This is a genomic window from Blastococcus jejuensis (assembly GCF_039534705.1).
GTDB classification, from domain to species: domain Bacteria; phylum Actinomycetota; class Actinomycetes; order Mycobacteriales; family Geodermatophilaceae; genus Blastococcus_B; species Blastococcus_B jejuensis.
The window spans coordinates 337,510-389,353 of the sequence record NZ_BAAAVV010000004.1 but is presented as its reverse complement, the minus strand read 5'-3'; the positions used below and the strand labels follow the sequence as shown (position 1 = coordinate 389,353).

57 protein-coding genes (1 of these 57 cut by a window edge) are annotated in these 51,844 nt (G+C 73.1%); 22 read left to right on the top strand and 35 right to left on the bottom strand.

Going from position 1 to position 51,844, the window contains the following annotated elements; translation table 11 throughout:
- Positions 1-826: DUF222 domain-containing protein (locus tag ABD644_RS11475; protein ID WP_344689005.1), on the bottom strand; the 826-nt coding region annotated here is incomplete at its 3' end.
- A gap of 164 nt (positions 827-990) precedes the next feature.
- On the opposite strand from ABD644_RS11475, the gene ABD644_RS11470 reads away from it, so the two are divergent.
- Complete coding sequence (locus ABD644_RS11470; protein ID WP_344688998.1) at positions 991-3,018, top strand: S41 family peptidase; 2,028 nt, start codon at positions 991-993, stop codon at positions 3,016-3,018.
- Between the two features lie 4 nt (positions 3,019-3,022).
- Here ABD644_RS11470 and ABD644_RS11465 read toward each other — a convergent pair whose 3' ends face one another.
- Genes ABD644_RS11465 through ABD644_RS11420 form a run of 10 tightly spaced genes read right to left on the bottom strand, consistent with a single transcriptional unit; the run spans position 3,023 to position 13,296 of the window.
- Positions 3,023-4,051 (bottom strand): LacI family DNA-binding transcriptional regulator, encoded by a 1,029-nt coding sequence (locus ABD644_RS11465; protein WP_344688997.1) that lies wholly within the window; start codon positions 4,049-4,051, stop codon positions 3,023-3,025.
- Between the two features lie 57 nt (positions 4,052-4,108).
- Positions 4,109-5,248: a M24 family metallopeptidase gene (locus tag ABD644_RS11460; protein WP_344688996.1), complete on the bottom strand. Its 1,140-nt coding sequence runs from the start codon at positions 5,246-5,248 to the stop codon at positions 4,109-4,111.
- The gene (locus tag ABD644_RS11455) at positions 5,245-7,365 is read right to left on the bottom strand and encodes a xanthine dehydrogenase family protein molybdopterin-binding subunit (RefSeq protein WP_344688995.1); all 2,121 of its coding nucleotides are present in this window, start codon (positions 7,363-7,365) and stop codon (positions 5,245-5,247) included. Before ABD644_RS11455 ends, ABD644_RS11460 begins: the two co-directional genes overlap by 4 nt.
- Complete coding sequence (locus tag ABD644_RS11450) at positions 7,362-7,817, bottom strand: (2Fe-2S)-binding protein (RefSeq protein WP_344688994.1); 456 nt, start codon at positions 7,815-7,817, stop codon at positions 7,362-7,364. Before ABD644_RS11450 ends, ABD644_RS11455 begins: the two co-directional genes overlap by 4 nt.
- A 7-nt stretch (positions 7,818-7,824) precedes the next feature.
- Positions 7,825-8,832, bottom strand: coding sequence for an amidohydrolase family protein (locus ABD644_RS11445; protein WP_344688993.1), 1,008 nt, complete (start codon positions 8,830-8,832; stop codon positions 7,825-7,827).
- A complete protein-coding gene (locus tag ABD644_RS11440) occupies positions 8,829-10,010 on the bottom strand; it encodes an LVIVD repeat-containing protein (protein ID WP_344688992.1) in 1,182 nt (393 codons plus the stop codon). Before ABD644_RS11440 ends, ABD644_RS11445 begins: the two co-directional genes overlap by 4 nt.
- Entirely contained in the window at positions 10,003-11,070 is a 1,068-nt protein-coding gene (locus ABD644_RS11435; RefSeq protein WP_344688991.1) for an alpha/beta hydrolase family protein, read from the bottom strand. Before ABD644_RS11435 ends, ABD644_RS11440 begins: the two co-directional genes overlap by 8 nt.
- Positions 11,067-11,825 carry a sulfite exporter TauE/SafE family protein gene (locus ABD644_RS11430; RefSeq protein WP_344688990.1) on the bottom strand — a complete coding sequence of 253 codons (759 nt, stop codon included), beginning with the start codon at positions 11,823-11,825 and terminating at the stop codon, positions 11,067-11,069. The genes ABD644_RS11435 and ABD644_RS11430 overlap by 4 nt, the downstream gene beginning before the upstream one ends.
- Positions 11,826-11,854: 29 nt before the next feature.
- Positions 11,855-13,015: a UxaA family hydrolase gene (locus tag ABD644_RS11425; protein ID WP_344688989.1), complete on the bottom strand. Its 1,161-nt coding sequence runs from the start codon at positions 13,013-13,015 to the stop codon at positions 11,855-11,857.
- Positions 13,012-13,296 (bottom strand): UxaA family hydrolase, encoded by a 285-nt coding sequence (locus ABD644_RS11420; protein WP_344688988.1) that lies wholly within the window; start codon positions 13,294-13,296, stop codon positions 13,012-13,014. Before ABD644_RS11420 ends, ABD644_RS11425 begins: the two co-directional genes overlap by 4 nt.
- 174 nt (positions 13,297-13,470) lie before the next feature.
- Between ABD644_RS11420 and ABD644_RS11415 the strand changes: the two genes are divergently transcribed.
- The 4 genes from ABD644_RS11415 to ABD644_RS11400 all read left to right on the top strand — a co-directional run bounded on the left by ABD644_RS11415 (position 13,471) and on the right by ABD644_RS11400 (position 16,778).
- A complete protein-coding gene (locus ABD644_RS11415; protein ID WP_344688986.1) occupies positions 13,471-14,421 on the top strand; it encodes an NAD(P)-dependent oxidoreductase in 951 nt (316 codons plus the stop codon).
- A 14-nt stretch (positions 14,422-14,435) separates the two neighbouring features.
- Positions 14,436-15,209, top strand: coding sequence for a creatininase family protein (locus ABD644_RS11410; protein ID WP_344688985.1), 774 nt, complete (start codon positions 14,436-14,438; stop codon positions 15,207-15,209).
- Positions 15,210-15,216: 7 nt separating this feature from the next.
- Positions 15,217-16,278, top strand: a complete 1,062-nt coding sequence (locus ABD644_RS11405; protein ID WP_344688984.1) for a Gfo/Idh/MocA family protein — start codon at positions 15,217-15,219, stop codon at positions 16,276-16,278.
- A gap of 128 nt (positions 16,279-16,406) precedes the next feature.
- A complete protein-coding gene (locus ABD644_RS11400; protein WP_344688983.1) occupies positions 16,407-16,778 on the top strand; it encodes a cupin domain-containing protein in 372 nt (123 codons plus the stop codon).
- A 77-nt stretch (positions 16,779-16,855) separates the two neighbouring features.
- On the opposite strand, the gene ABD644_RS11395 is transcribed toward ABD644_RS11400, so the two are convergent.
- The 5 genes from ABD644_RS11395 to ABD644_RS11375 form a co-directional block, all read right to left on the bottom strand.
- A complete protein-coding gene (locus ABD644_RS11395) occupies positions 16,856-17,644 on the bottom strand; it encodes a fumarylacetoacetate hydrolase family protein (RefSeq protein ID WP_344688982.1) in 789 nt (262 codons plus the stop codon).
- A 113-nt stretch (positions 17,645-17,757) separates the two neighbouring features.
- Entirely contained in the window at positions 17,758-18,798 is a 1,041-nt protein-coding gene (locus ABD644_RS11390) for an ABC transporter substrate-binding protein (RefSeq protein WP_344688981.1), read from the bottom strand.
- An 85-nt stretch (positions 18,799-18,883) separates the two neighbouring features.
- A complete protein-coding gene (locus ABD644_RS11385; RefSeq protein WP_344688980.1) occupies positions 18,884-19,741 on the bottom strand; it encodes an ABC transporter permease in 858 nt (285 codons plus the stop codon).
- Positions 19,738-20,595 carry an ABC transporter permease gene (locus tag ABD644_RS11380; protein WP_344688979.1) on the bottom strand — a complete coding sequence of 286 codons (858 nt, stop codon included), beginning with the start codon at positions 20,593-20,595 and terminating at the stop codon, positions 19,738-19,740. The genes ABD644_RS11385 and ABD644_RS11380 overlap by 4 nt, the downstream gene beginning before the upstream one ends.
- Position 20,596: 1 nt before the next feature.
- Positions 20,597-21,472 (bottom strand): ABC transporter ATP-binding protein, encoded by an 876-nt coding sequence (locus ABD644_RS11375; RefSeq protein WP_344688978.1) that lies wholly within the window; start codon positions 21,470-21,472, stop codon positions 20,597-20,599.
- Positions 21,473-21,712: 240 nt separating this feature from the next.
- Here ABD644_RS11375 and ABD644_RS11370 point away from each other — a divergent pair, with 240 nt between their 5' ends.
- Together ABD644_RS11370 and ABD644_RS11365 are read left to right on the top strand one after the other, a co-directional pair.
- Complete coding sequence (locus tag ABD644_RS11370) at positions 21,713-22,729, top strand: LacI family DNA-binding transcriptional regulator (protein WP_344688977.1); 1,017 nt, start codon at positions 21,713-21,715, stop codon at positions 22,727-22,729.
- Positions 22,730-22,757: 28 nt separating this feature from the next.
- Positions 22,758-23,924, top strand: coding sequence for an MFS transporter (locus tag ABD644_RS11365; protein WP_344688976.1), 1,167 nt, complete (start codon positions 22,758-22,760; stop codon positions 23,922-23,924).
- Positions 23,925-23,939: 15 nt separating this feature from the next.
- On the opposite strand, the gene ABD644_RS11360 is transcribed toward ABD644_RS11365, so the two are convergent.
- The 3 genes from ABD644_RS11360 to ABD644_RS11350 are packed head-to-tail and all read right to left on the bottom strand — an operon-like array spanning position 23,940 to position 25,456.
- Positions 23,940-24,740, bottom strand: coding sequence for a class I SAM-dependent methyltransferase (locus ABD644_RS11360; protein ID WP_344688975.1), 801 nt, complete (start codon positions 24,738-24,740; stop codon positions 23,940-23,942).
- Positions 24,741-24,795: 55 nt separating this feature from the next.
- Entirely contained in the window at positions 24,796-24,960 is a 165-nt protein-coding gene (locus tag ABD644_RS11355) for a hypothetical protein (protein WP_344688974.1), read from the bottom strand.
- 16 nt (positions 24,961-24,976) lie between these two features.
- A complete protein-coding gene (locus ABD644_RS11350) occupies positions 24,977-25,456 on the bottom strand; it encodes a GNAT family N-acetyltransferase (RefSeq protein WP_344688973.1) in 480 nt (159 codons plus the stop codon).
- 82 nt (positions 25,457-25,538) lie between these two features.
- Here ABD644_RS11350 and ABD644_RS11345 point away from each other — a divergent pair, with 82 nt between their 5' ends.
- Positions 25,539-26,003, top strand: a complete 465-nt coding sequence (locus ABD644_RS11345; RefSeq protein WP_344688972.1) for a winged helix-turn-helix transcriptional regulator — start codon at positions 25,539-25,541, stop codon at positions 26,001-26,003.
- A 95-nt stretch (positions 26,004-26,098) separates the two neighbouring features.
- Positions 26,099-26,704, top strand: coding sequence for a class I SAM-dependent methyltransferase (locus ABD644_RS11340; RefSeq protein ID WP_344688971.1), 606 nt, complete (start codon positions 26,099-26,101; stop codon positions 26,702-26,704).
- Positions 26,705-26,707: 3 nt separating this feature from the next.
- Here the strand turns inward: ABD644_RS11340 and ABD644_RS11335 are convergent, their stop codons facing one another.
- Entirely contained in the window at positions 26,708-26,884 is a 177-nt protein-coding gene (locus ABD644_RS11335) for a hypothetical protein (protein ID WP_344688970.1), read from the bottom strand.
- Positions 26,885-26,949: 65 nt separating this feature from the next.
- On the bottom strand, positions 26,950-27,417 hold the full coding sequence (locus ABD644_RS11330) for a hypothetical protein (RefSeq protein ID WP_344688968.1): 468 nt from the start codon (positions 27,415-27,417) through the stop codon (positions 26,950-26,952).
- A 172-nt stretch (positions 27,418-27,589) separates the two neighbouring features.
- On the opposite strand from ABD644_RS11330, the gene ABD644_RS11325 reads away from it, so the two are divergent.
- From ABD644_RS11325 to ABD644_RS11305, 5 genes are all read left to right on the top strand, one after another.
- Complete coding sequence (locus tag ABD644_RS11325) at positions 27,590-28,099, top strand: hypothetical protein (RefSeq protein WP_344688967.1); 510 nt, start codon at positions 27,590-27,592, stop codon at positions 28,097-28,099.
- The gene (locus ABD644_RS11320) at positions 28,096-29,508 is read left to right on the top strand and encodes a ferredoxin reductase family protein (RefSeq protein WP_344688966.1); all 1,413 of its coding nucleotides are present in this window, start codon (positions 28,096-28,098) and stop codon (positions 29,506-29,508) included. Before ABD644_RS11325 ends, ABD644_RS11320 begins: the two co-directional genes overlap by 4 nt.
- 4 nt (positions 29,509-29,512) lie before the next feature.
- Entirely contained in the window at positions 29,513-29,959 is a 447-nt protein-coding gene (locus ABD644_RS11315; RefSeq protein ID WP_344688965.1) for an FMN-binding protein, read from the top strand.
- A complete protein-coding gene (locus ABD644_RS11310) occupies positions 29,956-30,738 on the top strand; it encodes an FAD:protein FMN transferase (RefSeq protein ID WP_344688964.1) in 783 nt (260 codons plus the stop codon). The genes ABD644_RS11315 and ABD644_RS11310 overlap by 4 nt, the downstream gene beginning before the upstream one ends.
- Positions 30,739-31,009: 271 nt before the next feature.
- Complete coding sequence (locus tag ABD644_RS11305) at positions 31,010-32,140, top strand: hypothetical protein (RefSeq protein ID WP_344688963.1); 1,131 nt, start codon at positions 31,010-31,012, stop codon at positions 32,138-32,140.
- Positions 32,141-32,254: 114 nt separating this feature from the next.
- On the opposite strand, the gene ABD644_RS11300 is transcribed toward ABD644_RS11305, so the two are convergent.
- Both ABD644_RS11300 and ABD644_RS11295 read right to left on the bottom strand, forming a co-directional pair.
- On the bottom strand, positions 32,255-32,467 hold the full coding sequence (locus ABD644_RS11300) for a hypothetical protein (RefSeq protein WP_344688962.1): 213 nt from the start codon (positions 32,465-32,467) through the stop codon (positions 32,255-32,257).
- Between the two features lie 231 nt (positions 32,468-32,698).
- A complete protein-coding gene (locus ABD644_RS11295) occupies positions 32,699-33,304 on the bottom strand; it encodes a dihydrofolate reductase family protein (protein ID WP_344688961.1) in 606 nt (201 codons plus the stop codon).
- Positions 33,305-33,752: 448 nt separating this feature from the next.
- On the opposite strand from ABD644_RS11295, the gene ABD644_RS11290 reads away from it, so the two are divergent.
- Positions 33,753-34,280 carry a hypothetical protein gene (locus tag ABD644_RS11290; protein WP_344688960.1) on the top strand — a complete coding sequence of 176 codons (528 nt, stop codon included), beginning with the start codon at positions 33,753-33,755 and terminating at the stop codon, positions 34,278-34,280.
- 88 nt (positions 34,281-34,368) lie between these two features.
- Here the strand turns inward: ABD644_RS11290 and ABD644_RS11285 are convergent, their stop codons facing one another.
- The 5 genes from ABD644_RS11285 to ABD644_RS11265 all read right to left on the bottom strand — a co-directional run bounded on the left by ABD644_RS11285 (position 34,369) and on the right by ABD644_RS11265 (position 39,278).
- Complete coding sequence (locus ABD644_RS11285; RefSeq protein WP_344688959.1) at positions 34,369-34,977, bottom strand: LutC/YkgG family protein; 609 nt, start codon at positions 34,975-34,977, stop codon at positions 34,369-34,371.
- Positions 34,974-36,434, bottom strand: a complete 1,461-nt coding sequence (locus ABD644_RS11280) for a LutB/LldF family L-lactate oxidation iron-sulfur protein (protein ID WP_344688958.1) — start codon at positions 36,432-36,434, stop codon at positions 34,974-34,976. Before ABD644_RS11280 ends, ABD644_RS11285 begins: the two co-directional genes overlap by 4 nt.
- Positions 36,431-37,228: a (Fe-S)-binding protein gene (locus ABD644_RS11275; RefSeq protein WP_344688957.1), complete on the bottom strand. Its 798-nt coding sequence runs from the start codon at positions 37,226-37,228 to the stop codon at positions 36,431-36,433. The genes ABD644_RS11280 and ABD644_RS11275 overlap by 4 nt, the downstream gene beginning before the upstream one ends.
- A gap of 83 nt (positions 37,229-37,311) precedes the next feature.
- Entirely contained in the window at positions 37,312-37,956 is a 645-nt protein-coding gene (locus ABD644_RS11270) for a nitroreductase family protein (RefSeq protein ID WP_344688955.1), read from the bottom strand.
- Positions 37,957-37,982: 26 nt separating this feature from the next.
- Entirely contained in the window at positions 37,983-39,278 is a 1,296-nt protein-coding gene (locus ABD644_RS11265) for a multidrug effflux MFS transporter (protein ID WP_344688954.1), read from the bottom strand.
- 232 nt (positions 39,279-39,510) lie between these two features.
- On the opposite strand from ABD644_RS11265, the gene ABD644_RS11260 reads away from it, so the two are divergent.
- The 3 genes from ABD644_RS11260 (at position 39,511) to ABD644_RS11250 (ending at position 42,566) form a co-directional block, all read left to right on the top strand.
- The gene (locus ABD644_RS11260; RefSeq protein ID WP_344688953.1) at positions 39,511-39,843 is read left to right on the top strand and encodes a spore germination protein GerW family protein; all 333 of its coding nucleotides are present in this window, start codon (positions 39,511-39,513) and stop codon (positions 39,841-39,843) included.
- 178 nt (positions 39,844-40,021) lie between these two features.
- Positions 40,022-41,410 carry a wax ester/triacylglycerol synthase domain-containing protein gene (locus ABD644_RS11255; RefSeq protein WP_344688952.1) on the top strand — a complete coding sequence of 463 codons (1,389 nt, stop codon included), beginning with the start codon at positions 40,022-40,024 and terminating at the stop codon, positions 41,408-41,410.
- 166 nt (positions 41,411-41,576) lie between these two features.
- Positions 41,577-42,566, top strand: coding sequence for a Gfo/Idh/MocA family protein (locus ABD644_RS11250; RefSeq protein WP_344688951.1), 990 nt, complete (start codon positions 41,577-41,579; stop codon positions 42,564-42,566).
- A 134-nt stretch (positions 42,567-42,700) separates the two neighbouring features.
- On the opposite strand, the gene ABD644_RS11245 is transcribed toward ABD644_RS11250, so the two are convergent.
- From ABD644_RS11245 to ABD644_RS11235, 3 genes are all read right to left on the bottom strand, one after another.
- Entirely contained in the window at positions 42,701-43,171 is a 471-nt protein-coding gene (locus ABD644_RS11245) for a heme-degrading domain-containing protein (protein WP_344688950.1), read from the bottom strand.
- 20 nt (positions 43,172-43,191) lie between these two features.
- A complete protein-coding gene (locus ABD644_RS11240; protein WP_344688949.1) occupies positions 43,192-44,280 on the bottom strand; it encodes a serine hydrolase domain-containing protein in 1,089 nt (362 codons plus the stop codon).
- Positions 44,281-44,346: 66 nt separating this feature from the next.
- Positions 44,347-44,862 carry an Lrp/AsnC family transcriptional regulator gene (locus tag ABD644_RS11235; protein ID WP_344688948.1) on the bottom strand — a complete coding sequence of 172 codons (516 nt, stop codon included), beginning with the start codon at positions 44,860-44,862 and terminating at the stop codon, positions 44,347-44,349.
- 148 nt (positions 44,863-45,010) lie between these two features.
- On the opposite strand from ABD644_RS11235, the gene hppD reads away from it, so the two are divergent.
- From hppD to ABD644_RS11215, 4 genes are all read left to right on the top strand, one after another.
- Complete coding sequence (gene hppD / locus ABD644_RS11230; protein ID WP_344688947.1) at positions 45,011-46,216, top strand: 4-hydroxyphenylpyruvate dioxygenase; 1,206 nt, start codon at positions 45,011-45,013, stop codon at positions 46,214-46,216.
- A 79-nt stretch (positions 46,217-46,295) separates the two neighbouring features.
- Positions 46,296-47,501 (top strand): homogentisate 1,2-dioxygenase, encoded by a 1,206-nt coding sequence (locus ABD644_RS11225; RefSeq protein ID WP_344688946.1) that lies wholly within the window; start codon positions 46,296-46,298, stop codon positions 47,499-47,501.
- The gene (fahA, locus tag ABD644_RS11220; protein ID WP_344688945.1) at positions 47,498-48,661 is read left to right on the top strand and encodes a fumarylacetoacetase; all 1,164 of its coding nucleotides are present in this window, start codon (positions 47,498-47,500) and stop codon (positions 48,659-48,661) included. The genes ABD644_RS11225 and fahA overlap by 4 nt, the downstream gene beginning before the upstream one ends.
- Positions 48,662-48,750: 89 nt before the next feature.
- Entirely contained in the window at positions 48,751-49,674 is a 924-nt protein-coding gene (locus tag ABD644_RS11215; RefSeq protein WP_344688944.1) for an NADP-dependent oxidoreductase, read from the top strand.
- A gap of 1 nt (position 49,675) precedes the next feature.
- Here the strand turns inward: ABD644_RS11215 and ABD644_RS11210 are convergent, their stop codons facing one another.
- The 4 genes in view from ABD644_RS11210 to paaC are tightly spaced (at most 8 nt apart) and all read right to left on the bottom strand, a layout consistent with a single transcriptional unit that may run on beyond the window.
- The gene (locus tag ABD644_RS11210; RefSeq protein ID WP_344688943.1) at positions 49,676-50,077 is read right to left on the bottom strand and encodes a thioesterase family protein; all 402 of its coding nucleotides are present in this window, start codon (positions 50,075-50,077) and stop codon (positions 49,676-49,678) included.
- A 4-nt stretch (positions 50,078-50,081) separates the two neighbouring features.
- Positions 50,082-51,173 carry a 1,2-phenylacetyl-CoA epoxidase subunit PaaE gene (gene paaE / locus ABD644_RS11205; RefSeq protein ID WP_344688942.1) on the bottom strand — a complete coding sequence of 364 codons (1,092 nt, stop codon included), beginning with the start codon at positions 51,171-51,173 and terminating at the stop codon, positions 50,082-50,084.
- Between the two features lie 4 nt (positions 51,174-51,177).
- Positions 51,178-51,675, bottom strand: a complete 498-nt coding sequence (paaD, locus tag ABD644_RS11200; protein ID WP_344688941.1) for a 1,2-phenylacetyl-CoA epoxidase subunit PaaD — start codon at positions 51,673-51,675, stop codon at positions 51,178-51,180.
- Positions 51,676-51,683: 8 nt separating this feature from the next.
- A protein-coding gene (gene paaC / locus ABD644_RS11195; protein ID WP_344688940.1) for a 1,2-phenylacetyl-CoA epoxidase subunit PaaC crosses the window boundary here: on the bottom strand, positions 51,684-51,844 show its final stretch. The gene runs 751 nt beyond the window's last position; 161 of the gene's 912 nt are visible here — the last part of the coding sequence; the start codon falls outside the window, past its right edge — the gene reads right to left on this strand; its stop codon occupies positions 51,684-51,686.

The window sequence follows — 51,844 nt, the reverse complement described above, 5'->3', positions numbered from 1 at the left end:
TCAGCTGCGCGGCCACGCCGGGCTGGCCGTGCCCGCCGGGGCGGCGCAGCAGCAGCGAGAACAGCTCGGTGCGGATCGCCGCGATCGGCCGCTCGTCGCCGTCGGCCTTCGCCAGCCGGGCGAGCTGGTCGATCAGCGCGTAGGCCTCCGCGGCCTCGTCGGCGGACAGTTCCGCGCCCAGGGTGGCCATGCCATCTTGACCGGGCTGCAGGAACACGTCGGCGCGGCGCTTGGCCTGCTCGCGGCGCTGGTCGGCGGCGGGGGCGTCCAGCTCGACCAGCAGCTCCAGGGCGCGGGCCCGCAGCCGGGCCACCGACAGGTCCACCGCCTCGGGCAGCAGCCGGGCCTCGACCGCCCGGGCCAGCTCGGGGCGGGTGGCGCCGAGCACGTCGGCCAGCGCGCCCGCCCGCGCCACGTCCAGGTCGCCGGCGGCCAGCGCCGCGTAGGTGGCGGGCAGGTTCTCCCGCCACGCCAGCGCCCGGTGGTGCAGATGCCGGGCGGTGCCCCGGCCTCGGTTGAGCACCAGCGCCAGCTCCCCGGCGAAGAACTCACTCACCCCCACCGGATCCTCCCCGGCCGACCAGCCCGGCGCGCGTGTTCCCGGGGCGCCGGGCTGCGGGTCGTCGCCGTCGGGGGTCAGCTCGGCCAGCCGCAGGATCAGCTCCGCCTCGTAGGCGGCGTCCATCGCCTGCCGGCGCTGCCGCCGGGCCAGCTCCGCGGCCGCCTGCCGCTTCGACAGCAACTCCACCGGCAGCTGCGGCGGATCGACCGGCTGGCCCAGCGACCAGTCGATCAGCACGCCCTCGAAGGTCGAGGAGCCGGACATCCGAGGCACACCGACACGCTATGGCGGGGGTACGACATTTCCGTCGCCGTCATCTGAGTGCGGTCTGCCCCCGAGCTCGGCATGGCCCGCGCGACACCCGCTCGCGCCGGGCCTGTGACGCTCCGGTGACGGCTCGGTGACGTGTCAGGCGCTAGGCCTCGACGATGACGACTCTGAGCAGCCATGTGGAGGTCCTGGCGCCGCGCCGGGCACCGGACGACGACCAGCCCGCCTACGCCGGCACCGACGACTCCCTGCCCGCCGATCTCACCGTGCAGGTCGGCTCGGGCGACGCGGCGGTCGAGAAGTCGGTGCCGCTGCGCGACTTCGTCGCCACCGCCGGAACGCTCACCCTGGCCGAACGGAGGGTGATCGTCGAGCAGGCCCTGGTGCTGCTGGAGGCCAACTACGTGCACCTGCCGCTGAAGTCGGCGATGCACGCGGTCAACCCGGTGCAGCGGCTGCGGCTGCTGCGTGCCCGCCTGGAGCGGCAGACCGACGCCACGATGGACCCCGAGCGGGCCTTCCACACCGAGATGTCGGGGATCTTCCACTCGGTCCGTGACCTGCACACCAACTACCTGCTGCCCGCCCCGTTCGCCGGGATGATCGCCTACCTCCCGTTCCAGATCGAGCGCTGCACCGAGGACGGCGAGACGCGCTACATCGTCAGCCGGATCGCCGCGGGGATCGCGGCGGGCACGCTCACGGTCGGGGTGCGGGTGACCCACTGGAACGGGATCCCGATCGACACGGCGGTGGCCGTCAACGCCGACCGGTTCGCCGGCAGCAACCGCTCCGCCCGCCTGGCCCGCGGCGTGGAGTCGCTCACGCTGCGCTCGCTGCGGCTGCACCTGCCCCCGGACGAGGAGTGGGTGACCGTCACCTATCTCGACTCCGCGGGCGTCCGGCGGGAACTGCGGGAGCCGTGGCTGGTCGCCGGCAACGCGCCCGCGATGGCCGACGCCGGCGCCGTCACCACCGCGGCGGCCTCGATGGGGCTGGACCTGGAGGCCGACGAGGTCGGCCGCGCCCGGGCGCTGCTGTTCGCCCGGCGGGCGGTGGAGCAGCAGTACGGCGCGAGCGAGCCGGAGCTGTCGACGACCCCGGCCGAGGCCGGGGCCGAGGTGACCTCGACGATGCCGATGGTGTTCCGGGCGCGCAGTGTCGTCACCGGTGCGGGCACCTTCGGCCACCTGCGCATCTTCACCTTCAGCGTCGAGGACCCCGCGGCCTTCGTCGCCGAGTTCGTGCGCCTGGTCGAGCTCCTCCCGCGGGAGGGCCTGATCCTCGACGTCCGGGGCAACGGCGGCGGGCACATCCACGCCGCCGAGTTCCTGCTGCAGACCCTGACGCCGCGGATGGTCAGCCCCGAGCCCGTGCAGTTCATCTGCACGCCGCTGAACCTGACGATCTGCCGGAGGCACGCGGCCAACCCGACCCAGCAGATCGACCTGGGCCCGTGGTTCCCGTCGATGGAGCAGGCCGTCGAGACCGGCTCGATCTTCTCCTCGGCCTTCCCGATCACGCCGGTCGAGGGTGCCAACGCCGTCGGCCAGCGGTATTTCGGCCCCGTCGTCCTGGTCACCGACGCCCGCTGCTACTCGGCGACCGACATCTTCTCCGCGGGCTTCCAAGACCACCGGATCGGCCCGGTGCTCGGCGTCGACGACAACACCGGTGCCGGCGGGGCCAACGTGTGGACCCACGGACTCCTGTCGGCGCTGATGCAGATCCCGCAGCCCGATCCCGAGACGCCCTACGCCCCGCTGCCCAAGCAGGCCGACATGCGCGTCTCCATCCGCCGGACGCTGCGGGTCGGCGCGCTCGCGGGCACGCCGGTGGAGGACCTCGGCGTCCCCCCGGACGTGCGGCACGAGCTGACCCGCCGGGACGTGCTCGACGGCAACCTCGATCTGCTGGAGGCCGCCGGTGCGCTGCTGGCCGGTCTGCCGCGGCGGCGGCTGGACGTGCAGTCGACCGCGGCCGCGGACGGCACGCTCACGCTGCAGGTCACGACGGCGGGCGTCGGACGCCTCGACGTCTACGTCGACGGCCGCCCCAAGGCCAGCGTCGACGTGGCCGACGGCGACGTCACCCTGAGCGTTCCCGGCGTGCCGGGCGCGACCCGTCTCCGGATCGAGGGGTACGCCGACGGCGAGCTCGTCGCAGCGCGGACCGAGCCCCTCTGAGCGACTAGGGGGTGTGGGCGCGGGGTGGGGCGGTCGACTGGCGCACCGCGATGGTGGGCGGCAGCAGCACCGACCGCGGGTGCCGGCCAGGGTTCTGCAGCATGTCCAGCAGGAGATGGGCGGCCTCGGCCCCCATCTCCTGGTGCGGCACGTGGATGCTGGTCAGCGGCGGGCGCAGCTTGTCGACGAACGGGACGTCGTTGAAGCCCACGACCGACAGGTCCTGCGGGCAGCTCAACCCGCGCTCCTCGAGCACGTCGTAGCAACCCAGCGCCAGCATGTCGTTGCCGCCGAGCACCGCGGTGAAGTCGGCTCCGGAGTCCAGCAGCTGCCGGAGGCCGACCGCCCCCTCCTGCTCGGTCCAGCTCGCGCACGTGGCGATCAGCGCGGGATCCTCCTCGATGCCGTGCGCGGCCAGCGCCTCCCGGTAGGCGCGCAGCCGCACCACCCCGGTCGACGTGTCCTGCGGGCCGGCCAGGTGGGCGATGCGGGTGTGCCCGAGCGACGTGAGGTGCGCGACGGCCATGGTCGCGCCGGCCGCGTCGTCGGGGGTCACGGACGGGACCCCGCCGTCGGCGAGCCGGCGGTTGACCAGCACCATCGGCACGCCCTCGGCGTGCAGCTGCTCCAGGAGCGGGTGGTGCAGCCGGGCGGTGGCGATGATGAACCCCTCCACCTGCCGGGAGCGCAGCGACATGACCTGCGACCGCTCGCGGTCGAGGTCGTTGTCGGTGTTGACGATCCACGCGCTGTACCCGACCGGGCTCAGCACCTGCTCGACGCCGCGGACGATCGGCGGGAACAGCGGGTTGGTCAGATCCGGCACGAGCAGCCCGATCGTGGCCGACCGGGCCGTCTTGAGGCTGCGGGCGATCGGGTTGGGGCGGTACCCCAGGGCCTTGGCGACCTTGATCACCCGGTTCGCGGTGTCCTCGTTGACCAGGCCGCGCGTCTCGGGGTTCAGGGCACGCGAGGCGGTCGCCGGGTGGACGCCCGCCTGCAGCGCGACATCGCGGAGCGTCGGCGGGCGCACCGGCTCAGGGTAGCGGCGGACCGCCGTCCTGCGGATTCCTCGGACGGGGGACCCGGTTCAGCGTGCTCCACCCCGCAGCAGGCCGCGGGGGAAGGAGTGCAGCGACCGCGCGCCGTCGGCGGTGATCTCGAACAGCTCGCCGGTCTGCACGCCGGCTCGCAGGTCGGTCGTGCACACGTTGGGCTGCACGACGACGGTCATCCGCTCCTGCAGCGGCTCGGCGTGGACGCCGGTCGCCGGACCGCGGTGGCTGAGCACGGGCGGGAGGTAGCCGCCGCCGAAGCCGTGCAGGAGGTCGTCGACGGTGGTCAGGCCGGCGTCGAGGACGAGGTCCGCCGCGGCCAGCAGCTCCGCGGGCAGGACGCCGGGACGCAGGAGGCCCGACATCGCGGCCAGCGCGGCGTCGGCGACGTCGTGCAGTTCGCGGTACAGCGGTGTCGGCTCGGCGTCGACGGTCAGCGTCCGCAGCAGCTGCCCGGGGTAGTCCGGGCCCCAGGTGGTGCTCAGCTCGAACACGACCACCGAGCCCGCCGCGAGCCGCCGGTCACTGGGCCACTGCGCGGGGGCGCACCGGTCGGGGTCGGCCATCGAGGTCGCCGCGACGTAGTGGATGTGGTTGAGCGCGCCGGTGCCGGCGTAGCTGGCCTCCACGGCCGCGACCAGGTCCAGCTCGGACGCGCCGGGGACGGCGGCGTCGAGCAGCGCCTGGGCCGAGGCGTCGGTCAGCGCGGCCGCGTGCCGGAGGACCGCGAGCTCCTCGTCGCTCTTGATGCTGCGCAGCCGCGTGTAGTCGGCGTCGAGCGCGACCACGGTGGCGGCGCCCTCCAGCGCGGCGCGCACGGGGGCCGAGACCGGTCCGATCGTGCCGACCCGGGACAGCCGTCCCCCTGCGCGCAGCGCGTCGAGCACCGTCTCGCCGGTCCGCTCGCCGCACCCGGCGACGTCGGCGTCCCGCGCGAGCCGGCGGGCGTTGGGCACGTGGTTGGGGAAGCCCACGAACAGGGCGGCACGGCGCCCGGGCCGCAGGACGACGGCCGCCTCGCGGGTCACCGGCCAGCCGGTCAGCCAGGGGACGACGCTGCCGAACCGGTTGGCCCCGTAGGCGACGACCGCATCGAGGTCGTGCCGCGCGATCAGGTCGTCGACCTGCTGCCGGCGGGCGGCGATCTCGGTATCGCTGAAGTCCGGCGGGGTCATGGCGAGTCTCCGCTCTGGATCGCCGAGACGACGCGCTCGGCGGTGATGGGCAGATCGCGCACCCGGATCCCGAGTGCCGCGGCGACGGCGTTGCCGAGGGCACCGGCGGTCGGCCCCTGCGCCGCCTCGCCGGCGCCGAGCGAGGGCTCCTCGGGCCGGTCGAGCAGGACGACGTCGACGCGGGGGGCCTGCCGGAACCGCAGGATCGGGTAGCTCTCCCAGTCGGTGCTGGTGATCCGCGTGTGGTCGAAGCGCACCCGCTCCGCCATGGTCCAGCTGGCCGACTGCACCGCCCCGCCCTCGATCTGGTTGCGCACGCCGTCGGGGCTGACCACCCGGCCGACGTCGACGGCGAGGGTGAGCCGTCGCACCCGCAGCTCGGTGCCCGTCTCCACCTCCGCCACGACGGCGCACCAGGCGCCCTTGTCCTTGTAGCGGGCGTACCCGAGGCCCCATCCGACGTCGCCATCCGACGCCCGCCCCGACCACCCGGCGCGCTCGGCCGCGGCGAGCAGCACCGCCCGGCCGCGCTCGTCGTCGAGGTGGGCCAGCCGGAACTCCAGCGGGTCGGCCCCGGCGGCCTGGGCGAGCTCGTCGACCATCGACTCGATCGCGAAGACGTTCGCGTGGGCGCCGAGGGTGCGCAGCGACGACGACCGCAGCGCCACCTCCCGCAGCCGGTGCCCGGTGATCCGCCGGGCGGCGATGGCGTACCCGGGGCGGGCGTTGCGGGTGCTGCCGGCACCCCGCTCCGGCGGCGGGTCGCCCGGCGCGGCCAGGGGGTGCGGCTCGGCGAGGTGCGCGGCGGCGAGGAGCGCGGGGGTGCCGCGGAACCCGGGCCGCGAGGTGTGCCCCTGGCTCCACACGTCGGCCTCCCACGACACGATCCGGCCGGCGGAGTCGAGGCCGGCGGTCACGTCGACGGCCTGGGCGGAGCCGAACGGGGCCCACGAGAGCTCGTCCTGCCGGCTCCACCGCACGTGCACGGGGCGGCCGGGCACCGAGCGGGCGAGCAGGACGGCGTCGAAGGCGGCGTCGTCGGCCGCGTTGTGCCCGTAGGAGCCGGCCCCTTCGACGTGCTCGACGACGACGCCGCCGGGCTCGAGGCCCAGGGCGAGGCAGATGCCGGTGCGCAACCCGAACACCGACTGGCTGGAGCTCCACACGTGCAGCCGGTCGCCGTCCCACCGGGCGGCCCCGCAGCTCGGCGACATCGACGCGTGCGCCAGGAAGGGGCGCGAGTAGGTCGCCGTCAGGCTGGTGACGACGCCGGAACCCGGTGTGCCGGCCTCGTCGACGGGCAGGTCGTCGTGCGGGCCCGCCCGCAGGTAGCCCGCCAGGTCGTCCTCGTCGGGCAGCGTCGCCTCCTCGCGCCACTCGGCCGCGGCGCGCAGCCCGGCGACGGCGAGGTCGGCGGCCCGCTCGGTCTCGGCGACCACGCCCAGGAACGAGCCGTCGCGGACCACCGCGACCACACCGGGGGCCTGCCCGGCGGCGGCATCGACCGCGACCAGCGCGGCCCCGGGTGACGGCGGACGCACCACCCGGCCCCAGAGCTGGCCGGGCAGCGCGAGGTCGGAGAGGAACCGGGGGACGCCGGTCACCTTGTCGGGCAGGTCGATCCGCGGCAGCGACGTCCCGGTCAGCCGGAGCTGGTCGTAGGGCTTGGTCTCCACCGGCGGCCCGGCGTCGCGGTCGAGGTCCACGGCCGCCGCGAGCTCGCCGTAGGTCAGGCTGCGGGCCCCGTCGACGGTGCTGATCCGGCCGTCGTCGACCCGCAGGTCGGCGGGGTCGACCTCCAGCGCGGCCGAGGCGGCGTCGAGGAACAGCCGGCGGACCTGGGCGCAGACCTGCCGGACGGCCGCCCCGGCGTCGGCGACGGACATGCTGCCGGCGGTGGGCCCCTCGTCGGGGCCGAGGCCGGTGTGCGCGGCCAGCATCGTGATCGCGGCGGGGTCGACGTCGAGCTCGTCGGCGGCGATCTGTACCAGGGCGGTGAGGATGCCCTGGCCGAGCTCCACCTTGCCGATCCGCAGCGCGACCGTGCCGTCGGCGCCGACCGACAGCCAGGCCGACAACCGCGGGTTGGCGAGGACGTCCTTGGGCAGGCCGGTCACCGGGACTCCCGGCCCGCGCGGACGACGGCGGCGATCATCCGGTGCTGGATGCCGCAGCGGCACAGATGCCGGTCGAGGGCCGCGGCGACGGTGGCCTCGTCGGGCTGGGGGTTCTCGGCCAGCAGCGCCGCCGCGCTGACCACGATCCCGGACACGCAGAAGCCGCACTGGGCGGCCTGCTCGTCGAGCACGGCCTGCTGGACCGGGTGCAGCCGGTCGCCGTCGGCGAGGCCCTCGACGGTGGTGACCGACCGGCCCTCGACCGACCACAGCGGGGTGTCGCAGGCGGGGACGGCCCGGCCGTCGACGAGGACGAAGCAGGCGCCGCACTGGCCCAGGCCGCAGCCGAACCGGCTGCCCGTCAACCCCAGGTCGCCGCGGAGCACGTCGAGCAGCGGGGTGTCGGGATGGGCGTCGACGTCCCGGCTCGTGCCGTTGACCGTCAGCTCCACGAGGGGATCACCTCCGCACACCCTCCAGGAGGGCCGCGGCGTTGCCCGCCAGGATGAGGTCGCGACTCGCCTGGTCGAGGCCGGCCACGGCCGCCACCGCCGCCACCGGTTCGGGCTCGCCCATCATGAACGGGTAGTCGCTGCCCAGGACGACGTGCTCGGCGCCGACCACGTCGATCAGGAAGCGCAGCGACGCGGGCGAGTGCAGCACGGTGTCGAAGTAGAGGTGGCGGAGCCACTCGCCGGGGGAGCGCGTCAGGTGCTCGGCCGCCCCGCGCGCACCGGTGGCGAACCCGCGGTCCCAGCGGCCGATCTGGTACGGCGCGAACCCGCCGCCGTGCACCAGCACCATCTTCAGGCCCGGGTGGCGCTCGAACACGCCGCCGAAGACCAGGTGCCCGAGGGCGAGGGTCGACTCGGCCGGGTTGCCGATCAGGTTGTTCAGCCCGTAGCGGGTGACGTTGCGGCCGGCCAGCGAGTCGAGCGGGTGCACCACGACCAGGCACTGCAGCTCCTCGGCCGCCGCCCAGAACGGGTCGAGACCCGGGTCGTCCAGTTCGAGGCCGTCGACGGTCGTCGCGATCTCCACGCCGACCGCCCCGAGTGCGGTGACCGCGTGCCGCAGCTCGGCGACCGCCCGGTCCGGGCTCTGCAGGGGCACCGTCGCGAGGGCGCGGAACCGGTCCGGCGCCTCGGCCACGGTCGCCGCGAGCGCCTCGTTGAACATGCGCGCGTACCGCGCCCCGGTCGCGCCGTCGAGGGAGTAGGCGGTCAGGTCGATCCAGCTCGAGAGCAGTTGCACGTCGACCCCCGACGCGTCCATGGCGGCCAGCCGCCGCGGCACGTCGAGGAGGGCGGGCATGAACGGCCGGGTCTTCCCGGCCCCGGAGATGAGGGCGGCGTACTTGCCGTCGGCCTCGGCGATCTCGATCCCATAGCGCCCGCTCTCGGCGCGCAGGGTGTCGATCACCCCCACCGGGATGCAGTGGGCGTGGACGTCGATCGGCCCGCTCACAGGGCACGCTCGCGCATCAGTGCCTGCAGGTCGTCGTCGGCCTCGAGGCGGTAGACCCCGCCGCTGACGCGGTCGGTCACCCAGATGTCGAGGTCGGCACCCACGAAGACGTCGTTGATCTGCGCGGCCGCCTGCCCGTCGGGGGTGTCGGGCAGCCAGTGCGCGACCTCGACCGGGTGTTCGGCGTCGCGCAGGTCGTACACCCGCAGGCCGGCGTTGAACCACGTGCAGAAGACCAGATCGGCGCTGCGGTAGGTGCCGGGCCGGTTCTCGTGCAGGTTGTGCGGGCCGAACCGCAGCCCCCGGTCGTAGAACTCGTCCGGGGGTGGCGGGCAGATGCCGACCACCCGCGGCGCCTCGGGGTCGGAGACGTTGACGATCCGCACGTGGTGCGGCTCGCCGGCGCGGCCCTCGGTGACGACCTCGTCGGTGACGACGAGCAGGTCGCGGCCCGGGAGCGGCAGGCAGGTGTGGGTGTCGCCGCCGGGCTCCCAGTTCAGGTGCCCTACCTGGGTGGGCTTCGACCGGTCGGAGATGTCGAGCACGACCAGGCCGGCGTCGCCGTAGCCGAGGTAGGCGGTGTCGCCGTCGACCAGCGCGTGGTGCGCGGCGTACCGCTTGCCGTCGGGGACCTCGAGCGTCTCGCCACCGCCGGTCCACTGGCCGGGCCACCACCAGCGGCCGGCCTCCACCGGCGTGCGGGGGTCGCTCATGTCGACGATCACCCAGATGCGGTCGTCGAAGCCCTCCGGGATGGCCGACACGTACGCGTACTGCCCGCCCTCCCAGACGATGCGGTGCACGCCCTTGCCGGTGGAGTCGAACCAGCCGATCTGCTGCGGGTCGAGCGGGTCGGCGAGGTCGTAGACGGCCATGCCGGCGCTGTAGGGCTCGCCGCCGCGGAACTGCTCGTGGTTGACCAGGAGCAGGCCGTCGGCGACCTGGACCTTGTGCGTGTGGCTGCCGTGCGGGGCCTCCCACTGCTTCACCAGCGTGAGCGACGTGGGATCCGACGCGTCCAGCACGCTGGTGCCCATCCCGCTCGGCCCGAAGTGCCCGACGTAGACCGCGTCGCCCTCGCGCATCACCTGCATGCCGTCGCCGAAGCCCCCGAGGTCGTCGTGGGCGACGGTGCGCAGCCCCTTGCTCGACCCGCTCCTGCCGGTCTGGTCAGTCATGTGTGCTCTCCAGTCGGTCGGTGACCCAGTCGGCGACGGCAGGTCGCACGACGGTGGCCAGGTTGTTGCACGAGTGGTTGCCGTCGGCCTCGAGCCGGACGGTGGCCCGGTCGCCCAGGGCGGCGGCGATGCGGTGGGCGTGCGCGACGTCGATGATCGTGTCCCGCTCGCCGTGGACGACGAGGACGGGCGCCGTCAGCCGGTCGAGGACGCCGTCGAGCGTCACATCGGCGAGGAGCCGGCGTGCCTCGTCCTGGTCGGCGGCGCCCACGAAGTCGCGGAAGCCCTCGCGGGTCACCTCCTGCAGGTCCCCGAACGCGCGCAGGTCGTAGGGGCCGGCGATGTCGACGACGCCCCGCAGGCCGGGGAAGGCGGCGGCGTGGGCCAGTGCGAGATGCCCACCGAAGCTGGTGCCCACGACGACGACGCGCTCGGCGTCGACTCCCTCGAGCGTGCCGATCGCCTGGGCGACGGCGGCCATCGCCTCGGCATAGCGGTCGGTGCGGAAGGGCGAGGAGAGCGCCCCCTCGCCCTGGCCGGGGCCTTCGACGGAGAGGGTCGCGACGCCGCGCCGCAGGAAGTAGGGCTCGTAGGTGCTGAACTGTTCCTTGGTGGACTCCAGGCCGGGGATGAGCACGGCGAGCCCGGGACTGTCGGCGTGCATCGGCCGGCGCACATAGCCCACGACGGTGCAGCCCTCGCCGTACGGGATGCTCACCGGCTGCGCCGGCGGGTCGAGCAGGGGCGCCGCCCGCGCGTACAGCGCCGACATGCGCGCCTGCAGGGCCGAGCGCCGCCGGGGGTCGTCGGTGAGCACGAACTGGGCGAACTGCAGGGTCAGCGCGGCCCGGCGCAGGTGCTCGCCGGCGGTGACGGGGTGCCCCTCGTCCAGCGCCGCCCGGCCGAGGGCCTCGTAGCGGTCCGCCGTCGCGGTCCAGGCGTCGGCCCAGTCGTCCCAGTCGGCGACCTGCTCGAGGGTGCGGGTCAGGTCGAACCAGTCGATGCCGTTGGCCAGGAACCGTGGGTACCAGTTGGCGACGACCGCCTGCAGCTTGCTCATGAGGGCGCTCCGGCGAAGGTGTCGTGGATCAGCGAGACGACCGAGGCGGCGAGCAGCACGAGGATCACCCGCTGGAAGGTCCGCGCCGACAGCTTCCTCGCGGCCCGGACGCCGAGGGGCAGGGCCAGCAGGATCGGCAGGAGGGCCAGCAGGCTCTCCAGCAGCCGGGTCGGGGTGTAGAGCCCCACCCCGGCCAGCGTGATCGCCTGGACGGTCGAGAAGACGAAGAACAGCGACGAGAGGGCGAAGACGTACGCCCGCGGCGGCATGCCGAAACCGTGCAGCCAGGTGGTCAGCAGCGGCCCGGAGATGCCGGTCGCCCCCTGCAGCCCGCCGGCCGCCAGGCCGACCGGGCCGGCGCCGATCCGCGTGACCCGCTCGGGCAGCGTGAAGCCCGGCTTGGCGACGGACAGCACGATGTAGGTGACGATCACCAGCGCCAGCACCCCCGACAGCACCCGGCCGTCGAGGGAGTGCAGCAGCATCGTGCCCGCCACCGAGCCGACGACGCCGGCGGCGAGCATCGCCGGCAGGTGCCGGGTCCGCGGTGCCTCCGCCCGGTGCGACCAGACCAGCAGCCCGTTGGCGACGACGCCGGGGATGGCCATGACCACCACGGCGTGCTCGACCCCGAGGAACACCGCCATCACCGGGATGGCCAGCTGGGGGAGACCGCCGCCGGTCGCGCCCTTGATGAACGCGCCGACGGCGATCGCCGCCACGATGACGACGAGGTCGAGGGCCTCGATCCCCATCGCTCACCGGGCCTTCGGGAGTCGGTGGCTCACGCAGTGCGGTGCAGGCGCGTGAGCACGAACTCCTTGTGACCCAGGATCTCCGCGGCGCACCAGCGGCCCGACGCCGTCGCCGCCACGATGTCCTCGGTCGCGTCGGCGGCCTGGTCGAGGGTCATGTCGGCGGTGATCAGCGGCGAGACGTCGAGGTCGATGTGCTCGCTCATCGTGGCGACCGTCTTCGGGTTCGCCGTCAGCTTCAGCACCGGCACGATCGGGTTGCCGATGATGTTGCCCTGGCCCGTGGTGAACAGGTGCAGGGCGGCGCCACCGGCGGCGAACAGGGTCACCGACTCGGCCGCGGCCGACGAGGTGTCCATGAAGTGCAGACCGCGCCGGGTGGGCGCCTCGGCCATCTCCAGGACGCCGTCGATCTTCGCCTGGCCGATCTTCTGGATGTTGCCGAGCGCCTTCTCCTCGATGGTCGTGAGGCCGCCGGCGATGTTGCCCTCGGTCGGCTGCGAGCCCAGCAGGTTCGCCTCCTGCTCGAGGATGATCCGCTGGTGCTCGTCGAAGAGCCGCTGGAACTTCTCCCGCTGGACCGGGTCGGTGATCCGGTCGGCGACGATGTGCTCGCCGCCGGTCAGCTCGGAGGTCTCCCCGAAGAAGAACGTGCCGCCGGCCGCGGTGAAGCGCTCGGCGAACCGGCCGATGGTCGGGTTGGACCCCAGGCCGGAGGTGGTGTCCGACTCGCCGCACTTGGTGCTGATGATCATGTCGGTGAGCGGGATCTCCTCGCGCAGGAGCGCGGTGGCGTCGCTGACCATCTGCACCGCGACCCGGCTGGCCTCCTCGATGATCTTCAGGTCGCCCTTGCCCTCGATCGAGAACGCGGCCACCGGCTTGCCCGTCGCGGCGATGCCGTCGGCCACGCGGCGGGTCCAGTTCGGCTCGATGCCGATGACCACGACCGCGGCCACGTTCGGGTTCGCGCCGGTGCCGATGAGCGTCTGGAAGTGCAGCTCGAGGTCGGGGCCGAACTGGAGGCGCCCGTACGGGTGGGGGAGCGCCATCGTGCCCTGCACGACCTTGGCCACCGACTCCGCGGCGGCGTTGGAGATGTCGTCGATCGGGAGGATCACGACGTGGTTGCGGCACCCGACCTGGCCGTTGGCCCGGCGGTACCCGAGGAACGTGCGTCCGGCGCTCATGCCCAGCGCTCTCCCTTGACGTTGTGGACGTGGACGTGCTCGCCGGCCCGGATGTCCCGGGTCGCCCGGCCGATCGCGATGCCGTACTTGATGACCTGCTCACCGGAGGCGAGCGGGCGCAGGGCCACCTTGTGCCCGAGGGGGACGGGGTCGACCACGTCGAGGGTGAACTCGCTGCCGTTGGACTGGATCTTGCCCGGCACCGCGGGCCCCGGGTCGATGTCCTGCACGGCGACGCCGACGACGTCGTCGGGTGCGTGTACCAGGAAGCTGTGCGCCATTGATGTTCCTTCCCGCGCCGGCCTGGTGCCGGGCCCGGGGCCCATACAAACGTATGCGGTGGAATTGTCAAGGTCCGGGCCGAATGTCGCGTTTTCACACGTGGAGGGCGGTTCTTGACGCCCGCAATCGTTTGAGGCACTGTGGCCGCAGTCGCCGTCCCGAAGGGTGTGCCAGTGAGTTCTCGCAAGGTGGCGGTGCTCGGCACGCGCTACGCCGATCTGGGCATCGAGGAGGAGATCCTCGGCCCGCTGGACGTGTCGCTGGTCCTCGGTGACGGCGGCTCCGCGAGCGAGATCCTCGCCGTGGCCGCCGACGCGGAGGTGGTGCTGGCCGGCTCGCGACCTCGGTTCGACGCCGCCGTCCTCGCCGGTCTCGGGTGCCGCGGCATCGTCCGGTACGGCATCGGCGTGGACACGATCGACCTGGCCGCCGCCACGTCGCGCGGGATCGCCGTCGCGCGGGTGTCCGACTACGGCACCGAGGCGGTGGCCTTCCACGCCGTCGCCACCGCCATGGCGCTGTTCCGCCGGCTGCCCGAGGCCGACGCCGCGCTGCGCGGCGGCGCCTGGGGCGTGGCGGGGGTCCGTCCCCTGCACCTGCCCAGCGCGTCGATCGCCGGCGTGGTCGGCTACGGCCGGATCGGCCGCCAGGCGGCCCACTACCTGCGCGGGCTCGGGTTCACCGTGCTCGCCCACGACGAGTACGTCGAGGTGCCCGAGGGCGACGGCGTCCGGTCGGCGTCCCTGGACGAGGTGCTGTCGACCGGCGACGTCGTCACGCTGCACGCCCCCGGCGACCCATCCGGGCGCGCGCTGCTCGGGCCGCAGGAGCTGGGCCGGATGAAGGAGGGCAGCGTCCTGGTGAACACCTCCCGGGGCTCGCTGGTCGACCTGCCCGCCCTGCTCGCCGCCCTGGCCGCGGGCCGGCCGCGGTTCGCCGCGCTGGACGTGTTCCCCGCCGAGCCGGTCGACACCTCGGTGTTCGAGCCGGTGGCCGACCGGGTGCTGCTCACGCCGCACATGGCCTGGTACACCGAGGAGTCCGAGGCCGACATGCGGCGCAAGGCCGCTGCGGAGGCCGCCCGCCTGCTGCGTGGCGAGCCGCTGCGCGAGCCCGTGGTCTGAGAGAAGGAGCCCTCATGCAGTACGACCTCGCGAACATGACCAGCCCGGAGGCTGCTGAGGCGGTGGCCCGCTCCCGGACGGCGGTGCTGCCCATCGGCAGCATCGAGCAGCACGGGCCGCACCTGCCCAACGGCACCGACACCTTCGCCGCGGAGCTCGTGGCCCGGGAGGTCGCCGACCGGCTCGACGCGGTCTACGTGCCGTTCGGCCCCTACGGCGTCACGCCGATCCACGCCGGCCACCCCGGCACGGTGAACCTGCGCCGGGAGACCTTCGAGGCGCTGCTCACCGACATCTGCACCGAGCTCGTCCGCATGGGTGTCGAGACGTTCGTGCTGGTCAACTGGCACGAGGGCAACATCGCCTCGATGAACGCCGTCGCCACCGACCTGCAGGACCGCTTCGACGTCACCTTCGTCGCCGCGCAGGCGTGCTATGTCGCCCAGCGGCTCTACCGCGAGGAGGGCGGCGAACTCACCCACGGCGGGGGCATCGAGACCCTCGCGATGCTCGCCCACGACCCGGAGCTGGTGAAGGCCGACCGGGCCGGCGAGCCGACCCGGCCGCCCGGCGCGATCGAGATGGACGCGATGCGCCGCTCGCACGAGGTCTACGGCTTCATCACCGACGTCACCGAGCTCTGCGACGACGGCTGGTTCGGCAATCCGGCCTGGGCCACGCACGAGCGGGCCGAGACGTTCACCAAGGTCGTCGCCGACGGGGTGCTCGAGCTCCTCGACGGCGTCATGAAGGCACGCGACATCCGACGGCAGCAGCAGGAGAGGTAGGAGCGCAATGGCACAGGACAAGGTCCGGCTGGCTTCGGTCGGCCTGGGACGGTGGGCGCGGGTGCTCGCCCGCGGCATCCAGCGCGGCGACCAGGTCGAGATCTACAGCTGCTTCAGCCGTGACGAGGCCAAGCGCACGAAGTTCCAGGAGGAGTACGGCGTCCCGAACGCCGCCTCCTCCTACGAGGAGCTGCTGGCCGACGAGGCGGTCGAGGGCGTGATCGTCACGACGCCCAACGACACGCACAAGGACGTCATCATCCAGGCGCTGCGCGCCGGCAAGGCGGTCTACACCGACAAGCCGATCGCCCACACGCTGGAGGACGCCAACGCCATCGCCGCCGCCGTCGAGGAGACCGGTCAGGTCTTCGCCGTCGGCCACAGCTCGCGCCGGCTGTCGGGGCACCGGGAGATGAAGCGCTGGATCGACGACGGTCGGATCGGCGACATCTCGCTGGCCGAGGCCAACTTCTCCAACGAGCGCGGTCTGGAGCTCACCCCGAACACCTGGCGCTGGTACGCCGACAAGAGCCCCGGCGGCGCCTTCATCCAGCTCGGCGTCCACCACGCCGACACCCTGCAGTTCCTGCTCGGCCCGGTGAAGAGCGTCACCGCGCACATGCGCAAGCTCTACACCAAGGCCGAGGTGCCCGACGCGATCATGGCGATCCTCGAGTTCGAGAGCGGGCCGCTGGCCTACATCGGCACCGGCTGGGCCTCGCCGGGCGTCTACTCGATGAACCTGCTCGGCACGAAGGCGAACCTGCAGTACGACCTGGACTTCACGCACTGGGACGAGTCGCACCAGGCCGACGACTGGTCGTCGCTGAAGTCGCAGTTCTACGGCGAGGCCGAGCGTCAGCCGGTCGAACTGCCCCGCACCGACATGTTCCGCGAGCAGCTCGAGGAGTTCGGGCTGGCGTGCCGCGGGCAGGCGCAGGTCGAGGTCGGCGCCACCGAGGCGGTCCGCGCGCTCGGTGTCGTCCGGGCGGCCATCGAGTCCTCCAAGCGCAACGGCGAGTCCGTGCTGCTCCAGGAGGTCATCGAGAAGACCGGCACCGGCGAGTAACGCGGTCCCTACGTCCGCACGCTCGCGTCAGGCCCCCTGCAGGGGCCCGGCGCGAGCGTGCGAGCGTTGGGGGCAGGGGGTCCTTTCACTGACCCGGCCGTTCGCCGTCCGTCGAGCAGGAGGCACTGATGCCCGTCGTCCCCGCGGGGTCCCTGGACTTCGCCGCGCTTCCGGGTCGGCTGTCGGCGAACCCGCTGCCGCCCGGGCTCGACGTGGGCGCCAGCGCGCGGGTGGTGCGCATCGCCCCCGGCCCGCGGACCCCGCACGTCCACCCCCGCAGCGCCGAGGTGGTCTACGTGGCCGGCGGCACGGGGACGGCGTGGGAGGACGACGTCCCGACGCGGGTGGGGGAGGGGGACCTCGTCGTCGTCCCCGCGGGCGTGCCGCACGCGACCGTCGCGTCGGGCACGTCCGACCTGGTGCTGGTCTGCTTCTTCCCGCACGCCGACCTCGCGGCCAACATCGAGGAGCTGACCGGCCCCGTCCGCACGGCTCTGTGACTCCCGGTCGAGATCGGCGATCTCGCACGCCTTGGCGGTCCAAGGTGCGCGAGATCGCCGATCTCGCCGGGGGTTGCTCAGGCGAGGTGGGTGGTGAGGCGGCCCAGGCGCTCGATCTCCACGACGACCTCGTCGCCGGGCTGCAGGAACCACTGCGGGGTCCGCGCGACGCCGACGCCCGGGGGCGTGCCGGTGACGATGATGTCGCCCGGCTCCAGCGTCATGGTCCGGCTGAGGAAGCTCACCAGCTCCGCGACGCCGAAGACCATCTCGCGGGTGCTCGACTTCTGCACCGTCCGACCGTTGACCTCGCAGGAGATCGCCAGGGCCTGCGGGTCGGGCACCTCGTCCGCCGTGACCAGCCACGGCCCCATCGGCAGGAACCCGTCGATCGCCTTCCCGAGCGTGAACTGGGTGGTGGCGCGCTGCAGGTCGCGGGCGGAGAGGTCGTTGGTGCAGGTGTAGCCGGCGACGTGGTCCAGCGCGTCGGCGGAGTCGACGTCCCTCGCCGGCCGGCCGATGACGACGCCGAGCTCTGCCTCCCAGTCGACCTCCTGTGTCGCCGCGGGGATGGCCACGGTCGCGCCGTCGCCGACGACGGAGTTGGCGAACTTCGCGAACAGCATGGGCACGGTGGGCAGCGGCTTGCCGGTCTCGGCCGCGTGGTCGCGGTAGTTGAGGCCGATGCAGAGGATCTTGCCGGGGCGGGGGACCGGGGCGGTCAGGGTCAGCCGGTCGAGCGGGACGGGGTCACCGTCGGTCGCCGTCTCGGTGCCGGCCAGCCAGGCGACGAGGTCGGTGCCCATCGGCACCACCGCGTCGCCGTCGATCCGTCCGAAGCCGCCGTCGTAGGACACCAGGCGCACGGGGTCGTTCCTTCCTGAGAGGTGGGGGTGAAGTCGGGTGGGGGGAGTGCCGGAACGGCACTCGGCGCCGGCCGCTGAGTCGCGGCCGGCGCCGAGGCGCTAGGGAGTAGGGACTAGTCCAGGTTGCCCGGCTCCACCTCGAGGCCGAGGTTCTCCTGCGCCTCGGTCAGGCAGGAGAAGTCGGCGTGCTCGCGCCAGTCGAAGCCCTCGGGAACGTTGCCGGCGGCGATCATGCCGTCGTTCCACTCGTCGAAGGAGTCGAGCGGAGCGCCACCGGTGAGTGCCCAGTTCTGCTCCATCTCGATCTGCCACTCGTCGAGGTCACCCTCGCTCGGCGTCTCGCCCCGTGCTTCGGCGATGGCCACGGCGGCGTCCTGGTTGTCCATGTAGTCGTCGCCGGCGGAGATCCACTGCTTGGCGGCGATGCGTCCCTCGAGGTACGCGCACACCGCGTCGCGGTTGTTCTCCATGGTCTCCTCGGTGACGACCCAGACCTCCTGGGGCACCCGGTTGTACTCCTCGACGATCATCTGGCCGCCGGCCTCCTCGAGCGGGAGGACGTGCCGCGGCTGGAGCGCCGCGACGTCGATCTGACCGGCCAGCATCGCCTGGAGCCGCTCGTCGGAGCCGCCCTCGACCTGGACCCACTCCATGCTCTCGGGGTCGACGCCCAGGCCCTCGAGCATCTCCTCGGCCACGGTGATGTTGCGGTCACCCGCGGCACCACCACTGACCTTGAGACCCTCGAGGTTGTTCGGGTCGACGCCCTCGCGGATGCCGAGGAAGTACGCCTCCGAGTCCTTCTCGACGCCGATGATGGTCATCGGGATGCTGCCCTCGGCCAGCGCCGACCAGATGACGTCGGCCTCGCCCTGGGCCACCCAGACGTCGCCGCCGGCCAGACCGGCGATGTACTCGTCGGTCGCGAAGACCTCGGCCTCCTCGGTGAAGCCCAGGTCGCCCCAGTAGCTCTCGTCGGCGACCATCCAGGCGAGCTGGTTCATGAAGTCGTCGCCGTCGATGGCCAGGCGCACCTGGTCGAGACTCAGGCCCTCGCCGTCGCCACCGCCGCCGCCGCCCCCGTCGTCGGACCCACAGGCCGCCAGCAGGGTTGCGGCCAGCAGTACCGCCGGCACTCGGAAGTGCTTCCTCATTGTTCGCCCCTTCTCGGTGAACATCCTTCTCGTGCCCGTGACGACGACGTCACGTGTCCTTGTGCTGGGCTCAGGCCCGTGACGCTCAAGCCCGCCACACGCTGACCTTTCGCTCGAGCAGCTGGGTGAGCCCCACCATCGCGACGCAGAAGAAGACGAAGATGAACAACATCGCGTAGGTCTGGGCGCTGTTGAACGTCTTGCTGGAGAGCGCGATGATGTAGCCGATCCCGGTCGCGGCGGTGAACAGCTCGCCGATGAACAGGCCGATCAGGCCGCGTGAGACGCCCATCCGGATGCCGGTGGCGATGAACGGGACGGTCGCGGGCATGACCACCGACCGGAACAACCGGACCCGTCCGGCGCCGAAGGACCGCGCCGCCTTGATCAGCGAGTTGTCGACGGTCTTGACGCCCTCCATGACGACGACGAGCGTCGCCGGGACCGCGGAGAGCACGATGATCACGATCCGGGCCGTGTCGTTGATGCCCACCCAGAGCAGGACCAGGGGCATCAGGATCAGGCGCGGCGTGGTGTAGATCGCCCAGATGTAGGGCGACAGGATCCGGTCGACGATCCGCACGCCCCCGATGAACAGCCCCAGGGGGACGGCGATGATGATCGAGATGACCATCCCGACGACGTAGACCCAGAGGCTGATGCCGAGGTTGCCCCAGAGGATGCCCTCGGTGTGCATCTCGACCAGCTCGGCCCAGACCTCGGTGACCGAGGGCAGGAAGAGCTTGGGGACGTCGGTGTAGGTGGCGGCGAGCTGCCAGATGATGAAGAAGATCGTCAGGTTGATCGTGCCGATGACCCACCGCTGCTTGCGGCTGTAGACCCGGCGGCGCCCGGCCCGCCGGTTTCCGCGGGTCGTCTTCTTGGACGGCGCGGTGACCGACGTGGGGACCGTCGTCGGGGTCACCGACTGCGTCGCGGTCACAGGGCGACCTCCTCACGCCAGCGGCTGGCGTAGTTCTCGAGCTGGCGGGAGAGGCTGACCAGGAACAGGGCCAGGGCGATCAGCGTGGCGGTGAAGGCGAACATCCGGCCGGTGTCGAGGTCGCGCATGGAGCGGATCACCTCGGTGCCGATGCCGCCGGTGCCGACGGTGAGCTCGATGATCAGCAGGCCGACGAACCCACGGCTGATGCCGTTGCGGACGCCGCTGGCGATGAACGGCAGCGTGTTGGGCGCGATGACCTTCGTGAACAGCTGGACCCGGCCGGCGCCGAAGCTGCGGGCCGCGCGGACCAGCGACTGGTCGGTCGTCTGCACGCCGTCCTTGCAGCTGAGGATGATCGGGATGATCGCCGAGAGCACGACCAGCCAGATCTTGATCTCGGCACCGAAGCCCAGCCACAGCACCATCAGCGGGGCCAGCGCGATGCGCGGCATCGCGAAGAAGCCCCACAGGTAGGGCGACGTGATGAGGTCCGTGGTCGGCGACATGCCGATGATCAGCCCGAGCGGGATGCCGACGACCAGCGAGATCGCCATGCCGATGCTCATCGCGTACATGCTGTTGGTGACGGCGGCCCACATGGTGCCGTCGACGGCCGCCTTCGACCACTCGTCCCAGACCTCGACGGGGCCGGGGAACAGGATCGGGTTCGGGTCGAAGACCAGGATCGACAGGTGCCAGAGGCCGATGAAGACGGCGAAGGCGAGGACGCCCGGCCCGCGCTTGCGCAGCAGCCGCTCGAACCAGGACTTCTGCCGCTTGGCCGGCCGTCGGGCGGGCGGCTCGGCGGCCGCGGTCGTGGCCTGCGGGCCACGGGTGGCGGTAGCGGCCATGTCAGATGCCGCCCCCCGAGCCGGCGTCCGTCGCGTGGTGGCCGGCGGCGGCTGACACGGCCATCTCGGCCTCGGACCGCTCGGGGTGCTCGGAGGACAGCAGCTGCCAGACCCGCTCGCGCAGCGCCTGGAACTCGGGCAGCTGGCGGCTCGCGCGGCTGCGCGGCCGCGGCAGGTCGACCTCGATGATCTCCTTGATCCGCCCCGGGCGGTTGGTGACGACGGCGATCCGGTCGGCCAGCGTGACGGCCTCGTCGACGCCGTGCGTGATGAAGATGATGGGCTGACCCGTCGTCGCGACGATCTTGGTCAGCTCCTCCTGCATGATCTCCCGGGTCATGGCGTCGACCGCGGCGAACGGCTCGTCCATGAGCAGCAGGCGGGGCTCGGTGACCAGGGCGCGGGCCAGGCCGACGCGCTGGCGCATGCCGCCGGACAGCTCGCGGGGGTAGGAGTTCTCGAAGCCGGAGAGGCCGACCATCTTGATGTAGTGGGCGACCTTGTCCTTCGTGGTCGAGTCGACCCGGCCCTGCATCTCGAGGCCGAAGCGGACGTTCTTCTCGACGGTGCGCCACGGCATGAGTGCGTAGTCCTGGAAGACGACCGCGCGGTCGGGCTCGGGGCCGGTGACCGGCTTGCCGTAGACCTTGATCTCGCCGGCGGCGGGCTCGACCAGCCCGGCGACGACGTTGAGGAAGGTGCTCTTCCCGCAGCCGCTCGGCCCGACGATCGCGAGGAACTCACCCTCGCGCACCTCCAGGTTGAAGTCCTCGAGGGCGATCAGCGTGCTCTTCTCGCGGCTGAGGTCGTACTCGACGGAGACGCCTCGCGCCTCGACGGCGATCGCCCTCGACCTGTAGTCCTGTTGTGCTGGCACCTGCATCGACTCCCCTTGACCCTCGCCCCGACGTTCCGCCTGATGTTTCGGCGACCGCGCATGTTGCAATCGATTGCCTGCGGGGGTCAGTATCGCCAGGTGCCGCGAAGGTGTGTCAAGGATTACAGCCGAATTGCTGCGGAGTCGTCGTAGATGGGATCACATGTGGACGGTCTGCACTCTCGGAATCACGGAACGCACACGCCGCGCCGCGAAGGTGGCAACGGGTACGCTCCCGCCGTGCGGCCACCGACCCTTCGTGATGTCGCCGAGGCCGCGTCGGTGCACGTCGCCACCGCGTCGCGGGCGCTGAATCCCGACACACGTTCGCTGGTCAGCTCCACGACCGCCGAGCGCGTGCTGCAGGCGGCGAAGGCCCTGGACTACCGGCCCAACCCGATCGCCCGCAGCCTTCGCACCGCACGCACCGAGACCGTCGGCCTGGTCATCCCCGACCTGACGAACCCGCTGGTCCCGCCCATGGTCCGGGGGGTCGCCGACGTGCTGGCGCCGGCCGGGTACGACGCCTGGATCGTCAACACCGACAACGACCCGGACCGCGAGATCGCCCAGATCGAGTCGCTACGCGACAAGCAGGTCGACGGGCTGATCGTGGCCACCGCCCGCCTCGAGCACCCGTTGCTCGAGCAGCTGCACGACGAGGGCGTCCGCATCGTGCTGGCCAACCGCCTGCTCGGTGCCGGTCGCATCCCCTCGGTCACCGCCGACAACGCAGCGGGCAGTGCCCTGGCCGTCGACCACCTCGTCGCGCTGGGGCACCGCCGGATCGCCCACGTGTCCGGGCCGCAGACCCTGTCGACGGGCCTGGTCCGGCGCCGGGGGTACCTGCACGCCATCCGCGACCACGGCCTGCCGGAGGACCCGGAACTGCTGGTCACCTGCGCGGCGTGGACGGAGGAGGAGGGGGCCCGCGCCTTCGGCAGCCTCCTCGACAGCGGCGTGGAGTTCACCGCCGTCGTCGCCGGCCACGACCGCGTCGCGCTCGGCTGCTACGACGCGCTCGCCGCCCGGGGTCTGTCCTGCCCCGGCGACATGAGCGTCGTCGGGTTCAACGACATGCCCTTCATGGACAAGATGCGCCCGGCGCTGACCACGGTGCGCGTCGCCCACTACGAGGTCGGTGCCGAGGCGGCCAGGCTGTTGCTCGACTCCTTCGCCGACCCGGGCCGGCCGGCGCGCGGCGTGCTGCTCCAGCCCACGCTGGTGATCCGGTCGTCGACCGCGCCACCGGCGTGATCGTCGCCGGCACCGTTCACGCGGTTCCGTGACCGGAGCCGCGAGCCTGCGCTGGTTGTTCGTGCAGGCGGCGCTGATCCACGCCTCGTACAGCGTCGTGCGGCCCATGGTCAGCTACCGGGCCCTGGACCTCGACGCGGGGAGCGCCCAGATCGGTGCGCTCGCCGCCGCGTTCGCCGTCCTCCCGCTGGGGCTGGCGTTCGTCGTCGGCCGGCGGGCGGACAGCCTGGGGCCGCGCCGGCTGATGGTCGCGGGCTCGCTGCTGCTGGCCCTCGGCTGCGTGGCGGCGCTGCTGGCGCCGGGATTCGTCGTCCTGCTGCTGGCCGCCGCGGCGCTGGGGCTCGCGCAGTTGCTGGTCATGGTGGGCCAGCAGACGACGGTGGCCCGCAGCGCCGGCGGCCTCGACCGCGACCGCGGCTTCGGGTCGCTGACCGCCGCGGCGTCGGTCGGGCAGATGGTCGGCCCGCCGGTGGCCCTGTCCCTGGCGGGCTGGCTGGCGGTCCGGGGCTGGTCGGAGAGCGTCGTGGGGCTCGGGGTGGCCGCGGTGGTGGCGCTGCTGGCATCCGCCCTGCTCACCCGGCACCGCGGTGGCGCGGCGGGAGAGGGCGCGGTCGGCGAACCCATCACGTCCCGGCGGGCGTTCTCGGAGCTGATCCGCACGCGGGGCATGTGGCAGGCCATGGTGACCAGCGGAACCGTGCTCGCCGCGCTCGACCTGCTGCTGGCGTTCCTGCCCGCGTGGGCGGAGGAGCGCGGTGTCTCGGTGACCACGGTCGGGTGGCTGCTGGCGATCCGAGCCCTGGTGTCGTTGCTGTCGAGGGTCTTCGTCGTCCGGCTGATCGCCGTGTTGTCCCGCCGGTGGACCTTCCTCGGCTCGCTGGTGCTCGGGGTCGCGGGGCTGGCCCTGCTGCCGTTCGTCGACGTCGCCGGCGCCGTCGTGGTCATGTGCCTGCTCGGCGTGGGCCTGGGGCTGGCGCAGCCGCTGACGCTGTCGTGGGTGTCGAACCTGTCGGCGCCGAACGCGCGCGGCGCGGCGATCGGGCTGCGGCTGACCGCGAACCGGCTGGCGCAGACGGTGCTCCCGCCGGCGATCGGGCTGGCCGTCGCCGACAGCGGGACCACCGGCGTGTTCCTGGGCAGCGCCGCGGTGCTGGCGGCCGCGACCGGGACGGTGCTGCGGCGGCGGCTGGACTGAGGCCCCGCCCGTCGATCAGTGGCCGCGGACGGCCCACGCGCGCGCGGTCAGGCTGATCGTGCCGTCGTCGGCGGTGGGCAGCCGGTCGCGCAGGGCCTCGCGCAGCGCCGTCCGCCGGCCGTCGTCCAGGGAGGCCACGTACGACGGGGCCGGCGCCTGGGCGGACAGGAACGGCGTCCAGTAGTCGTCGAAGTCGGGGAACACGGTCGGGACGACGATCTCGGTGACGTCGACCCCCGCGAGCCCGGCCGTGGCGGCGAGGTCCCGGAGCGGGTCGGGCCGGCAGAGCGCGAACCGGGACCCCTCGTGCTGCGCGGCGGCGGCCGGGTCGAGCTCGACGGCGACGTCCCAGAACCACCGCATCATCTGCATCCCGCCCGCGTAGTCCCAGACGTAGAACGCGACGGTGCCCCCGGGCCGGGCGGCGCGCCGGAACTCGGCCAGCGCGGCCGCGGGGTCGGGGACGAAGTTGAGCACCAGGCCCGAGACGACCGCGTCGACCGAGTGGTCGGCGACGGGCAGCGCCCGGGCGTCGCCGAGGGCGAACGTCGCGCGCGGATCGGGGACGGTGGCCGCCGCGTGCCCGAGGAACCCGGGGGAGGGGTCGACGCCCAGCACCGAGGCCGGTGCCGCGTCGAGCAGGACGGCCTCGGTGAGCGCCCCGGTGCCGCAGCCGACGTCGAGCCAGCGCAGCCCCGGGGGCAGGTCCAGCCAGGCGACGAACCGCTCGGCCACTCGGCGGCTCCACCGGCCGACGTAGGGCTCGTACCGCTCGCCGCTGGACCACGTGTCGCTGCCGGTGCCCGTCCGTGCCACGAGTGCCTCCCTCGGGAGGGATCGTGGCACCGGACGGGCCGGCGCGGCGGGCGGTTCAGCGCCGCGCGAACAGCGACGCGAGTTCGTGGGCGGACTCGCGGGTCGGGGCGGACGCGACGATCCGCCGGAATTCGCGGTCATCACGGAGGCTGGCGCGCTCGGCGCGGTGCCGCGCGTGGGTGGCCCGCGAGTGGGCGAGCGCGGTGCGGAGACGGTTCATGGCGATGGGTCCTCTCTCAGGGGCGGGGCAGGGCGCTCCGGACGGCGAGCACGTCGCCGTCGGGAGTGACGGTGGAGTCGGGGAGGAGGCGGCGGATCAGGCCGAGCACGGGCTCGTTGTCCGGCTGCACGGTGGCGGTGAGGACGGCGACCCCGCGCTCGGCCGCCAGGCGCGTCAGCTCGGCGAGCAGCTGGCGGCCGACCCCGAGGCCCTGCCAGTCGTCCTCGACGACGATCGCGAGCTCCGCTGTCGACGGGTCGCTCGGGGAGCGGTCGTAGCGGGCGACGCCGATGACCTCGCCGCCGACCACACCCACCACCGCTTCGCGGAGGTCGTGGTCGACCCGGACGAGGCGGCGGACCGCCTCCACCGGCAGCCGGCGCAGCGGGGCGTGGAAGCGGCGGTACACGGTGTCGCGGGACAGTCGCGGCCACAGGCGCCGGAGGCGCTCGTCGTCGTCGGGCTGGACCGGCCGGGTCGCGATCGCGAGATCCATGACTCCTCCTGAGTTCGTGCGGCGAACTCTGCTCCTCCAACTCCGGTTCGTCAAGTGAACTCAGCATGGCTATGCTGAGTTCGTGAGCGAGACGCTGTGGGACCGGTCCGGGTGCTCCGTGGCGGGCACGCTGACCGTGGTGGGGGAGAAGTGGAGCCTGCTGGTGCTCCGCGAGGCGTTCTTCGGCGTGCGCCGCTTCGCCGACTTCCAGCGGATCCTCGGCGCACCCCGGGCGGTGCTGACCGATCGGCTGGGCACGCTCGTGGCGGAGGGGATCCTGCGGCGGGTGCCGTACCAGGCCGAGGGCGAGCGTCAGCGGCACGAGTACCGGCTGACCCAGAAGGGCGTCGACCTCTATCCGACGCTGGTCGCCCTCATGCAGTGGGGTGACCGGTACCTCGCCGACGACGGCAGTGGGCCGGTCCGCCTCGAGCACGCGGGCTGCGGGGCGCCGGTCCGCCTCGCGCTGGTCTGCGAGAGCGGGCACGAGCTCGCCGGCGCGCGCGAGGTCCGGCCGGTGCCGCCCGCGGGGAGCCGCCCGGCCTGAGCGGTGCGTCGGTGGGCCGGTTCGCCGCGATCTGCCGGGCATGGCAGGGTCGATCCCTGCACGCGCCCGCTCCGCTCGCCGTCCGGAAGGACTCCATGGGTCAGCAACTGGCCGAACGTCTGCGCTTCCTGCGCGCGTTCATCGCTCATCCGCGACAGGTGGGCGCCGTCCTGCCGACCTCCCGCTTCGCCGTGCGCGACATGCTCGACATGGCCGACGTCGCCGGGGCCGACCTGGTCGTGGAGCTCGGTGCGGGCACCGGCGTCTCCACCGGCGAGATCCTCGCCCGGCTGCGGCCCGACGCGCGCCTGGTCGCGCTCGAGATCGACCCCCGGCTGGCCGAGGTGATGGAACAGCGCTTCCCCGACCCCCGCCTGCAGGTCGTCTGCGACTCGGCGGAGAACGTGCTCGAGCACCTGGGCGACGAACGGGCCGACGTCCTGGTGTGCGCCCTGCCCTTCACGTCGCTGGAGCCCTCGCTCCGGCGCCGACTGCTCGACCTGCTGCCGCTCAGCCTCGCGCCGGCCGGCACCGCGGTGGTCATCCAGTACTCGCCGCTGATCTCCGGCGAGCTGCGCAGGCGGTTCCCGTCGGTGCGCCGGCGGATCTCGCCGCGCAACGTCCCCCCGGCGTTCCTCTTCGCGTGCTCGCTGGAGGAGGACGCCGTGCCCGCGGACGTCGAGGGCCCGGCCGCGGGCTGACGGTTACCGGCGGGAGAAGAGCCGCGAGAACAGGCCGCCGTCGGCGGCCGGGGCTGCGTCGTCGGTGTGGCCGGGGCACCGCTGCGCCGTCGGGACGCCGCGCATGACCTGGTCGACATGCTGGCCGCAGCCCGCCCAGGTGGTCTTGCCACAGGTCCGGCATGCCACAGCTCGGCACATGGGTCGCTCCTTCGCTCGTCGGTCGTCCTGGACTCAGGACGCTTCCGACTATACCCCAGGGGGTATCAGGATTCCGGCATCGCCCAGGCGGAGAGTTCGGCGAGGGCGCTGACCGCAGCGGCTCCGAGCGCGTCGACCTCGCCGGCGAGCACGTGCAGGGGCAGTGGCTCGGGGGACCGCAGCTGGGACGTGAGCCGCCCGGCCACCATCCGGACGCGCTGCTCGCCGGTGCCGTCGGCCTCCGCCGCGGGGCCGGCGCCGATGCTCCACGGCTCGCCGATCTCGGCGCAGAGCCCCGGCAGGCGGCGCAGGAGCTCCGCGCACGCGGCAGCCAGCCGCCACCACGTGCCGGCCTCGAGAGTGCCGGCCCCGCGGGTTCCGGCATCGGCCCAGCGCAGCAACCGGACGACGTCGCCCCACACCACGTCAGAGACCACGCACCGCACGACCGAGCGGACCGGCGGACGCCGGGCCAGGACCAGCTGCGTCGTCGTCGCCGGGTCGTAGAGCCACTGCCGGGTGCCTGCGTCCATGACCCCGACCGTGGCGCGCGGGGCGGGGAGGGAGCTGGGCACCGGCTGCCCGTTCGCTGTCAACGGCCACCCGCCGGGGCGTACAGGTGATCCACAGGGAACGCACGGCTTCGCTCCAGCCGGCGGGGTGACCGTGTGTCCCGAGTACCCCCGGACGTATCGAGGAGCCCCCGTGGACGACGGATCGACGAACACCCCGCACAGCGGATCCCGCTGGGAGCCGCCGGCGGCCGCGCCCGGCACGCCCGTGAACCCGGCGGCCGGCGAGACGGCGGAGATGCCGCACCCGCCGGCCCCGCCCGGGGCGCAGGAGGCGTCGGTCACGCCGGCGGCGATGGCCGCCGAGGCGCCGGCCCGCCCGGCCCGCCGACGGCGCCTCGGCCGGCGCGCCGGGATCGCCGCGGCCGCGGCCGGGCTGCTGGCCGTCGGCGGCCTCGGCGGCTGCGCCATCGGTCACGCCGCCGACGGTGGCCCCGACGACAGCGCCGTCCAGGGGTCCGTGCCCGGCGGCGGTCTCCACGGCCCGCGGGGCGACGGTGACGGTTTCCACGGCCCGCGGGGCGACGGCGACGGGCGCGGCGGTCCGCGGGACTTCGACGACGACGGGTCAGCTGACGAGGACGGGTCCACAGACGAGGACGACGCCGATTCGACCGACGGGGACGGGGACGGGACGACATGAGCGTCGCCACCGCCGAGCTCGCGCCGTCGGTGGCAGTTGTGGGCGCGCGGGACGGGGGCCGGCGGGCCCGCTTCGACGCCGGTGTCCGGCTGATCGCGGGCATCGGCCTGGGGGCGAGCCTGCTGCTGGTGTCCTCCTGGTGGGCGGCCGGCGGGGGCCTGCAGGACCTCGCCGGCTGGCAGACCGGCCTGGAGTCCACCGGGCGGCTGACCGGGCTGATCGCCTCGGATCTGCTGCTGGTGCAGGTGCTGCTGATGTCGCGGCTGCCGCTGCTGGAGAAGGCCTTCGGTCAGGACCGGCTGGCGCGGCAGCACCGCGTCGTCGGCTTCACGTCCTTCAGCCTGATGCTCGCGCACCTCGTGCTGATCACCTGGGGCTACGCCGCGGGCGAGCTCGCCCGGACGCCGGCCACCCTCTGGGACCTCACGGTGGACTACCCGGGCATGCTGCTCGCCGCCGCCGGCACGGTCGCCCTGGTCATGGTCGTGGTCACCAGCATCAAGGCCGCCCGGAAACGGCTGCGCTACGAGTCGTGGCACCTGCTGCACCTCTACGCCTACCTCGGCGTCGGCCTCGCTCTGCCGCACCAGCTGTGGACCGGGCAGGAGTTCCTCACCTCCCCGGGTGCCACCGTCTTCTGGTGGGGGCTGTGGGCGACGGCCGCCGTCTCGGTGCTGGTCTGGCGGATCGCGCTGCCGCTGTGGCGCAGCGCCCGGCACGGTCTCCGGGTCACCTCCGTCGTCCCCGAGGGGCCGGGGGTGGTCTCGGTGTACATGACCGGCCACGACCTGGACCGGCTCCCCGCCGAGGCCGGCCAGTTCTTCGGGTGGCGCTTCCTGACCGGGCCGGGCTGGAGCCGCGCGCACCCCTACTCGCTGTCCGCGGCGCCCGACGGCCGGAGCCTGCGGATCACGGTGAAGGAACTCGGCGACGACAGCGCCCGGCTGCGCCGCCTCCGGCCCGGCACCCGCGTGCTCGTCGAGGGTCCCTACGGCCGGCTCGGCGACCGCGCCCGCACCCGGTCGAAGGTGGCCTTCATCGGGGCCGGTGTCGGCATCACCCCCCTGCGCGCCCTGGCCGAGGAGGTCGACTACGCGCCCGGCGACGCGGTCGTGCTGCACCGCTTCACCCACCGGCCGCTGTTCGGGCACGAGTTCGCCGTCCTGGCGCGGGAGCGCGGGCTGACGGTGCTGAACCTCCCCGGCCACCGGCGGGCTCCCGGCTCCTGGCTCGGGGCCGGCGTCGGCACCGCCGACGACACCACGGCCCTGCTGCACTGGGTGCCCGACATCGCCGAGCGGGATGTCTACGTGTGCGGCCCCGAGGCGTGGGCCGAGGACGTCCGGCGCTCCCTCGAGGCCGCCGGGCTCCCGCCGGAGCAGTGCCACGTCGAGAGCTTCGGATGGTGAGGCGATGAGACGGATCATCCTGTGGTTCATGGGCACGGTGAGCGCCGTCGTGTTCCTGTTCGGCTACTCGACGTCGACCGCCGGGCCCGGCGTGGTGGGCGGGCAGACCGCGGTCTTCTCGTCGGGTACGTCGACCACCGGGGGTGCCGCGTCGGGTGGGACCGACCCGAACGCGGGCTCGACGGTCACCGGCACGGTCGCGCAGACCCGATGGGGCCCGGTGCAGGTCGAGCTGACCGTCTCCGGTGGTGCCATCACCCAGGTGTCGGTCCTGCAGTACCCCGACAGCAACGGGCACGACCGGCAGATCAACAGCTACGCGCTGCCGATCCTGGTCCGGGAGACGATGGACGCCCAGGGCGCGAACATCGACATGGTCAGCGGCGCCACCGTGACCAGCCGGGGCTACCTGGAGTCGCTGCAGTCGGCGCTCGACCAGGCGGGGCTGTGACGACGGCGAGCCGGCTGCGCATCCGGCGCTACGTCGAGCACTCGATGGGCATGCCGATTTCGCTCGCCCTGCGGGGCCGGCACGCCGACGACGACCGCGGTCGGGACGCGTGGGCGGCCGCCATGGCGGTCCTGCGCCATGCGGACGCGACCTTCAGCACCTACCGCGACGACTCGTTCGTCTCCCGCCTCGGCCGGGGCGAGATCGGCCTGGCCGACTGCCCGCCGGAGGTCGCCGAGGTGCTGGCGCTCGGGGAGGAGGCCCGGCGGCAGTCCGCCGGCGCCTTCGACGTCCGCCGGGTCGGGCCCGACGGGCGGGTCGTGCTGGACCCGAGCGGCGTGGTCAAGGGTTGGGCCGCGGAGCGCGCCGCCGCGCCGCTGCGGGACCTGCCCGACACCGACTTCTGCCTCTCGGCCGGCGGCGACCTGGTCTGCCGCACGCTGGACCCCGGGGCGCCACCCTGGCGGATCGGGATCGAGGACCCGATGGACCCGCAGCGGATCGTCGCCGTCGTCCCGGTGGCCACCGGCGCGGTGGCCACGTCGGGCACCGCGCACCGCGGCGCTCACCTGGTCGACGCGCGGACCGGCCGCCCGCCCCTCGGCGTCGCCTCGGTCACCGTGGTGGCGTCGTCGCTGACCTGGGCCGACATCGACGCCACCGCCGCCTACGCGCAGGGGCCCGACGCCGCGGTCTGGCTGGGCACGCGCCCAGGCCGCACGGGTCTGGTGGTGTGGGCCGACGGGTCGACAACGACCGTCGCCGGCCCGCCCGTCTAGCTGAACCTGCGTCTGGCAGCCTCGGCCTGAAGGTGGCCTATGGGACGCATCCGCTCCATGAACGATGTGCGCAAGGCAGCAGTTCTCCGACCTGAAACTGCTTGTTAGCGCACATTGTTCGGCCTCTGAGACGGACTGGAGCCGTCGCGGGCCGGTACCCCAGACTGGGCCGCTCGCTGATCGAGGCTGAGGGACACCGCTTGTACCGGGTGGTGCTTGGGGTTACGGATCCTCCTCAGCCAGCTGTTCATCGGTGCGCCAGGCTGGCCCCATGGATGCTCACGTCGCGCTCTCCGCGCTGATCCAGCGAGCACGTTCGGTGCCCGCGGGCCGCGGTGGGTTCGCCGTGTGGAGTCAGGCGGACGGAACCTGGATCTTGCGCCCGGCGGGTGAGTGGGCGAGCGGCTACGCGGTCGGCCTGCGCTGGCTCGCAGCAGCTCACGCGGGATCGGTCGCCGGCTCGGGCGTGCTGGCCGACCGTGCCCGTGCAGGGCTCAGGGAGCTCTCGGTCGCATCCGGCCCCCACAGCGCTTTCCGGGGGTTTCGCGGCTACCTCGGCGCGGTGCCCGGGGACGTCCTTCTCTCCGATGCGGAGGCCGCGATCGCCGTAGTGGCCGCGGGGCGAGCGTTCGCAGCGGATCGACACCCCGTGGCGGGCATCGTCCCGCTGGCGGAGACGGCGGGGGAGCAGCTCCGGCCCGGCGCCGTCGAGACCAGCATCGACGCGGTCGGTCCCGCCGTCGGCGTGCTCGCCCGCGCGGCGGAGCTCAGCGGCGATCCCGGCCTCGCCTCGCTCGCCGTCTTCCAGGCGATGTGGCACCTCGAGACGTTGGTTCGCCCTGACGGTTCGGTTGCCCAGTACGCATTGCTGGACCCCGACGACGGGCGCCTGATCGACGTTCGCAGCGGCCCGCAGGGGCTCCGACCGGACTCCACCTGGGCTCGGGCACAGAGCTGGGGCCTGTTCGCCGCGGCGGCCGCTGCGCGATGGCTGCCCGACCTCCGCGCGCACATGCTGGACGTCGGCGGTCGAGTCGCGGACTGGTGGGGTGACCACCTGCCGCCGGACGGCGTTGCTCGGTGGGACTTCGCCGCACCCGAGAGCGACGCGCTGGACACCTCCGCGACGGCGATCACCGCGGCGGCCTTGCTCCGTCTGGCAGCCCTGGAACCCGGAACGACCCGCGCCGACCGGCACCGGGCTCAGGCCGAGGCGGCCGTTGACTCCCTCACATCGCGGGTCACGTCCGGGGACGACGGACGTCCGGCCGGCATGCTCCTCGATGGCTGTTACCACCACGGCGCCGGCCTTGCCACGGCCAACGAACTGGTGTGGGGGGATTTCCATCTGCTCGAAGCGCTGCTGATGCTGACCGGGCGACTCGACCCGCTCGCCTATTGACCGCGTTCAGCTGGGAGAAGTTCCCGGCGGGACAGTGTCTGCAGAAATCCATGTGAGGGGTTCCTGAGACCGCCCGCTCAGAAGGCCGGGCGGCGATGTCCCCCATGGGCCCGTCTAGGGCGTCGTACGGTCCGGGGTCGAGTCGGAGTCGGCATCCTCGCCGGGTTGGTGCGTCTCGTCGTGCAACTTTCGGTAGGCGCGGTCCTGCATGACGTTCAGCGCGAAATAGGCCAGGACCAGCAGGACGGCACCAACGATCCCCACGAGACCGGCCCAGTAAGCGACCTCGGGCGGAATGTCCCCCTTTCCCCAGCCCACCACCGTCATCTCCGCATTCTCCAACAGATTGTTGCCGCAAAGCCCGCAAGCGGCGTACGTGAAGCGGCTCGTGTGTCGAGGCGAGCAGATGTCCCCCCAGCGGCCCACTCAGAGACACGCTTCAAGCATGAGGAAGCTGCGGGGTCTGAACCGGCCGGGCAACAGCAGGCAGCGAAGCTCAGGTGCCGTGTAGCGGCTGCATCTGCCGGCTCACGACCAGGACCGACGGACGGGGCGACGTCACGCGGGAGCGCCGAGCGGCGGGTGCTCGAGCACGCGGGGCTTGTACTCGACCAGCTGGATGCGGCCGTCGAAGGTGCGGTGCTCGATCATCTCGAGGGCGACGTCCGGGTAGCCGTCATAGATGCGTTCTGCGCCCGTGGCCCCGGTGATCACCGGGAACATCCCGACCCGGAAGCGGTCGACGAGTCCGGCTCGCAGCAGGGACCGGCACAAGCTGAGGCTGCCGATCGTGCTGAGGAGCCCCGAGCCACTCGACTTCATGGCGCGGACCGTCTCGACGGCGTCGTCGCGGACGAGCGTGGAGTTGGCCCACGTCAGAGGCTCCTCGAGTGAGGAGGAGAACACCACCTTGGGCGCTTGCGTGAGCTCGTTGACGGACGCCTCCACTTCGGGCCTGAACTCGTCTTGGCCATCCGGAACCTCCCCGGCGGCGAAGCCCGACATCAGGCGGTAGGTGTTCGCTCCCATCAGGTAGGTGACCTCGGGCTGCTCGCCGAGCCATGCGAGGTACTCCGGGCCCTCGAGGCCCCAGAACCCGGGCCATCCCTCTCCCGATGCGTAGCCGTCGAGGGAGGTGATGAAATCGACGAGAAGCTCCGACATGGCGGCGTCCTTTCCTCGGGTGGCACGAGCTTGGACCGGCCGGGAGCCACGAACTCATCGGCTGCGCTGTGGGTAACGAGGAAATACACGCCGCTGCGACGTCCCGAGTTCTGGCAGGTAGGTCTCGACATGGAGCAGGTGAGGGTCTGCATCGGCGACGACGAGATCCTGGTGTCGTGGCACCCTCCTGATCGGCCGCCGGATGGCCGGCGTCACGGCGCGGAAGGCACATGCGTCCCCGACAGCGGCGAGGGCATCATCGTCAGTCGCGACGGGCAATGCAGGAAGGTCCCCGCCGGTCGAATCGAGACTCAGTCGGAGGCTCCCGTCGCCCTGAGCGGCCCACTCAGGGACAGTCCTCAGGGACATCTGGTGAGCTGCGCAGGGGTCGGGTCCACGTAGGCTTCCGGCGCTGGCGCCCCGTGGAGGTTCGGACATCCCTACGTTGATGGAGTTGACGTGGCCTACGTTCCGAGCCGCGTCTGAAGCGACGGACCCGGAGTGGGACCCGCTCACGCGTGACGATCTCCTGTTCGAGGACGAACTCCTCGATGTCCGGCTCGACGCTGGTCGATCGACCGTGAGCGTGATCATCGACAGCGGCTCACGCGGCTTCGCCCGGGTGCTCGTGGCTCACCGAGTGCGGGCGATGCATTGGTCAGTGCTCGGGCAGAACGTCCCCCGGTTCGGTCAGCGGATCGCCCGAATGATCTGGACCTCTAACTGCAGACCTGTGGCTGGAGGGCTCCGCCTGTCCCTCGGTGTCCAGGGCGACCTCGACTTCGAAGCTCGCCGCGCCTCCCGCATCAGCTTCCGCATCTCGGCCGCAGAGTTCACCAGCTACGAGCTCCACGTCGAAGGCATGCCCGAAGCTCCGCCGGACTATGGAGAACTCGACGACGCGGCGATCCAGGCACAGAGGCCTGACTGGGACTCGACGTGTCGCGTGGTCAGCTGGTCCCGCCGCACCGCCTGACAGGCATCGGCGGATAGCTCAACGTCCACGCGGGAACGAGAACAGAGTGTCCCAGAAGCCGCCTTCAGCCAGAGGGTCCCGGTCGGTACTAGGTGACGAGGACGACGACGAGCGTGCGGGGGCCGTGCACGCCCTCGACGCGCTCCAGCTCGATGTCGCTGGTCGCCGACGGGCCGCTGATCATCGTCAGCGGTGCCACCGGGTTCACGCGGCTCAGCCCGGCCGGGACGCCGCCCACCACCTGGTCGGCGGTGACGACGCAGACGAGGAAGTCCGGCAGCAGCGACAGCGCCCGGCGCCCCGACACCGGTGACCCGTCGAGGAAGAGCGTGCCGGTCTCGGCGACGGCGACCGCGACCCCGGTCACCGCGGCGGCCGCACTCGCCAGCTCCACCGCCGGGCGGCCGTCGTCCTCGGTCGCGCCGTCGGGCCGCCACGCCGCCGGCAGGCCGGGGGCCACCACGACGTCGCCGGGCGGCACGCGCGCGGCCACGCTCGCCGCCACCTCGTCGGGGCCGCAGCGCACGACGGTCGCTTTGTAGTCCTCGAGCCGGTCGACGAGCAGGTCGAGCAGGGCCGGATCGCCGGGCGGGAGGTCGTCGGCGGTGCGGTAGTCGCGCACGACCGGGGCGAGCACGGGCAGCTCGTCGCCGAGCGCCGTCCGGATGCGGGCCAGCACCTCGTCGCGGGCGCTCATGACCGGTGCTCCTCGGCCCACTGAGAAGTGAAGGTCTTCGCCGGCGGGGTGGGCAGGTCGCGGGTGCGGGTCCACTTCGACGCAGGCGGGGGCAGCGCGGCCGGCAGCGTCGCCTTGCCGCGCGACAAGAAGCGACCGAGTCCGGCCGCCTTCTGGGCCAGGTGCCACAGCCGCGGGCTCGACATCGCCTTCGACAGCGCGCGGAACGCCACGGCCTCGGGTGTCGTGTGCTGCTGCGCCTCGACGTGCTCGGCCCGCAGGTGGACGAGGATCGAGGGGATGTCGATCGCCACCGGGCAGACGTCGTAGCAGGCGCCACACAGGCTCGACGCGTACGGCAGCGAGGCGTTGTCCTCGACCCCGGTCAGCTGGGGCGACAGCACGGCGCCGATCGGGCCCGGGTAGACCGAGCCGTAGGCGTGGCCGCCGGTGCGCTCGTACACCGGGCAGACGTTGAGGCAGGCCGAGCACCGGATGCAGTGCAGCGCCTCGCGGCCGATCTCGTCGGCGAGTGTCGCCGTCCGCCCGTTGTCGAGCAGCACCAGGTGGAACTCCTGCGGGCCGTCGCCGGGGATCACCCCGGCCCACATCGACGTGTACGGGTTCATCCGCTCGCCGGTGGAGCTGCGGGGGAGCAGCTGCAGGAACACCTCGAGGTCGCGCCAGGTCGGCACCACCTTCTCGATGCCCATGACCGTGATCAGCGTCTGCGGCAGGGTCAGGCACATCCGGCCGTTGCCCTCGCTCTCGACGACGGCCAGCGTGCCGGTCTCGGCGACGGCGAAGTTCGCGCCGCTGATCGCGACCCGGGCGCGGAGGAAGCGCTCGCGCAGGTGCGCGCGGGCGGCCATGGCCAGCCGGCGCGGCTCGTCGGTCAACGTCGGGTCGACGCCGGGCATCGTGCGCAGGAAGATCTCGCGGATCTCGGCCCGGTTCTTGTGGATGGCCGGCACCAGGATGTGGCTGGGCTTGTCCTCGCCCAGCTGGACGATGAGCTCGGCGAGGTCGGTCTCGTGCGCGGCGATGCCGGCGGCCTCGAGTGCCTCGTTGAGCCCGATCTCCTGGGTGGCCATCGACTTGACCTTGACGACCTCGTCGGCGCCGGTGGCCTGCACCAACCGAGTGACGATCGCGTTGGCCTCGTTCGCGTCCCTGGCCCAGTGGACCGTGCCGCCGCGGGCGGTGACCTGGCGCTCCAGCACGAGCAGGTGCTCGTCGAGCCGGGCCATCGTGGCGGTCTTGATCGCCTTCGCGGCCGCGCGGAGCTCGGCCCAGTCGGGCAGCTCGGCGGCGACGGCGGCGCGCTTGCCGCGGATGGTGCTCGTCGCGTGGCCCAGGTTGGCCCGGAGCTGACCGTCGCGCAGGGCCTCGCGGGCGGCGTCGGGGAAGGACTGGTCGCCGCGCAGGTGACCGACCCCGCGGGGCGCCGTCGGGATGCCGAGGAACACGGCGGTCATCGGGTCACCGTCGGGGTGGTGGGGTGGGCGAACGATGGCCGCGTGGACTGCTGCGGGGCCACGGCGCCCTCCGTCGAGGCGAGGATCTCGGCGAGGTGCACCGTGCGGGTGCCCGACCGCAGCCGCGACAGCCCGCCCCCGATGTGCATCAGGCACGAGGCGTCGCCGGCCGTGCACACCTCGGCGTGGGTCGAGAGCACGTTGGCCATCTTGTCGGTGAGCATCGCCGTCGAGGTGTCGGCGTTCTTCACCGCGAACGTGCCGCCGAAGCCGCAGCACTGGTCGGCGCCGGGCAGCTCCACCAGGTCGAGCCCGCGGACGGCGCGCAGCAACTGCAGGGGGCGGTCGCCGACCCGCAGCATCCGCAGCGAGTGGCAGGTCGGGTGGTAGGTGACCCGGTGCGGGTAGTACGCACCGACGTCGGTGACGCCGAGGACGTCGACCAGGAACTGGGACAGCTCGTAGGTGCGGTCGGCCAGCGCCGCGGCGTCGTCGGCCAGCGCGTGCTCCCCGGCGCGGCGGGCGACGGCGGCCTGCTGGTGGTGGATCGAGGCCACGCACGACCCGGACGGCGCGACGATCACCTCGGCCCCCGCGAAGGCGCGGACGTGGTTGGCGACGATCGGCACGGCCTCGCGCCGGTAGCCGGTGTTGACGTGCATCTGCCCGCAGCACGACTGGCCGGGCGGGACGACGATCTCGTGGCCGAGCCGCTCCAGCAGCCGAGCCGTCGCCATCGCCACCTGCGGAACCATCGTGTCCACCAGGCACGTGGCGAACAGGGCGACCTTCACGCGATCCCCTCCCGATGGACGTGCTCGGCTGCCGTCCGCCTCGCCTGCCTAGCATCCTCGGCTGCACGCCGGCCAGCTGGCGGTCACCAGGCGTCGACGTGCAGCACCGTGTCCAGGGGCTCGCGGGGAGCGGGCTTGAAGGTCTCCCCGGTGTAGTAGGCGGTCGGGATCAGCGCGCCCTGGTGCACGCCGTCCGGGATGCCCAGGACAGCCGCGACCTCCGCCTCCCGGGGGAGGTGCAGCGAGGTCCACGAGGTGCCGAGGCCCCGGGAGCGGGCGGCCAGGCAGTAGCTCCAGGCCGCCGGCAGCAGCGATCCCCACAGACCGGCCTGGTTCACCGCCTGGAACGGTCCACCGGTGCGGATGCACGGCAGCACGAGCACGGGGACCTCGCCCATGTGGTCGCCCAGCCACCGGGCGCTGGACCCCACCCGCTGCTGCACCTGCGCCCGCTCGGGCCGGTCGGCGAACAGTCGGCCGGCGAACCCGCGGGACTCCTCGTACCGGTCGAACTGCTCCCGGTAGATCTCCCCGATCGCGGCCCGCTTCGCCTGATCGGTGACGACGACCCAGTGCCAGGACTGCGCGTTGGACCCCGAGGGTGCCTGCAGGGCGATCTCGAGGCACTCCCGCACCAGCTCCAGCGGCACGGGACGAGTGAGGTCCAGTCGCTTGCGGACGGCGCGTGTGGTGGTGAGCAGTTCGTCGGGCGTCAGGGGGGCAGCCATGGCCCGAGCCTGCCGTCCCGGGAGCGTCAGTGCGCGACGGCGAGGAGGACGTCGTCCTGCGGGTCGGCCAGCTGCCACGGGCGGACGACGACCGCCAGCACGGTGACTGCCAGCGCCAGGGCGGCCACGATGATCGTGCCCATCGCGAGCGCGTCGTTGCCGAGCAGCCCGACCAGCGGCGACACCGCGGCGCCGACCCCGAACTGGACCGCGCCGAGCAGCGCCGCCGCCGAGCCGGCGGAGTCCCCGTACTGCGACAGCGCGAGGGCCGGCGCGTTGGGCAGCGCGAGCCCGGCGGCGAACAGGACGCCCCACAGCGGGACGGCGACGCCGAACAGACCGCCGATGTCGGCCGCGGCCAGAACGGTCAGCAGGCCGCCCGCGGCGGTCCCGCCGACGGTGCCGGCGATCAGGATGCGCGCCGGGGACCACCACCGGAGCAGGACCGGGTTGAGCTGGGTGGCGGCGATCAGCCAGAACGCCCCGGCGCCGAACAGCATCCCGAACTGCTGCTCGTCGAGGCCGAACTGCCGCTGGTAGACGAAGGACGACCCGGAGACGTAGGTGAACAGGGCGGCCATCGTCAGGCCGGCGACGAGGATCAGCCCGACGTACGTGCGGTCCCGGAGCAGTCCGCGGTAGGTGCGCAGCGTGCCGGCGATGCCGCCGCTGCGACGGCGCTCCGGCGGCAGGGTCTCCCGCAGGCCGAACATCCCCAGCGCGAGGACGAGGACGCCGTAGACGGCGAGGGCGGCGAACACGCCGCGCCACGAGGTGAACCGCAGGAGCTCGCCGCCGATCGTGGGGGCGAGCACCGGCGCGACGCCCATGACGAGGAAGAGCCGGGACAGCATCGTGGCCGCCGCCCGTCCCTCGTACAGGTCGCGGACGATGGCCAGCGCGACGACGCTGGCGGCCGCCGTCCCGATGCCCTGCAGGACGCGGAGCGCGCCCAGGACCTCGATGGTGGGGGCCACGAGCACGAGCAGCGATGCCACGACGTGCAGCGCCGTGCCGGCGAGCAGCGGGCGGCGCCGCCCCAGCGCGTCGGAGAGCGGGCCGATGACCAGCTGGCCGAGCGCCAGGCCGATCAGGGTGCCGGTGAGGGTCAGCTGCACCGTCGCCGACGACGTCGCCAGCTCCTCCCGGATGGTCGGCAGGGCGGGGAGGTACATGTCGATGGTCAGCGGGCCGAGGGCCACGAACGCGCCGAGGGTCAGCGCGAGGCGGGCCATGCCCGGGCGGCGGGGCGGCGCGGCGGCCGGGCGACGCTGAGGTTCGGCCTCGACACGTGTGTCGGGCGCGGGGGCGGTGAGCGTCACGAGGGTCCTTCGGGAAGACGGCGGATCGAGCGGCCGCCGTTGGCCCTCTCGTCCAGGCCAATCCGCTGTTCCCCTCGTTCATTCCGAGAACGTGGAGTTGTCCGCCGCACACATCGACGACGACCTGCAGCGGTCGGAGACCCTCGCCCGGCCGCCGTCCGGTCATAGGGTCCGCGAACACAGCGACCGACAACGCAGCGACCGACGCTCTGCGACCGAGGGAGGACGTGGGATGAGGACGGACGAGCTCGCAACCACGCTGCGCGACGGGATGACCGTCTCGCGGGTGTTCGGTGAACCCTACGAACGCGACGGCGTGACCGTCATCCCGGCTGCGGCGGTCCGCGGCGGCGCGGGAGGCGGGACCGGGAAGAAGGACGAGACCGGGGAGGAGGGCGAGGGGGGCGGCTTCGGCCTGGTCGCCCGCCCGGCCGGCGCCTACGTGATCAAGGACGGCGCCGTCACCTGGCTGCCGGCGGTCGACGTGAACCGGATCGTCACGACCGCCGTCCTGGGGTGGGTCGCCGCCGCCTGGCTGCTCGCGCGGGGCCTGCGGCGCCGCTAGGGCCGCCCCCGTCACAGCCCGTCGCGGCGGGCCACCTCGCCGAGCCAGGGGACCGACGATGGGTTCCCCACGCCGCGCCATCGCGCCCATGACCGATGGCAGCGCGGTCCGGCGCCGGGCACGGCGACAGGACGTACGCCCCTGGCGCCATCAGCCGGGCCGCGGTCACGGTCAGGACGTGGCGCTGGCGCGACTCCGCATGGACGAGCTCATCAACGCATGGGTCGCCGACCGTTGCACGCCGTTCCAGATCGCCCTGCTGGGCGTGTTCGACTCCGGGCCGTTCCTCCTGGCCGACGGGTCCGTCGACGTGCCGCGGATCCGGCGCGAGCTCGTCGCGCGGGCACGCCGGGTCGTGGCCTTCCGACGACGGGTGATCTGGACACGGTTAGGCGAGGGGATGCCGGTCTGGGCTGAGGACCCCTCGTTCGATCCGGGCCGGCACATCGAGGGCGCCACCCTTCCGTCAGGGGACGACCTCGCGACGTGGGCGGCGCAGCGGATCCTCCGCCCCCTCCCGCTGGACCGGCCGTTGTGGCGGGCGGAGGTGGTCGACGGCCTGCCGGGTGGCCGGTTCGCGGTGATCATCGTCGTGCACCACGTCCTCGCCGACGGCATCACGGGGGTGGCCCTCGCGGGTTCTCTCCTGGATCCGGCGCCGGACGCGACCCCGGCCCCGACCGCTCCCCACCCGACGCCGTCACTGCCGACGCACCTCGACATCTACCGGGACCGGCTCCGGGGGCTGGCAGCCGGACTCGGCCGGCTCCGAGCCGGTTCTCGCGCCCATCGGAGCGCGAGAATCGGGCTCCGGGCCATCCGGACCCGGCTGCGGGAGACCCGGGCGCTGCTCGGCACCCGTACGTCGGAGACCTCCCTGCCCCGCACGGTCGGGCCCACGCGGCGGCTGGTCGTCGTCCGGTGGCCGCTCGGGGAGTTGCGCGACAGCGGTCACGCACTCGGGGTCACGGTGAACGATCTCCTCCTCGCGGCCGTCACCGGCGGCCTGCGGAAGCTGCTGCTGGCTCGCGGGGACGACGTCGACCGGCTCACCCTCCGCACATCCGTGCCGGCGGCCACGCGGGAGGGGCGGCAGGCCAGCGGGATCCTGTTGGTGGACCTGCCCGTGCGCGAGACCGATCTGCTGCGGCGCCTGGAGCTGGTCCACCAGGCCACCGCGGAGCAGAAGCGGGGCCTGAACGCCGGGACGGCCGACATCACGGACCTCCTGCACCTGCCGCTGCCGCTGGCCAGGATGGGCACGCGCTGGCTGCGCCGGTTCGGCGGCACGAGGGTCAACCTGTTCGTCAGCGACGTCCCCGGGCCTCCGGCGCCGCTGTGGCTGGCCGGAGCGCGGCTGCTGGAAGCCGTCCCGGTCGCGCCGCTGGTCCAGCACGTCGGGCTCTGCGTCGCGGCCCTGTCCTACGCGGGCGAGCTGGCGGTGTCGGTGCACGCCGACGGATCGGTGACCGAGCTGGAGCTCCTCGCCGAGGGCGTGGCCGCCGACTTCGCCGCCTTCCGGGCCGCCGCGCCGACGCCGGTCCCGGCGGAGAACGTCGGCGGCTGACGCGGGCTACCGGGGGACGACACCGGCGTCGTGGCAGGGCAGGTCGGAGAAGCCGACGGTGTCCTCGACGGCATGCAGGCCTGGTCGACGACACCGACCGGGCGCCTGCCACCGTCACCGCGTCGGTAGCCGGCTGCGAGGATGTGCGGGTGACGGTCGAGGCCCGGTGAGCCGCAGGCTCGGATGGGCCGTGGTCGGCACCGGGGGGATCAGCCGGACGACCGCCGGCGACCTGCACCAGACGGAGAACCTCGATCTGGTGGCCGTCGCGTCCCGGACGATCGACAACGCGGCGGAGTTCGCCGCCGAGTTCGAGGTGCCGCGCGCCTACGGGGACTACGACGCCCTGTTCGACGACGACGACGTCGACGTCGTCTACATCGGCACGCCGATCGCGACGCACGCCGACCTCGCGCGACGGGCGCTGCTGGCCGGCAAGCACGTCCTCGTCGAGAAGGCGTTCACCACCACCGCCGCGGAGGCACGGTCGCTGGCCGCCCTCGCCGCGGAGCGGGGGCGCTTCCTCATGGAGGCGATGTGGATGCGCTTCAACCCGGCCTTCCGTCGCATGCTCGACGAGGTGTCCGCCGGCGCGATCGGCGACGTGCGGACCGTGCAGGCCGGGTTCGGCATCCCCTTCCCGCCGAGCTGGAACATCTGGCGACCCGAGCTCGGCGGCGGCGCGCTGCTCGACATGGGCGTGTACCCGCTGACGCTGGCCCATCTGATGCTCGGCCCGCCCGAGATCATCCGGGCCACCGGTGAGCTCCGGCGCGACGGGCTCGACGTCACCGCCTCGGTCTTCCTGCGCTACGGCGAGGGCAGGTTCGCCCAGGCCCTGACCTCGCTGGCCGGCTTCGTCAACCCGGTGGCGACCGTCGGCGGCACGGAGGGGTTCATCGCCTTCGACCAGCCGTTCATGTCGGCCGACTCGTTCCGGGTGGAGACGCCCCCGGACGGCGAGCCGCGGACGGTCACCGTGCCGCTCGAGGGCGCCGGCTACGTGCCGATGTTCCGTGCGGTGGGCGAGGCGATCGCCGAAGGCCGGCTGGAGCACCCGTGGCGGCCGCTGGCGGAAACGATCGCCGTCCTGGAGACGATGGACGAGGTGCGCCGGCAGCTGACCGGCGACCCGCGTCGGCGGGGACGTGGCTGAGGCTCCCTCCGAACGGCCAGGTGCGAACGCCGACATGACGAGCGGGCCATCTACTCAGCGGGCCATCTACTCAGCGGGCCATCTACTCAGCGGGCCATCTACTCAGCGGGCCATCTACTCAGCGGGCCATCTACTCAGCGGGCGAGGTGCTCCCGGAGCGCGGTCACGACCATCCGGTGGTCGTCGAGCTGGGGCAGGCCCGACACCACGACGACGCCGACCGGGCCGACGTCGCGCACGAGGACCGGGAAGGCGCCGCCGTGGGCGGCGTAGCGCTGCGGGTCGAGGCCGAACTCGGCCTCGAACGTCGTCCCGCGCTCGATGCTCGCCTGCCGCACGTACAGCGAGCTGTGCCCGAACCGGTGGACGACGCGGCTCTTCCGCTCGATCCAGGAGGCGTTGTCCGGTGTCGCCCCGGTCAGTGCGACGGAGAACAGCCGGTGCCGGTTGCGGGCGATCTCGATCGCGACCGGGGCGCCGGCCCGGCGGGCCGCGGCGACGAGCGCCGACCCCAGCTCCCACGCGTCGTCGTTGGTGAAGGAGGTGAACTGCAGTTCCTGCTCCTCGGCGGCGAGTTCTGCCAGGGAGGGGACGTCGGTGGTCATGGGCCCTTCCTACCGGCCGGTCACGGCCGGAACACCTCCCGCAGCGCCTTCATGAGGGCGTGGTGGTCGTAGGGGCGGGTCGTGTTCGCCATGACGACGATGCCCAGATCCAGGCCGGGGTAGATCCGCATGGCGTTCCAGAACCCGCCACCGGTGCCCCAGTGCTCGACGAAAGACGGGCGCGCGCCGCGGTCGCGCGCCTGCCGGAACCAGCCGAGCCCGAGGTCGAAGGGGCGGCCGGGCGTCCGGATGTCGCGCATGCGCTGCGCCGTCTCCGGCCGGAGCACCCGCGAGCCCTCGATCTCGCCGTCGCCCAGGTGCAGCCGGGCCAGCCGGGCGGCGTCGGTGACGCTGCCGACCAGCCCTCCGTAGCCGGCCCCCACCACGCGGAAGCTCTCCAGCGCGACGAACCCGCCGCACCGGGGGCCGGTGACCCCTCGCGGCAGCGCCGCCCGGAGGAGGGGATCGAGCGGGCGCGGCAGGCGGACGTACCCCGTGGCGGAGTCGGCGGCGTCCGGGCGGGCGTACCCGGTGCCGCTCATGCCGGCCGGCTCCAGGACGGCCTCCCGGACGTAGTCCTCGAACGGCTGCCCGGCCGCCGCCGCGATCACCTCGGCGAGGACGAGGTACCCGACGTTGGAGTAGCGGGCCGGGCCGCCGGCAGCGCGGCGGGGCCGCCCGTGGCGGGCGAGCAGCGCGGCCGCGGCGGGAGCCGCCTCCGTCGCGGCCCGGTCGGTGGGCAGGACCCAGCGCAGGGGGAGCGGGTTGGGCGCCCCCGACGTGTGGTCGAGCAATTGGCGGACCACGGGCGGGAGGCCGCGGCGGGCGCGGAAGCCGGGCACCAGCGAGTCGACGGGCGCGTCGAGGTCGAGCCGGCCCTCGTCGACCAGGCGCATCGCGGCGGTGGCGGTCGCGATCTTCGACATCGAGAACCAGAGGTAGGAGGTGTCCGGGGTGGCCGGCGCCCGGGTGGCGAGCTCACGGAGACCGAAGCCCTCGGCGTGCAGCAGCCCGGTCGAGTCGGTGACGGCGACGGAGAGGCCGGGCACGTGGTGGCGGGCCATCAGCGCGGTGATCGCGGCCCGCGCCGCGGCGAGTTCTACGACCACGGGGTGGGACTCGACGGATCGTTCACCCCGGGCAGGGTCCTCGTGAGCGCCGACCCGGGCAAGGGCTCAGGGAGCCGGCGCCCGCATCGCCGACCGTCCGGCCCCCGGAGCCGCCTCGGACTGCAGCAGCGGGAGGGTGCGGAAGGGCACGAGCTGGGACAGCGCGACGACGCTGGTGGAGCGGACGACCGCCGACGAACGGTTCAGGTCGACCAGGATCTGCTGCAGCCCCTCGTGCGAGCTGGTCGCCACCCGGCAGAGCACGTCCCCGCTGCCGGTGGTGGCGTGCGCCTCGAGCAGACCGGGGATCGCCTCGAGGTCCCGCTGCACGTCCTCGATCGCGCCCTGCGCGATCTCCAGGGTCACGAACGCCTGCACCCCGAAGCCCGCGGCGGTCACGTCGACGTCGGGGCCGTACCCGGTGACGACGCCGGCGTCCTCCAGCCGCTGCAACCGCGCCGAGACGGTGGCCCGGGCGACCCCGGTGATCCGGGACAGCTCCAGCGCACCCGCGCGGGGGTGCTCGCGCAAGGCGGCCAGCAGGGCGACGTCCAGCGCGTCCAGGGATCGCTTCTCGACCATGCGGAGAACTATGCAGGCTGCCTAGCTGCATGGTCCATCTGCTGACCCGATGCGTCACTCGGACCAGTCAGACCCTCGCAGGTTGCGCAGCCCCCCGCGGTGGTGTCCAGTGCCGTGGACGACGCCGTCCGACCGGAGGAGAACCGCCGTGAGCCTCGAGCAGACGCTGAACGACGAGGAGCGCCTCGCCGACCTCGACCTCGACCAGCTCAAGGAGCTCGTCGGCCTGGTCGAGTACGACGCCTCGGGCGACCCGTTCCCGGTGTCGGGCTGGGACGCGCTGGTGTGGGTGGTCGGTAACGCCACCCAGACGGCGCACTTCTTCCAGTCGGCCTACGGCATGGAGCTCGTCGCCTACTCCGGCCCCGAGACCGGCAACCGCGACCACCGCGCCTACGTGCTGAAGTCCGGTGCCGCGCGCTTCGTCGTCCAGGGCGCCTACGACCCGGCGAGCCCGCTGGCCGACCACCACCGCGCGCACGGCGACGGCATCGTCGACATCGCGCTCTCGGTGCCCGACGTCGACCGGTGCATCGCCCACGCCCGCGCCCAGGGCGCTGCCGTGCTCGAGGAGCCGCACGACGTCAGCGACGAGCACGGCACCGTCCGCATCGGGGCGATCGCCACCTACGGCGACACGCGGCACACCCTGGTCGACCGCTCCCGCTACACCGGCCCCTACCTGCCCGGCTACGTCGCGAGGACGTCGTCCTTCGTGAAGCGGGAGGGTGCGCCCAGGCGACTGTTCCAGGCCGTGGACCACGTCGTCGGCAACGTCGAGCTCGGCGCGATGGACCGCTGGGTCGACTTCTACAACCGGGTCATGGGCTTCACGAACATGGCCGAGTTCGTCGGCGAGGACATCGCGACCGAGTACTCGGCGCTGATGAGCAAGGTCGTCGCCAACGGCAACCACCGGGTCAAGTTCCCGCTCAACGAGCCGGCCGCGGGCAAGAAGAAGTCGCAGATCGACGAGTACCTGGAGTTCTACGGCGGCCCGGGTGCCCAGCACGTGGCTCTGGCGACCAACGACATCCTCGGCACCGTCGACGCCCTGCGCGCCGAGGGCATCGAGTTCCTGACCACGCCCGACTCCTACTACGAGGACCCGGAGCTGCGGGCGCGCATCGGCGAGGTGCGGGCGCCGATCGAGGAGCTGCAGAAGCGCGGCATCCTGGTCGACCGCGACGAGGACGGCTACCTCCTGCAGATCTTCACCAAGCCGATCGGCGACCGGCCCACGGTGTTCTTCGAGCTCATCGAGCGGCACGGGTCCCTGGGTTTCGGGATCGGGAACTTCAAGGCACTGTTCGAGGCGATCGAGCGGGAGCAGGCCAAGCGCGGCAACTTCTGAACGGACCCGGCTTTCTGTACCGAAAGCTGCGGTTCGCGGGTCAGCTTTCGGTACAGAAAGCTGAGATAGGGGAGGCAAGGTGGCGCACTACCGGCAGGTGGGCGAGGTCCCGCCCAAGCGGCACACGCAGTTCCGCCGTCCCGACGGCGGGCTGTACTCCGAGGAGCTGATGGGGGAGGAGGGCTTCTCGTCGGACTCCTCGCTGCTCTACCACCGGGGCATCCCGTCGGCGATGGTCGACGCCCGCCCCTGGGAGCTGCCCGACCAGACGCTGACGCCGAACGCGCCGCTGATGCCGCGGCACCTGAAGCTGCACGATCTCTTCCCGGGTGAGGAGCACAAGGCGACCGACGCGGTCACCGGCCGGCGGCTCGTCCTCGGCAACGCCGACGTCCGCATCTCCTACGCGGTGAGCAGCCTGACCTCGCCCTACTACCGCAACGCCACCGGCGACGAGTGCGTCTACGTCGAGCGCGGCGCGGCCACCGTGGAGACCGTCTTCGGCGCGCTGACCGTCGCGCAGGGCGACTACGTGATCCTGCCGCGGGCCACCACCCACCGGTGGATCCCGACCGGCGACCAGCCGCTGCGCACCTACGCGATCGAGGCCAACTCCCACATCGCCCCGCCCAAGCGCTACCTGTCGCGGTATGGGCAGCTGCTCGAGCACGCGCCGTACTGCGAGCGCGACCTGCGCGGGCCGGCCGAGCCGCTGCTGGCGGAGGGCAGCGACGTCGAGGTGTACGTCAAGCACCGCGGCGACGGCCCCGGCGGGCTGGCCGGGTCGGTGCACGTCGTACCCGAGCACCCCTTCGACGTGGTCGGCTGGGACGGGTGCCTCTACCCCTACGCGTTCAACATCGCCGACTTCGAGCCGATCACCGGCCGGGTGCACCAGCCCCCGCCGGTGCACCAGGTGTTCGAGGGGCAGAACTTCGTCGTCTGCAACTTCGTGCCGCGGAAGGTCGACTACCACCCGCTGGCCGTCCCGGTGCCCTACTACCACTCCAACGTCGACTCCGACGAGGTCATGTTCTACGTCGACGGCGACTACGAGGCGCGCAAGGGCTCCGGCATCGGCAAGGGCTCGATCTCGCTGCACCCCGGCGGCCACTCGCACGGCCCGCAGCCCGGGGCCGTCGAGCGCTCGCTGGGGGCGGAGTTCTTCGACGAGCTCGCCGTCATGGTCGACACGTTCCGCCCGCTCGGGCTGGGCGAGGGCGGCGCGGCCGTCGACGACGGGAAGTACGCCTGGAGCTGGTCGGGCCGGGGACCCTCGGCGTGACGGGTTTCGGCATCGACAACCTGCCCTACGGGATCTTCTCGACGCCCGGCACGCACCCGCGCACCGGCGTGCGGATCGGCGACGCGGTGCTCGACGTGGCCGCGCTGACCGGCGACGACGTGCACGCCACCGGCTCCCTCAACGCGTTCATGGCCCGCGGGCCGGCCGCCTGGGCGCAGCTGCGGGCCGACCTCACCGGCCGGCTGAGCGACGCGGCGCACCGCGCCACCGTCGAGGAGTACCTGCACCGGCTGGACGACGTGACGCTGCACCTGCCGTTCGAGGTGGCCGACTACGTCGACTTCTACAGCTCGCGCCACCACGCGGAGAACGTCGGCCGCATCTTCCGCCCGGACGGCGACGCGCTCACCCCCAACTGGACGCACCTGCCGATCGGCTACCACGGCCGCGCCGGCACCGTGCGCGTCTCGGGCACCCCGGTCGTGCGGCCGTCCGGGCAGCGCAAGGCACCGCAGGACGCCGCCCCGACCTTCGGCCCGTCGATCCGGCTCGACATCGAGGCCGAGGTGGGGTTCGTCGTCGGCACGCCGTCCGAGCTGGGCACCGCGGTGCCGCAGGCGGCGTTCGCCGAGCACGTGTTCGGGGTCTGCCTGGTGAACGACTGGTCGGCCCGTGACCTGCAGGCGTGGGAGTACGTGCCGCTGGGCCCGTTCCTCGGCAAGTCGTTCCTGACGTCGGTCTCGCCCTGGGTCGTGCCCCTGGCCGCGCTCGAGGCGGCCCGGGTGGCGCCGCCGGCCCGCGAGCACGAGCTGCAGGGCTACCTCCAGGACGGCGAGCCGTGGGGGCTGGACCTCGACCTGGAGGTGCGGCTCAACGGCGAGGTGGTCAGCCGCCCGCCCTTCGACCAGATGTACTGGACCCCCGCGCAGCAGCTCGCCCACCTGACCGTGAACGGGGCCTCGCTGCGGACCGGTGACCTCTACGCCTCCGGCACGGTCAGCGGGCCGGGGAGGGACCAGCGCGGCTCGCTGCTGGAGCTGTCCTGGAACGGCACGCAGCCGCTGACCCTCGCCGACGGTTCGACCCGCGCCTTCCTGGAGGACGGCGACGTCGTGACGATCAGCGCCACCGCGCCCGGCGCCGGAGGCGGCCGGATCTCCCTGGGCGAGGTCACCGGCCAGGTGCTGCCGGCGCGCTGAGGGCCGGCGCAGGGCCCAACGCATCTGGGGACGGTGCGCTGCTGCCGGTACGGTCCGCCGCGCGGGGGGAGAGCTCTGCGAGGTGGGACATGCGCGCCATCGCCGTCCGCGAACTCGGGGAAACCCCCACCCTGACCGACCTGCCCGAGCGGGACCCGGCGCCCGGTGAACTGCTGGTGCGGGTCTCCGCGTCGTCGGTGAACGGGTTCGACGTGGCGGTGCTCGCCGGCTGGGTCCAGCAGTACATGGAGTACCGCTTCCCGATCGTGCCCGGCAAGGACTTCGCCGGCACCGTGGAGGCCGTCGGCGCCGACGTCGACGGCTTCACCGCCGGGGACGAGGTGTTCGGCGTGGCCCTCCCGGCCTTCGTCGGCAGCGACGGCGCCTTCGCGGAGTACGTGACCGTCGACGCCCGGTACGGCGTGACGAGGATGCCGGGCGGGCTGGACCGTGCCGTCGCGGGCGCCCTCGGGCTGGCGGGCTCGGCGGCGCTCACCGCGCTGAGAGCCCTCGGGCTGCAGTCCGGGCAGACCCTGCTGATCTCCGGGGCCACGGGCGGGGTCGGCGCGATCGCCCTGCAGTACGCCGTCGCGTCGGGCGTGCGGGTGCTCGCGACGGCCCGGCCGGGCGCGGAGACGGAGTTCGTGCTCGGGCTGGGGGCGGAGCGGGCGCTGGACTACGGCGCGGACGTGGTGGCGGCATGCCGATCGCTGGCCCCCGGCGGCGTGGACGGCGTGCTGCACCTCGCCGGGGACCCCCGGGCCCTCGTCGACCTGCTGGCGCCCGGCGGCTGCCTGGCCTCGACCCTGCTGTTCGGGCCGGAGCAGCACCCGGCCGCGGTCTCGATCGTGGCCGACGCCGGCGGGGAGACCCTCGACCGGCTGGCCGGTGATGTCGCCGGCGGGCGGGTGACCGTGCCGATCACGCGCCGGTATCCCCTGGCCGAGGCGCCCCGGGCGCTGGCGGACTTCAGCGACGGCACGGTGGGCAAGTACGCCGTGGACGTCGAGTGAGCTAGCGGCGGTTCGCGGAGTCGAGGAGGCCGTCGAGGACGTCGCGGGGGAGCACCACCTGACCGGTCGTGCCCCGGCCGACCTCGCGCCCGTCGTCGTCGGTGGCGGTGACCTCGCAGGTCAGCCGGTTGCCGCGCACCTCGACGCAGCGGGCCTCGATCCGGAGGCGGTCACCGACCCAGCTCGGCGCGAGGTGCTCGACCGACACCGAGCTGCCCAGGCCCTCCTCGCCGTCCTCGAGGTGGGGCAGCAGCACCTTGCGGCCGGCCTCCTCGAAGTGCTTGGCCATCGTGTAGGTCGCGTAGACCGGGTGCACGCGGCCGAGCTCGGCGAAGTCGACGGTCATGTCGGCCGTCACCTGGACCTCGAGGACCGCCGCCGTGCCGACCGGGATCGCCCGCACGTCGTCAGGCGTCGTAGTCGATGGTGACCGTCTCCGACACCGGCACGGTCTGGCAGGTCAGCACGTACCCGGCGTCGACCTCCCGGGCCTCCAGCGCGTAGTTGCGGCGCATGGTGACCTCGCCCTCGGTCACCCGCGCCCGGCACGTGCCGCAGACGCCGCCCTTGCAGGCGAAGGGCAGGTCGCCGCGCACCTTCTGCGCGGAGTCGAGGACGGCGACGTCGCGGGGGAGCGCCATCGTCGTCGAGCGGCCGTCGAGGACGACGGTGACCTGGCTGGCCGGCCCGGTCACGGTCTCCTCGTCGCCGCGCACCGGCTCCGGCGGGATGTCGTCGACGTAGAACAGCTCCTGGTGCACCTTCTCCGCCGGCACGCCGAGCTCGGCGAGCAGGGCGCGGGCGTCGTCGACCATCCCGTGCGGCCCGCACAGCCACCAGTGGTCGACGTTCGGGGTGTCGACCAGGTTCTCGACCAGGGCCCGCAGGCGGGCGCCGTCGAGGCGGCCGCTGGTCAGCTCGGCGTCCCGCTGCTCCCGGGACAGCACGTGCACCAGCTCGAGGCGGGCGCCGTAGCGGTCCTTCAGGTCGGCCAGCTCGTCGGCGAACATGACCGTGTTGGTGCGCCGGTTGCCGTAGAAGACGGTGACCGTCGACTCCCCGTCGCGCAGCACGGTGGCGGCCAGCGAGATGGCCGGCGTGATCCCGGACCCGGCGACGACGAAGACGTGCTCGCCGGGCACCGACAGGTCGGCGGTGAACGTGCCCGACGGCGGCAGGACCTCGATGGTGTCGCCCGGCTTGACCTGGTGGACCAGGAAGGAGGAGAAGAAGCCGCCGGGCACCTCCCGGACGCCGACCCGCGGCGCGGCACCCATCGGGGCGCAGATCGAGTACGAGCGGCGCTCGTCCCGGTCGCCGTCGATCCGGCGCAGCGTGAGCGCCTGGCCGGGCTTGAACCGGTAGTCCTCGACGAGCTCGTCGGGGACGTCGAAGGTGACGGCGACGGCGTCGTCGGTGAGCTGCTCGATCTTCGCGACGGTCAGCGGGTGGAACTGCGGGCGGCGTCGGGCGCTCACCGGGGCGTCGGTCGTCGTCACTGGTTCAGATCTCCTTGACGTGTTCGAACGGCTCGCGGCAGGTACGGCAGCGGCGCAGGGCCTTGCAGGCGGTGGCGCCGAACTCGGAGAGCTCCTCGGTGTCGCTGGAGCCGCACAGCGGGCAGGCGGCGGTCCGCCGGGTGGGGCCCAGCTGCAGGGGGACCGGGCCGGTGGCGCGGACCGGCGCCTTCCCGGGCGGGGCGATGCCGCCCGCCGCGAGCTTGGCGCGACCGGCCTCGCTGATCCAGTCGGTGGACCAGGCCGGGGAGAGGACGGTGCGGACGTCGACGTCGTCGAACCCCGCCCGGTGCAGGGCCAGCACCAGGTCGGCGCGCATGACGCCCATGGCCGGGCAGCCGGTGTAGGTGGGGGTGATCTCGACGACGACGGCGCCGTCGTCCTCGATCCGGACGTCGCGCAGGACGCCGAGGTCGGCGAGGGTCACCATCGGCAGCTCGGGGTCGGTGACCGCGGCCGCGACCTCCCACGGGTCGACCGTCACCGGCGCGCTCACCACGTCGCCGCCGGGTGCTGGCGGGCCAGCGACTGCAGCGTTTCGAGGAGCTCGGCCAGCTCCGGGCCGTGCTCGCCGAGCCGCCCCCGGGGCGCGGCGTCGGCCGGCCACGCCGGAACGGTCAGCGTCGCCCGCTCGAGCACCTCGGTGAGGACGC

Coding starts and splice junctions, on each gene's coding strand:
- ABD644_RS11340 (WP_344688971.1), top strand. CDS start 26,099: ATGGGTCAGCAACTGGCCGAACGTCTGCGCTTCCTGCGCGCGTTCATC.
- ABD644_RS11405 (WP_344688984.1), top strand. CDS start 15,217: ATGGCACAGGACAAGGTCCGGCTGGCTTCGGTCGGCCTGGGACGGTGG.
- ABD644_RS11295 (WP_344688961.1), bottom strand. CDS start 33,304: ATGTCGGAGCTTCTCGTCGATTTCATCACCTCCCTCGACGGCTACGCA.
- ABD644_RS11470 (WP_344688998.1), top strand. CDS start 991: ATGACGACTCTGAGCAGCCATGTGGAGGTCCTGGCGCCGCGCCGGGCA.
- ABD644_RS11260 (WP_344688953.1), top strand. CDS start 39,511: ATGAGGACGGACGAGCTCGCAACCACGCTGCGCGACGGGATGACCGTC.
- ABD644_RS11315 (WP_344688965.1), top strand. CDS start 29,513: ATGAGACGGATCATCCTGTGGTTCATGGGCACGGTGAGCGCCGTCGTG.
- ABD644_RS11355 (WP_344688974.1), bottom strand. CDS start 24,960: ATGAACCGTCTCCGCACCGCGCTCGCCCACTCGCGGGCCACCCACGCG.
- ABD644_RS11300 (WP_344688962.1), bottom strand. CDS start 32,467: ATGACGGTGGTGGGCTGGGGAAAGGGGGACATTCCGCCCGAGGTCGCT.
- ABD644_RS11330 (WP_344688968.1), bottom strand. CDS start 27,417: ATGGACGCAGGCACCCGGCAGTGGCTCTACGACCCGGCGACGACGACG.
- ABD644_RS11390 (WP_344688981.1), bottom strand. CDS start 18,798: ATGAGGAAGCACTTCCGAGTGCCGGCGGTACTGCTGGCCGCAACCCTG.
- ABD644_RS11430 (WP_344688990.1), bottom strand. CDS start 11,825: ATGGGGATCGAGGCCCTCGACCTCGTCGTCATCGTGGCGGCGATCGCC.
- ABD644_RS11285 (WP_344688959.1), bottom strand. CDS start 34,977: ATGAGCGCCCGCGACGAGGTGCTGGCCCGCATCCGGACGGCGCTCGGC.
- ABD644_RS11270 (WP_344688955.1), bottom strand. CDS start 37,956: ATGGCTGCCCCCCTGACGCCCGACGAACTGCTCACCACCACACGCGCC.
- ABD644_RS11425 (WP_344688989.1), bottom strand. CDS start 13,015: ATGAGCGCCGGACGCACGTTCCTCGGGTACCGCCGGGCCAACGGCCAG.
- ABD644_RS11440 (WP_344688992.1), bottom strand. CDS start 10,010: ATGACTGACCAGACCGGCAGGAGCGGGTCGAGCAAGGGGCTGCGCACC.
- ABD644_RS11460 (WP_344688996.1), bottom strand. CDS start 5,248: ATGACCCCGCCGGACTTCAGCGATACCGAGATCGCCGCCCGCCGGCAG.
- ABD644_RS11235 (WP_344688948.1), bottom strand. CDS start 44,862: ATGGTCGAGAAGCGATCCCTGGACGCGCTGGACGTCGCCCTGCTGGCC.
- ABD644_RS11435 (WP_344688991.1), bottom strand. CDS start 11,070: ATGAGCAAGCTGCAGGCGGTCGTCGCCAACTGGTACCCACGGTTCCTG.
- ABD644_RS11215 (WP_344688944.1), top strand. CDS start 48,751: ATGCGCGCCATCGCCGTCCGCGAACTCGGGGAAACCCCCACCCTGACC.
- ABD644_RS11380 (WP_344688979.1), bottom strand. CDS start 20,595: ATGGCCGCTACCGCCACCCGTGGCCCGCAGGCCACGACCGCGGCCGCC.
- ABD644_RS11350 (WP_344688973.1), bottom strand. CDS start 25,456: ATGGATCTCGCGATCGCGACCCGGCCGGTCCAGCCCGACGACGACGAG.
- ABD644_RS11320 (WP_344688966.1), top strand. CDS start 28,096: ATGAGCGTCGCCACCGCCGAGCTCGCGCCGTCGGTGGCAGTTGTGGGC.
- ABD644_RS11420 (WP_344688988.1), bottom strand. CDS start 13,296: ATGGCGCACAGCTTCCTGGTACACGCACCCGACGACGTCGTCGGCGTC.
- ABD644_RS11305 (WP_344688963.1), top strand. CDS start 31,010: ATGGATGCTCACGTCGCGCTCTCCGCGCTGATCCAGCGAGCACGTTCG.
- ABD644_RS11290 (WP_344688960.1), top strand. CDS start 33,753: ATGGAGTTGACGTGGCCTACGTTCCGAGCCGCGTCTGAAGCGACGGAC.
- ABD644_RS11280 (WP_344688958.1), bottom strand. CDS start 36,434: ATGACCGCCGTGTTCCTCGGCATCCCGACGGCGCCCCGCGGGGTCGGT.
- ABD644_RS11245 (WP_344688950.1), bottom strand. CDS start 43,171: ATGACCACCGACGTCCCCTCCCTGGCAGAACTCGCCGCCGAGGAGCAG.
- ABD644_RS11400 (WP_344688983.1), top strand. CDS start 16,407: ATGCCCGTCGTCCCCGCGGGGTCCCTGGACTTCGCCGCGCTTCCGGGT.
- ABD644_RS11335 (WP_344688970.1), bottom strand. CDS start 26,884: ATGTGCCGAGCTGTGGCATGCCGGACCTGTGGCAAGACCACCTGGGCG.
- ABD644_RS11410 (WP_344688985.1), top strand. CDS start 14,436: ATGCAGTACGACCTCGCGAACATGACCAGCCCGGAGGCTGCTGAGGCG.